The 57,671-nt window shown below is 69.0% G+C and carries 47 protein-coding genes (1 of these 47 running past the window's edge); 17 read left to right on the top strand and 30 right to left on the bottom strand.

Annotated elements, in window-relative coordinates; translation table 11 throughout:
* The 6 genes in view from ACGLYG10_RS10485 to ACGLYG10_RS10460 are tightly spaced (at most 25 nt apart) and all read right to left on the bottom strand, a layout consistent with a single transcriptional unit that may run on beyond the window.
* Positions 1–765: the 5' portion of a hypothetical protein gene (locus ACGLYG10_RS10485; protein WP_073331546.1), read on the bottom strand. 402 nt of this gene lie to the left of the window's left edge; only the first 765 of its 1,167 coding nucleotides appear in the window; its start codon is at positions 763–765; its stop codon lies beyond the left edge, outside the window.
* Between the two features lie 25 nt (positions 766–790).
* Positions 791–2,698 (bottom strand): alpha/beta hydrolase family protein, encoded by a 1,908-nt coding sequence (locus tag ACGLYG10_RS16870; protein WP_280173614.1) that lies wholly within the window; start codon positions 2,696–2,698, stop codon positions 791–793.
* Between the two features lie 14 nt (positions 2,699–2,712).
* Entirely contained in the window at positions 2,713–3,723 is a 1,011-nt protein-coding gene (gene era / locus ACGLYG10_RS10475; protein WP_083565851.1) for a GTPase Era, read from the bottom strand.
* 16 nt (positions 3,724–3,739) lie between these two features.
* Positions 3,740–5,089, bottom strand: a complete 1,350-nt coding sequence (locus tag ACGLYG10_RS10470) for a hemolysin family protein (protein ID WP_073331543.1) — start codon at positions 5,087–5,089, stop codon at positions 3,740–3,742.
* Complete coding sequence (gene ybeY / locus ACGLYG10_RS10465; RefSeq protein ID WP_073331540.1) at positions 5,086–5,544, bottom strand: rRNA maturation RNase YbeY; 459 nt, start codon at positions 5,542–5,544, stop codon at positions 5,086–5,088. The genes ACGLYG10_RS10470 and ybeY overlap by 4 nt, the downstream gene beginning before the upstream one ends.
* The gene (locus ACGLYG10_RS10460) at positions 5,541–6,698 is read right to left on the bottom strand and encodes a PhoH family protein (protein WP_073332056.1); all 1,158 of its coding nucleotides are present in this window, start codon (positions 6,696–6,698) and stop codon (positions 5,541–5,543) included. Before ACGLYG10_RS10460 ends, ybeY begins: the two co-directional genes overlap by 4 nt.
* A 262-nt stretch (positions 6,699–6,960) precedes the next feature.
* Between ACGLYG10_RS10460 and ACGLYG10_RS10455 the strand changes: the two genes are divergently transcribed.
* Positions 6,961–8,478, top strand: a complete 1,518-nt coding sequence (locus tag ACGLYG10_RS10455; RefSeq protein WP_073331537.1) for an AlbA family DNA-binding domain-containing protein — start codon at positions 6,961–6,963, stop codon at positions 8,476–8,478.
* A gap of 148 nt (positions 8,479–8,626) precedes the next feature.
* Here the strand turns inward: ACGLYG10_RS10455 and ACGLYG10_RS10450 are convergent, their stop codons facing one another.
* From ACGLYG10_RS10450 to ACGLYG10_RS10435, 4 genes are all read right to left on the bottom strand, one after another.
* The gene (locus ACGLYG10_RS10450; RefSeq protein ID WP_073331535.1) at positions 8,627–9,373 is read right to left on the bottom strand and encodes an ABC transporter permease; all 747 of its coding nucleotides are present in this window, start codon (positions 9,371–9,373) and stop codon (positions 8,627–8,629) included.
* Positions 9,373–10,164 carry an ABC transporter ATP-binding protein gene (locus tag ACGLYG10_RS10445; RefSeq protein WP_244542663.1) on the bottom strand — a complete coding sequence of 264 codons (792 nt, stop codon included), beginning with the start codon at positions 10,162–10,164 and terminating at the stop codon, positions 9,373–9,375. The genes ACGLYG10_RS10450 and ACGLYG10_RS10445 overlap by 1 nt, the downstream gene beginning before the upstream one ends.
* A gap of 45 nt (positions 10,165–10,209) precedes the next feature.
* Positions 10,210–10,869 carry a TetR/AcrR family transcriptional regulator gene (locus ACGLYG10_RS10440; RefSeq protein WP_073331532.1) on the bottom strand — a complete coding sequence of 220 codons (660 nt, stop codon included), beginning with the start codon at positions 10,867–10,869 and terminating at the stop codon, positions 10,210–10,212.
* 67 nt (positions 10,870–10,936) lie between these two features.
* Positions 10,937–12,016 (bottom strand): zinc-binding dehydrogenase, encoded by a 1,080-nt coding sequence (locus tag ACGLYG10_RS10435; protein WP_083565850.1) that lies wholly within the window; start codon positions 12,014–12,016, stop codon positions 10,937–10,939.
* A gap of 229 nt (positions 12,017–12,245) precedes the next feature.
* Here ACGLYG10_RS10435 and ACGLYG10_RS10430 point away from each other — a divergent pair, with 229 nt between their 5' ends.
* The 3 genes from ACGLYG10_RS10430 (at position 12,246) to ACGLYG10_RS10415 (ending at position 13,519) form a co-directional block, all read left to right on the top strand.
* A complete protein-coding gene (locus ACGLYG10_RS10430) occupies positions 12,246–12,431 on the top strand; it encodes a hypothetical protein (RefSeq protein WP_073331529.1) in 186 nt (61 codons plus the stop codon).
* Positions 12,428–12,805 carry a hypothetical protein gene (locus ACGLYG10_RS10425; protein ID WP_073331526.1) on the top strand — a complete coding sequence of 126 codons (378 nt, stop codon included), beginning with the start codon at positions 12,428–12,430 and terminating at the stop codon, positions 12,803–12,805. The genes ACGLYG10_RS10430 and ACGLYG10_RS10425 overlap by 4 nt, the downstream gene beginning before the upstream one ends.
* 450 nt (positions 12,806–13,255) lie before the next feature.
* Positions 13,256–13,519: a hypothetical protein gene (locus ACGLYG10_RS10415; RefSeq protein WP_073331521.1), complete on the top strand. Its 264-nt coding sequence runs from the start codon at positions 13,256–13,258 to the stop codon at positions 13,517–13,519.
* Between the two features lie 9 nt (positions 13,520–13,528).
* Here the strand turns inward: ACGLYG10_RS10415 and ACGLYG10_RS10410 are convergent, their stop codons facing one another.
* The gene (locus ACGLYG10_RS10410) at positions 13,529–14,401 is read right to left on the bottom strand and encodes a 16S rRNA (uracil(1498)-N(3))-methyltransferase (RefSeq protein WP_073331519.1); all 873 of its coding nucleotides are present in this window, start codon (positions 14,399–14,401) and stop codon (positions 13,529–13,531) included.
* 55 nt (positions 14,402–14,456) lie between these two features.
* Between ACGLYG10_RS10410 and ACGLYG10_RS10405 the strand changes: the two genes are divergently transcribed.
* Complete coding sequence (locus tag ACGLYG10_RS10405) at positions 14,457–15,287, top strand: YggS family pyridoxal phosphate-dependent enzyme (protein ID WP_083565849.1); 831 nt, start codon at positions 14,457–14,459, stop codon at positions 15,285–15,287.
* 57 nt (positions 15,288–15,344) lie between these two features.
* On the opposite strand, the gene dnaJ is transcribed toward ACGLYG10_RS10405, so the two are convergent.
* Together dnaJ and hrcA are read right to left on the bottom strand one after the other, a co-directional pair.
* Entirely contained in the window at positions 15,345–16,466 is a 1,122-nt protein-coding gene (gene dnaJ, locus ACGLYG10_RS10400; RefSeq protein WP_073331513.1) for a molecular chaperone DnaJ, read from the bottom strand.
* Between the two features lie 52 nt (positions 16,467–16,518).
* On the bottom strand, positions 16,519–17,583 hold the full coding sequence (gene hrcA, locus ACGLYG10_RS10395) for a heat-inducible transcriptional repressor HrcA (protein ID WP_073331509.1): 1,065 nt from the start codon (positions 17,581–17,583) through the stop codon (positions 16,519–16,521).
* 442 nt (positions 17,584–18,025) lie between these two features.
* Here hrcA and ACGLYG10_RS10390 point away from each other — a divergent pair, with 442 nt between their 5' ends.
* Together ACGLYG10_RS10390 and ACGLYG10_RS10385 are read left to right on the top strand one after the other, a co-directional pair.
* A complete protein-coding gene (locus tag ACGLYG10_RS10390) occupies positions 18,026–18,895 on the top strand; it encodes a DUF3097 family protein (RefSeq protein ID WP_073331506.1) in 870 nt (289 codons plus the stop codon).
* Positions 18,896–19,004: 109 nt separating this feature from the next.
* Positions 19,005–20,915 (top strand): subtype A tannase, encoded by a 1,911-nt coding sequence (locus tag ACGLYG10_RS10385; protein ID WP_073331503.1) that lies wholly within the window; start codon positions 19,005–19,007, stop codon positions 20,913–20,915.
* 173 nt (positions 20,916–21,088) lie between these two features.
* Here ACGLYG10_RS10385 and ACGLYG10_RS10380 read toward each other — a convergent pair whose 3' ends face one another.
* The 11 genes from ACGLYG10_RS10380 to glf form a co-directional block, all read right to left on the bottom strand.
* Positions 21,089–22,492: a sodium:proton antiporter gene (locus ACGLYG10_RS10380; RefSeq protein ID WP_073331500.1), complete on the bottom strand. Its 1,404-nt coding sequence runs from the start codon at positions 22,490–22,492 to the stop codon at positions 21,089–21,091.
* Positions 22,493–22,715: 223 nt separating this feature from the next.
* Positions 22,716–23,081 carry a type II toxin-antitoxin system PemK/MazF family toxin gene (locus ACGLYG10_RS10375; protein ID WP_073331497.1) on the bottom strand — a complete coding sequence of 122 codons (366 nt, stop codon included), beginning with the start codon at positions 23,079–23,081 and terminating at the stop codon, positions 22,716–22,718.
* The gene (locus ACGLYG10_RS10370) at positions 23,071–23,313 is read right to left on the bottom strand and encodes a hypothetical protein (protein ID WP_073331494.1); all 243 of its coding nucleotides are present in this window, start codon (positions 23,311–23,313) and stop codon (positions 23,071–23,073) included. Before ACGLYG10_RS10370 ends, ACGLYG10_RS10375 begins: the two co-directional genes overlap by 11 nt.
* A 65-nt stretch (positions 23,314–23,378) precedes the next feature.
* Positions 23,379–24,656 carry a radical SAM family heme chaperone HemW gene (gene hemW / locus ACGLYG10_RS10365; protein ID WP_073331491.1) on the bottom strand — a complete coding sequence of 426 codons (1,278 nt, stop codon included), beginning with the start codon at positions 24,654–24,656 and terminating at the stop codon, positions 23,379–23,381.
* A complete protein-coding gene (gene trmB, locus ACGLYG10_RS10360) occupies positions 24,653–25,561 on the bottom strand; it encodes a tRNA (guanosine(46)-N7)-methyltransferase TrmB (RefSeq protein WP_073331488.1) in 909 nt (302 codons plus the stop codon). Before trmB ends, hemW begins: the two co-directional genes overlap by 4 nt.
* A gap of 47 nt (positions 25,562–25,608) precedes the next feature.
* Positions 25,609–27,480, bottom strand: coding sequence for a translation elongation factor 4 (gene lepA, locus ACGLYG10_RS10355; protein ID WP_073331485.1), 1,872 nt, complete (start codon positions 27,478–27,480; stop codon positions 25,609–25,611).
* A gap of 127 nt (positions 27,481–27,607) precedes the next feature.
* Complete coding sequence (locus ACGLYG10_RS16695) at positions 27,608–28,159, bottom strand: hypothetical protein (RefSeq protein WP_244542662.1); 552 nt, start codon at positions 28,157–28,159, stop codon at positions 27,608–27,610.
* Positions 28,160–28,238: 79 nt separating this feature from the next.
* The gene (locus ACGLYG10_RS16690) at positions 28,239–28,787 is read right to left on the bottom strand and encodes a hypothetical protein (RefSeq protein WP_244542661.1); all 549 of its coding nucleotides are present in this window, start codon (positions 28,785–28,787) and stop codon (positions 28,239–28,241) included.
* A gap of 17 nt (positions 28,788–28,804) precedes the next feature.
* On the bottom strand, positions 28,805–30,205 hold the full coding sequence (locus ACGLYG10_RS10340; protein ID WP_244542660.1) for a hypothetical protein: 1,401 nt from the start codon (positions 30,203–30,205) through the stop codon (positions 28,805–28,807).
* 7 nt (positions 30,206–30,212) lie between these two features.
* Positions 30,213–30,566, bottom strand: coding sequence for a hypothetical protein (locus tag ACGLYG10_RS10335; RefSeq protein WP_139240956.1), 354 nt, complete (start codon positions 30,564–30,566; stop codon positions 30,213–30,215).
* A gap of 152 nt (positions 30,567–30,718) precedes the next feature.
* Positions 30,719–31,918, bottom strand: a complete 1,200-nt coding sequence (glf, locus tag ACGLYG10_RS10330; RefSeq protein WP_083565847.1) for a UDP-galactopyranose mutase — start codon at positions 31,916–31,918, stop codon at positions 30,719–30,721.
* Between the two features lie 229 nt (positions 31,919–32,147).
* Between glf and ACGLYG10_RS10325 the strand changes: the two genes are divergently transcribed.
* Both ACGLYG10_RS10325 and ACGLYG10_RS10320 read left to right on the top strand, forming a co-directional pair.
* Positions 32,148–32,888 (top strand): LytR/AlgR family response regulator transcription factor, encoded by a 741-nt coding sequence (locus tag ACGLYG10_RS10325; RefSeq protein ID WP_073331480.1) that lies wholly within the window; start codon positions 32,148–32,150, stop codon positions 32,886–32,888.
* Entirely contained in the window at positions 32,885–34,222 is a 1,338-nt protein-coding gene (locus tag ACGLYG10_RS10320; RefSeq protein WP_083565846.1) for a GHKL domain-containing protein, read from the top strand. Before ACGLYG10_RS10325 ends, ACGLYG10_RS10320 begins: the two co-directional genes overlap by 4 nt.
* A gap of 108 nt (positions 34,223–34,330) precedes the next feature.
* Here the strand turns inward: ACGLYG10_RS10320 and ACGLYG10_RS10315 are convergent, their stop codons facing one another.
* The 4 genes from ACGLYG10_RS10315 to ACGLYG10_RS10300 all read right to left on the bottom strand — a co-directional run bounded on the left by ACGLYG10_RS10315 (position 34,331) and on the right by ACGLYG10_RS10300 (position 41,720).
* Positions 34,331–35,419: a glycosyltransferase family 2 protein gene (locus ACGLYG10_RS10315; RefSeq protein WP_170866504.1), complete on the bottom strand. Its 1,089-nt coding sequence runs from the start codon at positions 35,417–35,419 to the stop codon at positions 34,331–34,333.
* A 120-nt stretch (positions 35,420–35,539) separates the two neighbouring features.
* On the bottom strand, positions 35,540–36,181 hold the full coding sequence (locus ACGLYG10_RS10310; protein ID WP_073331474.1) for a hypothetical protein: 642 nt from the start codon (positions 36,179–36,181) through the stop codon (positions 35,540–35,542).
* Positions 36,182–36,267: 86 nt separating this feature from the next.
* Entirely contained in the window at positions 36,268–38,685 is a 2,418-nt protein-coding gene (locus ACGLYG10_RS10305) for a glycoside hydrolase family 3 C-terminal domain-containing protein (RefSeq protein WP_073331471.1), read from the bottom strand.
* A gap of 122 nt (positions 38,686–38,807) precedes the next feature.
* Positions 38,808–41,720 (bottom strand): glycoside hydrolase family 3 protein, encoded by a 2,913-nt coding sequence (locus tag ACGLYG10_RS10300; RefSeq protein WP_073331469.1) that lies wholly within the window; start codon positions 41,718–41,720, stop codon positions 38,808–38,810.
* A gap of 255 nt (positions 41,721–41,975) precedes the next feature.
* Here ACGLYG10_RS10300 and ACGLYG10_RS10295 point away from each other — a divergent pair, with 255 nt between their 5' ends.
* Positions 41,976–42,761 carry a hypothetical protein gene (locus tag ACGLYG10_RS10295; protein ID WP_073331466.1) on the top strand — a complete coding sequence of 262 codons (786 nt, stop codon included), beginning with the start codon at positions 41,976–41,978 and terminating at the stop codon, positions 42,759–42,761.
* A gap of 73 nt (positions 42,762–42,834) precedes the next feature.
* Here ACGLYG10_RS10295 and ACGLYG10_RS10290 read toward each other — a convergent pair whose 3' ends face one another.
* Positions 42,835–45,240, bottom strand: a complete 2,406-nt coding sequence (locus ACGLYG10_RS10290; protein WP_073331464.1) for a glycoside hydrolase family 3 N-terminal domain-containing protein — start codon at positions 45,238–45,240, stop codon at positions 42,835–42,837.
* A gap of 369 nt (positions 45,241–45,609) precedes the next feature.
* On the opposite strand from ACGLYG10_RS10290, the gene trpB (ACGLYG10_RS10285) reads away from it, so the two are divergent.
* Entirely contained in the window at positions 45,610–46,935 is a 1,326-nt protein-coding gene (gene trpB / locus ACGLYG10_RS10285) for a tryptophan synthase subunit beta (RefSeq protein ID WP_073331462.1), read from the top strand.
* 42 nt (positions 46,936–46,977) lie between these two features.
* Here the strand turns inward: trpB (ACGLYG10_RS10285) and ACGLYG10_RS10280 are convergent, their stop codons facing one another.
* A complete protein-coding gene (locus tag ACGLYG10_RS10280; protein WP_073332034.1) occupies positions 46,978–50,019 on the bottom strand; it encodes a glycoside hydrolase family 3 C-terminal domain-containing protein in 3,042 nt (1,013 codons plus the stop codon).
* Positions 50,020–50,441: 422 nt separating this feature from the next.
* Here ACGLYG10_RS10280 and ACGLYG10_RS10275 point away from each other — a divergent pair, with 422 nt between their 5' ends.
* The 6 genes from ACGLYG10_RS10275 to ACGLYG10_RS10250 all read left to right on the top strand — a co-directional run.
* Entirely contained in the window at positions 50,442–52,097 is a 1,656-nt protein-coding gene (locus tag ACGLYG10_RS10275) for an anthranilate synthase component 1 (protein WP_073331459.1), read from the top strand.
* A gap of 1 nt (position 52,098) precedes the next feature.
* The gene (locus ACGLYG10_RS10270) at positions 52,099–52,758 is read left to right on the top strand and encodes an anthranilate synthase component II (RefSeq protein WP_073331456.1); all 660 of its coding nucleotides are present in this window, start codon (positions 52,099–52,101) and stop codon (positions 52,756–52,758) included.
* Between the two features lie 75 nt (positions 52,759–52,833).
* Complete coding sequence (gene trpD / locus ACGLYG10_RS10265; protein ID WP_083565845.1) at positions 52,834–53,916, top strand: anthranilate phosphoribosyltransferase; 1,083 nt, start codon at positions 52,834–52,836, stop codon at positions 53,914–53,916.
* Entirely contained in the window at positions 53,913–56,192 is a 2,280-nt protein-coding gene (gene trpB, locus ACGLYG10_RS10260; RefSeq protein ID WP_073331453.1) for a tryptophan synthase subunit beta, read from the top strand. The genes trpD and trpB (ACGLYG10_RS10260) overlap by 4 nt, the downstream gene beginning before the upstream one ends.
* 1 nt (position 56,193) lies before the next feature.
* Positions 56,194–57,063: a tryptophan synthase subunit alpha gene (gene trpA, locus ACGLYG10_RS10255; protein WP_073331450.1), complete on the top strand. Its 870-nt coding sequence runs from the start codon at positions 56,194–56,196 to the stop codon at positions 57,061–57,063.
* 390 nt (positions 57,064–57,453) lie between these two features.
* On the top strand, positions 57,454–57,671 hold a 218-nt coding region (locus tag ACGLYG10_RS10250; RefSeq protein WP_139240950.1), incomplete at its 3' end, for a helix-turn-helix domain-containing protein.

Raw genomic sequence — 57,671 nt, 5'->3', positions numbered from 1 at the left:
GGCGCCCGACGCATACACCCCAGCAGAAAGAGGCTGGCCCAGGCGCCCCAGCACGTACGCGATCAGCAGGCCCTCGGCGGCCGCGGCGAGCACCGGCCACCGTGAGGCGGAGCGGAGGTAGGCGAAGCCCAGTGCCGGGAGACGACGCCGCAGCCGGGCGCCCAACGGTAGACGACACCGCAGCCGAGCGCTCGGCGCCATTGGAGCGCCTCGCACCGCACTGCCACGACGCACTCCCATGTTTCCGAGGTCTGTCGTGTCGGCGCCTCGTCCTGCGCCGGCTCCCGGCACAGACCATCCCCCCACGGTATCGACGTCCCGGAACCGCTCCGCTGCCACCGTCACCGACGCCGTCGCCGCCGTCCACGCCGCCAACAGCAGCCCGAAGCGGCTCACGTCGGGCCAGCCCGGGAAGTCCAGCGCGAGCATTCCGCAGGCGGCTTCCAACGCCGTCAGCGGCAGGGACGCGACCGCATACAGCGCGAGGAAATCCGCCGGCCCGAATCCGTAGTAGCGCAGCGCCCCGCGTCGGACGGCGTCGAGATCCCGCAGCAGCGCCGAGGCGTTCGCCGCCGCGACCAGGACCCCGAGCCCCGCCACCGTCAGCGACCGGGCGAGGGAGTCGGCAACGGTTACCGCGCCCCGGGTGGCGGTCCAGACGAGCACGAACACCAGTGCGAGCGCGAACGAGCGCACCGACGGGGTCAATACCAGCCCCGGGCGGTGCAGCCGACACGCGACGGCGATCAAGTTCAGGGCTCTCACGGCCTGCCTTCACCCTCCCGATGACTCACACCAGCATGGGGAACAGGCCCCAGTAGGCGATCGCAACCAGCAACGTGGCCGCACCGATCACGACCGCCGAGAGCACCGCCGCCGCGGGGACGGTGAGCCAGCGGCCCTTCTCACCGCGATCCCGGTTGGCCGCGTGGGCGGCGGCGCGCATGAGCCGGGCGCGGTAGGTCAGTTTGACCAGGATAACCACGGCTACCACCGCAACCAGTTGGACCACCACCCAGCCGCCGTAGGAGAACAGGTAGTTGGTGTGGTAGCTGGTGGCCAGGGACGCCACGCCGAGAATGTAGACGATGTACAGCGCCCAGGCGACGCTGACACTCACGCTCAGGGACACGGCCCAACGGCCGATCGGGTCCGGCAGGTGCAGGCCGCGCCGGCCCCGCAGCCGCGGCCCCTGTCCGAGCAGCCAGCCCAGCCCCGCCGCCGCCATCAGTCCGAAGCCGATGACGAATGTGGCCAGCATGAGGTCTCCGGAGGCGTACCAGCGGGTGGAGGCGGGCCGCTGCGCCCAATAGGCCTGGGTGGGGGTGGCGCCGGCGACGTGCGGGACGGCGGCGGCCGTGTCGGGCAGGCCATTGACCCAGCGCGACAGGTCACGGGTGACCCCCGGGGCGAGAGAACCGTCGGTGGTGATGCCGAGCTTGAGACCGTGGTTGGCGCCGTCGTAGTAGCGGACGGTGAGCTGGTCGTTGTCGGCGGCCTGCAGTGCCTCCCACACGGTGCTGGGGCCCTGCACCAGGGGCATGGAGGCGTCGGCGGTGCCGTACATCATGAGGATGGGAACGGTGATGGTCTCCAGGTAGGACACGGAGTCGAAGTCGGCGTACTCGAAGCCGCCGCCGGGGATCTCCGCGCTGCCGAGCACGCGCGGAATCAGGTCGAGCATGGCCTGCGGCACGCCTACGTTGCGCATGTAGCTGTCCACGGCCAGCGCGGCCTGCTCGCGCAGCCGCACCACGGGGGCGCTGGCCAGAATGAGGAAGGCGACGCGGTCGTCCTCCGCAGTCAGCACCACCCCGGGGATGGCGCCCTCGGACTCTCCGTAGATGCCGACGTCGTCGCTGTCCACGCCGTCCAGGGCGACCAGGTAGTCGAGACTGCGCTGATAATCGGCGGCCATGGACAGGTAGTCCCGGTCGGTTGCGGAGTAGTTCTCCATGGGTTTGGAGGGCACGAGCGTGGTGACGCCGGTGGAGGTGAGGGCCTCGGCCTGTTCGGCGAAACCCCAGATGGAGTGGGTGCCCGCGCCGTGCATGAAGACGACGCCGGGCGTGTCCTCCTCAACGCCTACGGGACGGCGTAGCAGTGCGGGCACCTCCTCGCCGTCGGCCTGGGTGATGGTGATGGTGGTGGTCTCCACCTCGTAGGTGCCGACGGCGGCGGTGGCAACGGCCCCGCCGATGCTGGTGTCGGTGGTGGATGGGGCCAGCGAGTCGGTCAGCGGCTGGGGGTTCCAGCGGGGACCGGCGAAGGTGCCGATCAGGCTGAGGCCGAGGACGGCGACCACCACGCCGCCGATGGTGCGGTGGTCGGTGGAGACCGCGAGCACGAGGGCGCCCAGGCCGACGGTCAGCATGATTTCCCAGATCTCCCGGCCGCCGGTGCCGAGCCACCCGAGGAGCACCGCTACACCGACGGCGGCCGCCAGCACGATCAGAGTGCGGCGCCGCTCGGTGCGCCACAGCCGGGACAGCAGCGCCCAGGCGCGGCGGGGAAATTCACGCAGCCAGGCCCATCCGGAGCGCAGTTCGGCGGCGGTGATGCGTGCGGGCTGGGCTTTGGGCCGGGCGCGACGCGGCGAGACCGGCCGGGTGCGTCTCCGGCGCGGCGACGCGGTTTTGGGGCGCGGAGCCGCACCCCCGCCGGATCGGTCGTCGGGTGGTTGGGACAGCGGGGACATGGGCGGGTGGGCCTTCAGAATCCGAGCCTGGCGAGGGCCTTCGGATCGGACTGCCAGTCCTTGACGGTGCGCACGTGCAGGTCGAGATAGACCTTACGGCCCAGCAGCTCCTGGATGCCGCGGCGGGCCTCGGAGCCGATGGCCTTGAGGTTGGCGCCGCCCCGACCGATCACAATGGCCTTCTGGGAGTCGCGCTCCACCAGCAGACTGACGCGCACCTGCAGCCGGTTGCCGGTGCCCTTGACGCGGCCCGCGTCCTGGGTCTTGGGGTCGACGATCTCGTCGACGACGACGGCCAGGGAGTGCGGCAGCTCGTCACGCAGCCGCTCCAGGGCGGCCTCGCGAACGAGCTCGCCGACCATGACGGCCTGGGGCTCGTCGGTGACGGAGTCGGTGGGGTACAGCGGCGGGGATGCCGGCAGGTGGGAGGTGAGGACTTCCTCCAGGACGTCGACCTGGTCCCCCTTGAGTGCGGAGACGGGCACGATGTCCGCCCACTGTCCGAGCTGGTCGACGGCGAGCAGCTGCTCGGCCAGCTTGGCGCGGGAGACGGTGTCGGTTTTGGTGACGACGGCGACGACGGGCTTGCCCAGGTCGGCCAGTTCCCGGGCGATGAGCCGGTCGCCGGGGCCGATCTTGTCGCCGGCGGGTATGCAGAAGGCGATCACGTCCACGCCCGTGAGCGTGTCGCGAACGAGGTCGTTCAGGCGTTGGCCGAGCAGGGTGCGGGGGCGGTGGAAGCCGGGGGTGTCCACCAGCACCAGCTGGGAGCCGGGCCGGCTGACGACGCCGCGCACGTTGTGGCGGGTGGTTTCGGGGCGGCCTGAGGTGATGGCGATCTTTTGGCCCACCAGCGCGTTGGTCAGGGTGGACTTGCCGGTGTTGGGGCGGCCGAGCAGGCAGACGAAGCCGGCGCGGAAGTCCTCCGGGTAGTCGGGGACCGCGATGGGGGCGCGGGTGGGGTCGTCCGCGTCCGGTTCGTCGGGCAGGATGGGGAAGCCGTCGGCGTCGGTGGCACTGGTCATCGGGGGTCCTAGGTCCTCAGTCGTCGTTGGGGTTGTCGCCGTCGTCGGCGTGATCGTTGGGGGAAGCAGCGGCCGCGGGGCCGTCGGGCGGCGCGGGCGGCCCGACGGCGTCGATGCGGGAGGCTAGCAGGGTGGCGACCTGGCGGCGTCTACCGGTGGCCTCCTCGGCCACCAGGCGGATGCCCTGCACGTCGCCGCTGGCCCCGGGCAGTGGTACCCGGCCGATGGCCTTGGTGAGCAGGCCGCCGGCGGTGTCGACGTCGTCGTCCTCGATCTCCAGGTCGAAGAGCTCGCCGAGGGCGTCCAGGCCCAGGCGCACGGGCACGCGGAAGGTGCCATCGCCGAGGTCCTCGGCCACGGGCTCGGCGTGGTCGTGCTCGTCGGTGAGTTCCCCCACGACCTCCTCCAGCAGATCCTCCATGGTGACCAGGCCGGCGATGCCGCCGTACTCGTCCACCGCCAGGGCGATGTGGAAGTGACCAAGCTGCATTTCGCGCAGCAGGTCGTCGGCGAGCTTGGTCTCGGGCACGTACACGGCCTCACGCACGAAGGACACCACCGGCCGCTCCCCGTGCTCGGGGTGGTCGGACAGGCGCCGCAGCACGTCCTTGAGGTAGAGGATGCCGCGCACGTCGTCGGCGTCCTCCCCGATCACGGGCACGCGCGAGTAGCCGGAGCGGACGAACAGGCGCATGGCGGCGGAGGCGGGCTTGTCCTCGTCAATGGTGACCATGTCGGTACGGGGGACCATGACCTCGCGTACGAGCGTCTGGCCGAGCTCGACCACGCTACGCAGCATCTCGCGGTCCTCGTCCTCGATGGTCTCCGAGTCGCCGATCTCGTCGATCATCTCGCGCAGGTCCTCGGTCACCTCGGCGCGCGCCTCGGCGTCGGTGCGGGTGGAGGCGCGGCCGAAGCGGGACTGGAACCAGCGCCAGGGCGCCCCCAGAGCGTTGACCCGCTCCAGGATGCCGGCCAGTGCCAGGAGCGTGCCGGCGGGGTTGCGGCGGCCGGCCGAGCGCGGGGACACGCCCACGAGCAAACCCAGCAGCACCAGGCTGACGGCCACGGCCACGAGGAGTGCCTGCCACCACTGCTCGAAGCGCCCGGCCACGCCCAGGGTGACCAGGACCGCCACCAGCATGTCGACGCCGGCGCGCAGGACGGCGAGGGTTCCCAGCACCTGCTCGCGCTTAGCGGTCAGGGCGGTCACGCGGCCGGCCCCGCGGCGGCCGTCCTCGACCAGGTCCTCGGCGGCGGCCCGGGTCATGCGGCTCAGCGCCCCCTCCCCCGCCGAGAGCACCATTCCGAAGCCGAGCACGACCACCGCCACGAACAGCAGCGGGGCGGTGGGGGCGGCGGTCACTTGCCGCGCTCCGCCAGGAAGGTCAGCAGGAGGGTGCGCTGGAGGGCGAACATCTCCTCCTTCTCCTCCGGCTCGGCGTGGTCGTAGCCGAGTAGGTGCAAGATGCCGTGCACGGTCAGCAGCAGCATCTCCTCCACGGCGCTGTGGCCCGCCTCGAGCGCCTGCTTCGCGGCCACCTGCGGGCACAGCACCACGTCGCCCAGGGTGCCGGGCGGCGTCTCATTCTCCGCGGTGCCGGGGCGCAGCTCATCCATGGGGAAGCTCATCACATCCGTGGGGCCCTCCAGGTCGAGCCAGCGCTCGTGCAGCTCGGCCATGGGCTCGGGCTCGATGAACAGGATGTTCAGTTCGGCCATGGGGCTCACGTGCATGGCGGCCAGCACGTAGTCGGCCAGGGCGGTGAACTCGGTGGCGTCGATGGGGGTGGTGGTCTCGTTGATGACCTCGGTGGTCATGGGCGGTTCCTGTCTCGGAATTCGGAGGGGGTTCGGCGGCGGGCGCCGCCACGTTGGGGGGCCGGCTCGGCGCCGCGGCCGGGGCGACCGGCCGGTTCGGCGCGCTCGGCGTCATAGCGGGCGTAGGCGTCGACGATCTGGCCGACCAGCCGGTGCCGCACCACGTCGGCGGCGGTCAGCTCGCAGAAGCTGATGTCCTCCAGGCCGTCGAGGATGCGGCGCACCACCCGCAGCCCGGAGGGGCGCCCACCGGGCAGGTCGATCTGGGAGATGTCTCCGGTGATCACCATCTTGGAGCCGAAGCCGAGGCGGGTGAGGAACATCTTCATCTGCTCGGGGCTGGTGTTCTGGGCCTCGTCCAGGATGATGAAGGCGTCATTCAGGGTGCGCCCGCGCATGTAGGCCAGCGGGGCCACCTCGATGGTGCCGGCGGCGATCAGCTGCGGCAGGGCCTCGGCGTCGAGCATGTCATGCAGGGCGTCGTACAGGGGCCGCAGGTAGGGGTCGATCTTGTCGGTGAGGGTGCCGGGCAGGAAGCCGAGGTTCTCCCCCGCCTCCACGGCCGGGCGGGTGAGGATGATGCGGGAGACCTGCTTGCGGGCGAGGGCATCGACGGCCTTGGCCATGGCCAGGTAGGTCTTGCCGGTGCCGGCCGGGCCGATGCCGAAGGTGATGGTGGAGTTCTCGATGGCGTCGGTATAGGCCTTCTGACCAAGTGACTTGGGGCGGATGGAGCGGCCGTGGGTGGTCAGTACCTCGTCGGTGAGGACCTCGGCGGGGCGGGCGGAGGCGTCCAGCAGGCCGATGGCGCGGTCGACGGCGTCGGCGGTCAGGGGCGTGCCGGCGCGGGCGATGTCGATCAGTTCGGACAGCAGGACGATCACGACGTCGACGCGGGCGGCCGGGCCGGTGACGGTGACGGTGGTGCCGCGCGCGTACACGGACACGTCGGGGAAGCCGCGTTCGACGGCGCGCAGCACCTCGTCGCGGGCGCCGAGCAGGGCGACGGGGGCGAGGTCATCGGGCAGGGTCAGGGTGCGCGTGACGTCGGCCGGGGCGGCGCCGGCCGCATTGGCGGGTGTGCTGGTTGTACCAGCTGAGGCGGAGGTGGTCGCCGCGGTCGCGGCTACTGGTGTGATGGGCGAATTCGTCATCTTGAAGCCCATGCTACCGGCCGGACCCGGACGGTACAGGCCGCGTTCGCGCTGAACGGTGTCATCCCCACCACCGAGGTCGGTAGACGTTACGTGTCGAAGTCGGTCGATGTGGCGCACCCAACGGCTCGGCCCGGATCCGCTAGGGTTGCTCCGTCGCTCAGCGGCAGTGATGCCCACGGTCGGGAGGTGCGAAGCGAGTGGTGATTTGGTGAGTAGCGATCTCCGCGCGCACGAGTATGTGAGGGGCAGGATGTAAGCGATGACCGAACTTCTAACTCTCGGACCCGAAGGCCGAGTCGTCATTAATGAAGGAAAGACGCTTGAGCTCAAGCGCGATCTGTCTTCACCCGACGGGCCACTGCGGACGATTGTTGCCTTCGCCAACTCCGCGGGCGGGCGGCTGGTCATCGGAGTCGCGGACGATGGCACGGTGGTTGGCGTCGAGGACCCGCTCGCCGAGGAGGAGCGCATCGCCAGCCTCATTGATGACCGGATCTCACCTCAGTTGGTCCCCGCGATCGATCTGGTGACGCTGGCAGACAAGACGGTGCTCGTTGTTGACGTGCCGCTCAGTACTCGCCGACCTCACTACATCACCCACCAGGGCGCCGAGGCCGGCGTCTACGTGCGCCTCGGCTCCACCACTCGGCAGGCGGACCCGGCGCTGGTGGCCGAGCTTGAACGCAACGCCCGCGGTATCGCCTTCGAAGACCTTCCCGAACCGCGCGCCACACTGGAAGACCTGGATCTGCAGGTCCTTTCCGATCTGCGCGGACGCGACACGTCCGTCGACGACCTCCTGGCACTCGGTCTCGCTGCCAAACAGGGTGACCAGATCGTCCCCACCAATGCGGGCATCCTCGCCGCTTGCCCCGACCCTACGCGCTTCCTGCCCTCCGCCTGGGTCCAGTGCGGGCGCCTGCGCGGCCCGCACGGCACTGACATCTTCGACCAGACCGAGATCCATGGCCCCATGGCGCTGGCCGTCGACCCCGCCGTGGACTTCCTACTCAAGCACGCCTACAAGACCGCGGTCTTCGGCGAGGTCCGGCGCCGGGATGTCTACTCGATCCCCATCGAGCCGATCCGCGAAGTGATCGTCAACGCCCTCGTCCACGCCTCCTACGCAGAACGCGGAACCCCCATCCGCATCGGCTTCTACGACGACCGCATCCAGGTGGACAGCCCCGGCCTGCTGCTGCCGGGCATGACCATTGACTCTATGCGGCGTGTGTCCCGCCTGCGTAACCCCGCCCTCGCGCGTATCTTCCGCGAGGCCGGGATCATGGAACAGTGGGGTACCGGTGTCCAGCGCGTCTTCGAGCAGGTGGCCGAGGCCGGTCTGCCCGAGCCCGTTATTGAGGAAATCCAGGACCGCGTACGGGTCATCATCCAGATCCCCAGCCATGACCCGCGGCATGCGGCCGCCACACACCCCGGATCGCACGAAGCACGCAGTGCCCACGAGCCGGAGACTGAGGACCAGATCAGCCCAGAACATGCCTACACACATAGCAATGACGATAGATATGACGGTAGGTATGATGTGGCAATGATGCGCGCGGCAGCGAATGGGCCGGTTCACCGGAACACGCTCCTGGAAGCCGCTGGCCTTAGGCCCCTGTCACAGAACTACGCGCGGCACGTCGTTCCACTGCTGAATCGTGGGCTGATCGCCATGACCCTGCCGGACAAGCCCCGCAGCAAAGCGCAGAGATACGTTCTGACGGATAAGGGCCGCGCCTACCTGCGCACCCTTACGGGAGATGCCGAATGAATGCCATGTCGGCCGTCCGACGCCGACGCCGCGAGCACTTCGAGCTCGACCGGCGCCAGCAGTACTTCCGGCAGGTCAGGGAGTTCACGATCGCCTACATGCGCAAGCAATAGCCGGCCGCCCGCGCCTGCCTTGCCCCACGCCGCCCTCACCGCACCCGCCGCGGCACGGTCAGGGCGGCCACCGCGAGGATCGCCACCCCCACCCCGGCCACCAGCCCCAGGTCGGCGGCGAAGGCGGTAGTCGGCGAAGTGTTCGCGCTCAGCTCGCCGACGGCATCGACGGCCCAACTCATGGGCAGCACGTTGCTGCACAGCTCCAGCACGCGCGGCAGCTGGTCGCGGGCCGCCAGCAGCCCGCACAAGAAGATCTGCGGGCCGATGATCACGGGGAAGAACTGCACGGCCTGGAACTCGGTGCGGGCGAAGGCGGATACAAACAGCCCCAGCGCCACGCCGAGGAAGCCGTCGACCAGCGCAGTGAGGATCACCCACACCCAGGGGGCGGCGATCTGCACCCCCAGGCACCAGGCGGCCACCGCGCACAGCAGCAGCGACTGACCCACTGCCGTGGCGGTGAAGGCTGCGGCATAGCCGAGCAGCAGGTCGGCGCGGTGCAGCGGCGTGGTCCACAGCCGCTCCAGGGTGCCGGAGCCGCGCTCGCGCAGCATGGTGACGCTGGTGACCAGGAACATGACGACCAGCGGCAGGATCGCCATCATGGCCACGGCGATCCGGTTGAACAGCTGCTCGCCGTGCGGATAGTCGTAGTAGACGAAGTACAGCAGGGTCAGCAGCGCGGCGGGCACCACCATGATCAGTCCAAGGGTGCGCCGGTCGGCCGCCAGCTGCGCCAGCACCCGGCGCACGGTAGCGGCGAAGGTGCGCGCGTTCATCACTGTCCCTCCCCCTGCTCCGTTCGCCCCGCCCGCCGGACGACGTCGAGGAAGGCCGCGTCGAGCGTGTCGGCTCCCGTGCGCTCCAGCAGCTCGCTCGCAGTCGTGTAGGCAAGGAAGCGGCCGGAGCGCATGAGCAGCACGCGATCGCAGTGGAAGGCCTCATCCATGACGTGGCTGGAGATCAGCAGGGTGGCGCCCGCATCGGCCAGTTCCCGGAAGGTGGCCCACAGCCCCTCCCGGGTCAGCGGGTCCAGGCCGACCGTCGGCTCATCCAGTACCAGCAGTTCCGGGCCGGCCACCAGGGCGCAGGCGAGCGAAACCCGTCCGGTCTCACCGCCGGAGAACGTGCTCACGCGCCGGTCGGCGAGCCCGGTCAGCCCCACCGTGTCCAGCGCCTCATCGATGTCGCGGGCGCGTGCCCCGGCGAGTGCGGCGAAGTAGCGCAGGTTCTGGCGGGCGGTCAGGTCCTTGTACACGGCCGCCGCCTGGGTGACGTATCCGATCCGGCCGCGCACGGCGGGCGTGCCCGGCCGCTCCCCCAGGACCCTCACCTCGCCGTCGTAGCGCTGCACCCCGACGAGCACCCGCATCAGGGTGGTCTTACCGCAGCCGGACGGCCCCAGCAGGCCGGTGATGGAGCCGGGTCGCAGGTCCAGGTCCAGGCCGTGGAGGATCTCCGTGCCGCCGCGGCGCACCCGCAGTCCGCGCACGTGTACCGCACTGCCGACAGCCCCCGCGACGGCCGGATCGGCAGGGCCGGCGACGGCACCCAAGCCATTTTTCATCATGTGATGAATATATGGGCACGGCGACGGTTCGGCAAGGACTGCGGACTACTCCCTGGGCTCTTCCACGGTCTTGAAGGCCCCGGCCTCCTCGGCCGGGCCATCGTGCGCATCACCGAGGTCACCGGTCAGGTAGTGCTGGATCACCGGCCCCACGGCGGCCGCGAGCTCCTCCGGGCTTGCGGCGGATACGGCGTCGAGGCGGGCGATCCAGCGCGTCATGCCCAACCCGACCAGGTGTCCGGCGATCAGCTGGGACCGCAGCCGGACCCGATCGGGAGCCACACGTTCGACCAGCGGAGTCACCAGGGCGCCCACCACGAGCTCCCGTATGCGGGCGACAACGCCCTCGTGAGCCAGCGCCGCGCGCACCACCGCGGCGAAGCGGTCCGCCCCCATGCGGTCCCACTGGGTCACGAACAGGCGCACCAAGGCGGTTCCCTGCCGAGAGGCGGGCAGGCGCCGGACGTCGTCCAGAACGGCCGGATCCATGACGGGCCCGTCCGGCCCGTCATAGACGGCCTCCACGAACAGGTGCGAGCGCTCCGGGAAGTAGTGGTGCACCAGGGCGGGGTCGACGCCGGCCGCCCGGGCGATGCCTCGCAGCGAGGCGTTGTAGCCGTCGCGGGCGAAGGCGGCGCGGGCCGCCTCTAGAATCGCCTGCCGGGCGTCCGGGCTCCCGGCCCGCCTACGCCCTCGCGTGCCCATCTCGCCCCTCCTGCGCAACTATTGACGAGTCGAAGGATACGTGCGGTGTCCTCATTACCGCCGGACTTTAGGAGGCCGCCGCCACCGCCGACCCGGCCACGTCGCACACGAGCTTGCCGGCCTGGTGCCCCCGAGCCAGTTGGGCGTAGGCGGCGGGCACCGCGTCAAGCGGCACCGTCTCGGCCACGCGGGCGTCGAGCCGCCCGGCGGCGACCAGTTCCAGCATCTCGGTGAGCATGGTCGCCAGGTCCGCGCGGTCGCGGGCGGTGCCCGCGGAGTAGGCGGCGCCGAGGGAGACCTCGTGGATCGAGGGCGAGATCGTGAATCCCGGCATGGCAGACAGATCGGGGCACCCACCGATGAACGCCAGGGCGCCGTTGAAGGCGAGCGCGCCCAGATTCGCGGTGGCGGAGGCGCCGTCGAGCGTGTCGAGCACGGCGTCTACGCCACGCCCCTGCGGAGTGAGGGCGCGGGCCGCCGCGGCGACGGCGTCGGGATCGCCGGCGGCGCGGTAGTCGATGACCTCGTCGGCGCCGAGGGCGCGGACGGCCCGCACCTTATCGGTCGAGGCGGTGGCGACGACGCGGGCGCCCAGGTGGTGGGCGATCTGCACGGCGTAGCCGCCCACTCCCCCGGCCCCGGCGGTGATGAGAATGGTCTGCCCGGCGGCCAGGCGCAGGCGGCGGGTGAGGGCGTGGTAGGCGGTCATGCCGGCGCAGGGCAGGGCGGCGGCGTCGGTGGCGGAGACCGCGTCCGGCAGGTGCGCCAGTGCGAGGGCGTCGACGACGACGTACTGGGCCAGGCCGCCGGGGCGCCGCAGGTCGTGGTGCAGGGCGACCGTGTCGCCGACGGCGAGATCGGGGCGCAGCGCGGTGGCGCCGTCCTCGGCGGGAGTGGCAACGCCGGGTCCGAGGGCGTCGACGGTGCCGGCCACGTCGAGGCCGAGCACGTGGGGCCAGGTCCAGGCCGGGTTGCCGCCGCGAGCGACCTTCCAGTCCACGGGGTTCAGGGAGCAGGCCTCCACGCGCAGCCGGACCTGGCCGTGACCGGGCTCGGGGAAGGGCAGCCGCCCCAGGCGCATGGCTGCGGAGAGCTCGTCGGGCCCGGCCGGCCGGTCGAGCAGCAGGGCGGTCATGGTGTCGGGCACGGTCTCCTCCTGGACGTCCGGCGGCAAGCAAGGTCAATATGCGGGCCGCCCGGGCGCGCCCGCCCCGCCGCCTGCACGGTCCGCCGACATCGTATCGCCGCGCCTGCAGACCGCTCCCGGCAGAGGGCAGCAATGCGCCCGAATTCGTGTCGTACCCCTGGCGGACACTTGAGTCGAAAGGAACCGCCTGCAACACCTCTTGACTACTTGCCGAAAGGGGGATTGAATAATGAAGCGCAGAGATCTCATCCGGCAGTTGGAGGAGGTCGCCCGTCAGAAGGGACAGAAGCTTGTACTCACCGAGGGCGGAAAGCACACCAAGGCAACCATAGGGACGTGGAGCGAGCCCATCCCCCGCCACCGGGAGATCAACGAGATGACCGCACGGGCAATCTTACGGAGGAGCAAACGATGACCAGAATTGAAGCCATGGCACTTTACTGCGAGGGTTGGTGGGCGATCGACTTCACCCTTGAAGGCCACGAGTACTCCACCCAGGCGCGACGTCTCGATGAAGTCGTCCCGATGGTCACCGATGCCGCCGTCCTCATGACGGGGCGCCCCACAGACGACTTCGAGGTGCACTACACGGTACGCAACGCGAACTACGTAGACGCCGTAGAACAGTACAAGGCAGCAGCGCAAGCATCCACAAAAGCCAGTGCGGCCGCGGCAGCCGCCTCACGCCGCGCCGTCACCCTGTTGCGCGCCGACGGCCTACCGCTACGCGACATCGCCACCCTTATGGGAGTCACCACCCAGCGGGTCTCACAACTGGCCCGAAGCTGAAGCCACCCGCTCCCGCGAGCCCAGCGCAACTGCCATGCCGCGCGCAGATCGCTCCCGGCAGAGGCCAGCAATGCGCCCGAATTCGTGTCAGTGGGGCGTGCGATCTTGTACGCATGATGCCTCAACGAATCAGTACCGCAACGGTATGGCGGAGCGCGCCGCGTGGTGCACTCTTGACCAACCAAACTCGTCAACGTAAGGTTGACGGATGAGGGTTACTCGGTCGGCCCTCAAACACGGTGTCTCAGCCGATGACGTCGTCCACGCCTGGGAGAACGCGTTGCGATTGGTCGAGTACGAGTATGACGGGGAGGAACGATTACTCGTGATTGGTCCAGCATTGGATTCGAGTCTGCTCGAGTTGGTCGCTGTTCCCTCAGCCGCACCTGCTCGCATAATCCATGCAGACCGTCTACGGCCGAAGTTCTACGTCTTTCTGAAGTGATTCCCATGCAGCGAACAACTACGACTACGACCAGTTCTCCGGATACCGGCCTGCAGTCTCTCGACCCGGCGCGCACGCCATCACGCGACGCCACGCACTTCCGGCGCATCATCGCCGCGAAAAAACACGTGATCGATGCGGAACAAGACCTGGCTCACGCCGTCGCCGACGCTCGTGCGGCCGGTGAGTCATGGACAGTGATAGGCGCCGCCCTCGGCGTCTCGAAGCAGGCCGCGCACAAGCGCTTCGGCCACTCATCCCCCCGCTGAAGACCCGTCTCAGCCCCACAGGCCGGTGCGCTGGGCGAGGACCGCGAGCGCGACCGGTCCGGCCGATGCCGTGCGCAGCACATGCGGCCCCAGGCGCACGGCGCGTGCCCCGGCGTCCTCCAGCGCCTCCACCTCCGTGTCGCTGATGCCGCCTTCGGGCCCGACGACGACGGCCAGCACCGGCGCCTCTCCCGCACCACCGGCACCCTCCCGAGGGTCGCCTTCGGTTGTACCAGCCCCCTCCGACGCTCCCGCACCCGCCCGCGTCTCCGGCAGCGCCGCGTCGCCGATCGGCCTGGTCGCCTCCTCGTGCAGTACCAGCACCGTCCCGCCGGCCTCGCACACCTGTCGCACCCACCCGGACAGCTCGGCGGTGGTGAGCAGCTCAGCGATCTCGGGCACGCGTGCCCGCCGCGACTGCTTGGCGGCCTCGCGGGCGGCGGCCTGCCAGCGCTGGCGCCCGCGGGTCGCCTTCACGCCGCGCCACACCGCCACGCAGCGCTCGGCCCACCAGGGCACCACCAGATCCGCACCCACCTCGGTGGCGGTCTCGATCGCCTGCTCGTCGCGCCCGCCCTTGGCCAGCGCCTGCACCAGCACCAGTTTCAGCCCCGCGTCGGGCTCCTGGATCCGCTGCACGACCTGCACGCCCAGGCGCTCCCGCCGCCCACCGTCGGCGGCCGCGTCGGTCACCTCGCACACCAGGCGCAGGCCCCGTCCGTCCACCAGGTCGACCCGCTCTCCCGGATGCAGGCGCCGCACGGAGACCGCGTGATGCGCCTCCGGACCGGTCAGTGTGAGTCGGGCCCCGGGCGTGGCGGTGGTGGCCGCCCCGGTGGGTTCAAGCGTTTCGGATGTGATGAGGAAGACGGGTGCCGTCACACTTACAGGGTACGGTTCCGGACGGGTCAGTGCCGCGGTGCTAGCGTCACGGAACATGACCGATCCGTCGTCCCTCCCGTCCCCCCAACCGTCCACCGCACCGCCTGCCGCCGGCTCCGAACCCGCCGCGCAGCCGTCCAGCGCCCCCACGGCCACCACCGTGGAGGACTTCCGCCGCAACCTGGCCGCCGTGCGCGCCCGCATCGACGCCGCCGCCCGTGCCGCCGACCGGGACCCCGCCGAGATTCGGCTGCTGCCGGTGTCCAAGACGGTGCCGGAGGAGCGCCTGCGGGCCGCCTGGGCCGCCGGCATCACTCAAATGGGTGAGAACAAGGTGCAGGAGGCCAAGCGGAAGGCGGCGAACCTGGCCGACCTGGGCATCCACTGGGCGCTGATCGGCCACCTGCAGACCAACAAGGCCAAGGACGTGGCGGCCTTCGCCGACGAGTTCCAGGCCCTGGACTCCCTGCGCGTGGCCGAGGCCCTGGATCGGCGGCTGCAGGCGGCCGGGCGCGGCCTGGACGTGTACGTGCAGGTCAACTCCTCCGGAGAGGCCTCCAAGTTCGGCCTGGAGCCGGACGCCGTCGCCGACTTCCTGGCGGCCCTGCCGGCCTACTCGGCGCTGCGGGTGCGCGGCCTGATGACGCTGGCCGCCCACACCGACGACGCCGACCGCATCCGCGAGTGCTTCCGCATCATGCGCACCCTGCGCGACGCCGGGCTGCAGGCGGGCACGGTCGGCGATGGGCAACTGTCCATGGGCATGAGCGGTGACTTCGAGCTGGCCATTGCGGGCGGTTCAACGTGTGTGCGCGTGGGGCAGGCGATCTTCGGTGCGCGCCCCACCCCGGATTCGCTGTACTGGCCCGCCAACGGCGCCGAGTAGCCCGATGCGGGCGGCCCGGGAGGCGCCGCCCGCATCGCGTCCGTGTCGGCAGACCCGTCAGCGGCCGGACAGCTTCTCCTTCAGCTTGCCCATCATGGACTCGTCCTTGGGGGCGGCGTAGCCGTCCTCACCGCGCAGGGAGGCCAGCTCCGTCAGCAGCTCGCGCTGCCGGTCGTTCAGGCGGGTGGGGGTCTCCACCACGATCTGCACGCGCAGGTCGCCGCGGCCGGGGCGGCGCAGCCGCCCCACGCCGAGGCCGGACAGGACGATCTCGTCCCCGCCCTGGGTGCCGGCGCGCACGGAGACATTGCGCTCGCCGTCGAAGGTCTCCAGCGGGAAGGAGGCGCCGAGGGCGGCGGCGGTCATGGGCACGCGCAGCTCGGTGTACAGGTCGTCGCCCTCGCGGGTGAAGGCCTCGTGCTCCCTCTCGTGGATCTCCACGTACAGGTCGCCGTTGGGGCCGCCGGCCGGCCCGGCCTCGCCGCGCCCGCCCATGCGGATGCGGGTTCCGGTTGACACGCCGGCGGGAATGCTGATGTCGACCGGGGTGCGCACGTGCTTGCGGCCCTCACCGTCGCAGTCCTTGCAGGGGGAGGCGATGACGGTGCCGTACCCCTGGCAGCGCGGGCAGGGCATGGAGGTGACCACGTTGCCGAGCAGGGAGCGCTGCATGCGCTGGACCGAGCCCTGGCCGTTGCACTCGGCACAGGTGACCGGCGAGGTGCCGGGGGCGCAGCAGGACCCGTTGCACGTGTCGCACACGACGTAGGTGTCCATGGTGACTGTCTTGGTGGTGCCGAAGACGACTTCGGCCAGGTCCACGTCCACGGCCAGTAGCGAATCCTGGCCCCGGCGGGTACGGGACGCCGGGCCGCGGGAGGCTGCGCCGCCGAAGAAGGCCTGCTGGAACAAGTCGGAGAAGCTGCCGAAGTCACCGGTGAAGCCGCCGCCGAAGCCGTTGTTGCCGTGCAGGGCGTCCTCACCGCCCAGGTCGTACATCTTCCGCTTCTCGGAGTCGGACAGGACCTCGTAGGCGGCGGAGACCTTCTTGAACTCGTCCTCGTGCCCCGGGCCGGCGACGTCGGGGTGCAGCTGGCGGGCCTTCTTGCGGTAGGCCTTCTTGATCTCCTCGGCCGTGGCCTGGCGGGTGACGCCGAGGACGTCGTAGTAGTCGCTCACGCTTGCTGGTGTTCCTTCGTGGTGGGGTGGTGTCGGATTCTCGGTGGGCGGGTCAGCCCGGCGTGCTGCCCTCCGTCCCGGTCAGGAACCGGGACAAGTAGCGGGCGACCGCGCGCACGGCCGCCATGGTGGCCGGATAGTCCATGCGGGTGGGGCCGATTACGCCCAGGTGGGCGACGGCGTCCCCGGGGCCGTAGGCGGCGGAGACGACCGAGGCCTCCGCCAGGGCGTCCTCGTGGATCTCCGAGCCGATGCGCACGGTGGTTCCGGTGTCGTCGGCGTCGTCGCGGTGGGCGGCGTCCTCGGAGGTGAACAGGCGCAGCAGCACCACTTGTTCCTCAACCGCGTCCAGGAGCGTGCCGATGGCGGTGAAGTCCAGGGAGCGGGCGAGGTTGGCGGTGCCGGCGACGACGATGCGTTCCTCGGCGTCGGGCCGCAGAGCGGCGATCAGCTCGTCGGTGACGGCGGCCAGCACGGCGCGCTCGTCGGCGGGCGCCTGCTCGGCCAGGGCGGCGAGCACCGGGACCACCTCGACGGCGCGGCGGCCGACCAGGGCGGTGTTCAGCCGCAGGCGCAGCCGCTCCAGGACGGCCGGGTCCACCAGCCCGTCGGGGCCGCGCCCGGACAGGCCGACGGTGCGCTGCTCGACGCGGCCGGTGTCGGTGATGATGACCATGAGCAGGCGGGTGGGGCCGAGGGCCACGAGTTCGAGGTGACGCAGGGTGGTGCGGCGCAGACTGGGGTACTCGACGACCGCCAGCTGGCCGGTCAGTTGGGCGAGCGCGCGCACGGTGCGGGCGACCACCTGCTCCAGGTCGACGGCGCCGGACAGCAGGGCGTTGATGGCGGCCCGCTCGGGGGCGGAGAGGGGCTTGATGCGGGCCACCTCATCGACGAAGCGGCGGTAGCCCTTCTCGGTGGGGACGCGACCGGCACTGGTGTGCGGCTGGTGGATGTAGCCCTCGTCCTCCAGGGTGGCCATGTCGTTGCGGATGGTGGCCGGGGAGACGCCCAGCCGGTAGCGCTCCACCAGGGCGCGTGAGCCGACCGGCTCGCGGGTGCGCACGTAGTCGGTGACGATGGCGGACAGCACCTTCAGACGGCGATCGTCCGACATGGGGCTCTCCCTTCTCGTCTGCGATGCGCGCACGGGGCGACGCGACGCCCGGCCGCCGGTTCAGGCGTCACCGGGCCGGCCGACGCCGTTAGCACTCCCGGGACGCGAGTGCCATCCTACGCCGCGCCGCGGCCGGCAATCAGGGCCGACAGCGTGACCTTCCCCTACCGTGCCCAGAGTGAACACGCCACCCTCCCGCCGTTCCGGCTCCCAGTCCACTTCCAACGCCCGCGGCGTCGTGCCCGGGGCGACGGCGGCACGCCGTCGGGCCCTGCGGGAACAGGCCGCCCGCCAGCAGGCCGCCGCACGTCGCAGCGGCGCCCCGGAGGGTGCGGCCCGAGCGGCCGCGGCTTCCGGGCGTTCCGCGGCGGGGCGTGGGGGCCGGAAGGCCGCCACTCCCCCGCCCGCACGTCCTTCGGCCGACAACCGTTACGGCGGGGATGTGCTGGCGGTGGACCCCCACCGAGTGGGCCCGACGGCGGTGCGCCCGGAGTCGGTGCATGTGGCCCTCACGCGCGGCATGGTGCTCGAGGACCGCCAGACCGGCTTCGTGGGGGCGGCGGTGGCCGTGGAGAAGTCCGGCGGCAAGCACCTGGTGGTGCTGGAGGATCGGCGGGGCGTGCACCGCGCCTTCCCACTCGGGCCGGGCTTCTGGCTGGAGGGCCGGCCCGTGATCGTGGACCCGCCGGCCCCGCGCAGGCGTCCCCCCGCCGGTCCGGTCAGCGCCGGCGGACGCAGACTGACCGCCTCGGGCTCCTATGCCGTCGAGGGCAAGCGGGCCCGGGTGGCGCGGGCCTCACGCATCTGGGTGGAGGGCAAGCACGACGCCGAGCTGGTGGAGAAGGTGTGGGGTGATGACCTGCGCCATGAGGGCGTGGTGGTGCTCATGCTGGACGGCGTCGACAACCTCGAGGAGGTCATGGCCGCCTTCGGCCCCTCGCCTCAGCGGCGGGCGGGAGTGCTCGTGGACCACCTGGTGCCCGGCTCGAAGGAGTCGCGCATAGCCGAGCAGGTGCGGGCCATGCCCGGCGGCGAGAACGTGCTGATCCTGGGGCACCCGTATGTGGATGTGTGGCAGGCGGTGCGGCCCGCCCGCGTGGGCCTGCAGGCTTGGCCGGAGATTCCCCGCGGCACCGACATCAAGCACGGCACCCTGGAGGCGCTGGGGTGGCCGCATGCCGACCAGGCGGATATCGCCCGCGGCTGGCAGCGGATTCTGGCGACGGTGCGCTCCTACAAGGATCTGGAGCCGAGTCTGCTGGGCCGCATGGAAGAGTTGATCGACTTCGTGACCGCCCCCGGCACTCGCTAGCGGTTCACCGTTCTCACACGCGGCGCACAGCGTCGTTCCCGGCTTATGCCCAGACTGCCCGGGTTGCATGATGGGCGTATCCCTGATGCCAACGTAAAGGAATCTGCTGATGAATATCTCTCGACGTGCCGTCATGCATGCGGTGCCGGTGGCCGCACTGCTCGGGGCCGCTGGCCTGGCCGCCTGTTCCAACGACTCCGGCGGCGCGGGCGGCGCCACGGGCGAGTCGGCCTCGGCCGCCCCCACCACCAGCACCGACCTGGCGCTCAACCCGGCGGCATGGAGCTACGACGCCGACGGCGACGTGTACTACCAGCTGGGTCTGTCCTACGTCGCCGCCCCGCAGGACACCAGCTATGAGACCCTGGGCGTCTTCGTGCCCGGTGCCTACATGTCCGCCATCGACAACGGCGACGGCACCTTCACCGCCGAGGTCGCCTCCGACGGCGCGGTGGGCGACTGGACGGCCACGACGGCGCCGATCGTGCTGCCGGTCAATACCCCCGGATACGCGGCCCAGCAGCCGCCGGGCGAGTACTCCTACGACACGGTGTCGGCATACATGGCGGCTGGCTTCATCTACGTACAGGCGGGGCTGCGCGGCAAGGACTCCACCACCGACGCCGCCCCCGGCAACGCGCCCTGGGGTGTGACCGACCTGAAGGCCGCCGTCCGGTACCTGCGCTACAACGCCTCCGCCCTACCCGGCGACCCGGAGCAGATCTTCGTGTTCGGCCACTCCGGCGGCGGCGCCCAGTCCGCGGTGATGGGGGCCTCCGGCGACTCCGCGCTGTACACCCCCTACCTGGAGGCGCTCGGCGCCGCCACCACGGACGCCGACGACAAGGCACTGTCGGACGCGATCGCGGGGGCCATGTGCTGGTGCCCGATCACCAGCCTGGACGCCGCCAACGCCGCCTACGAGTGGAACATGGGCCAGTTCGCCACCACCGGCACCCGTGCGGAGGGCACCTGGACGCGGGCATACTCCCAGGATCTGGCCGCCGCCTACGCCAGCCACCTCAACGGCCTGGGGCTGGTCGACGCCGAGGGTAATGCCCTTACCCTTCAGGAGTCCGCGGACGGGCAGTACCTGGCCGGCACCTACTACAACCACATGGTCGCCGTAGTCGAGCAGTCCCTTAACGACTTCCTGGCCGCCACCGAGTTCCCCTACACGCCCAACTCCACCGAGATGGCCGGTATGGACGCCCAGGGCGGCGCCGGTGCGCCCGGCGACGGCGAGGGAGGCCCGGACGGCGCGGGTGGCGAAGCCCCTGGGCTGCCCTCCGGCGCCCCCGGCGACGCTGAGGCCCCCGACGGCGCCCCGACCGATGGCGGCAGCACAGATGGCGCGCCCGGAGGATCCTCCGAAGACTCCTCCGAGTCGGTCACCTACGAGACGGTGGACGACTACATCGCCGCCTTGAACCAGGATGTGGAGTGGGTCTCCTACGACTCCTCGAGCAATACCGCGACCATCACGGGCCTGGAGGGCTTCGTCGCCAGTCAGAAGGCGGCGACCAAGGACGTCGGCGCCCTCGACGGCGTCGACCGCGGTCAGACGGAGAACACGGTCCTCGGGGTCGGGCAGACGGCGATGCACTTCTCGGAGCTCTCCCGCGACGTGGTCGACGCCAACCAGGACGCCTACGCCTCCCTGACCGACTGGTCCGACGAGTACGGCTCGTCCGCCTACGACTCCGACTTCGCACAGGTCGATGCGCAGGGGGTGGATGTGCTCACCCGCGAGCACATGTACAACCCCATGTACTTCCTGTCCACCGCCTACGAGGGTGCCGGCACGTCGACGGTGGCGCCCTCCTGGCGCATCCGCACCGGCATCACCCAGGGCGACACGGCCAGCACGGTGGAGGTGAACCTGGCACTGGCGCTGCAAGCGGCCGGCCAGTCGGTGGACTTCGCGACCATCTGGGGCCAGGGGCACACCATGGCCGAGTTGACCGGCACCGGCGAGGAGAACTTCATCGCCTGGGTCACCGAGCGGGCCGCCTCCTGAGGAGAGCCCCCCCCGGCTGCCCGGCACAACTCGCCGAGATCGGTAGAAGTTACGTGCCGAGATCGGTAGATATGGCCGGCCCGATAGATGTGAGACGGACAAATACGAGGGGCCCGGACACCTGCGGGTGTCCGGGGCCGGCCCGCTCGTATCGGCGGCGGTGAGCGCCGTCGTCAGGCGTCCGCCAGCGCCAGGCGGCGGCTGGAGCGCAGCAGCCGGACATTGTTGGCCAGCAGCACGACTACCAGCACGACGCCAAGGAGCTTGGCCCACAGCGGGTTGGCGATGAACAGCAGGACCATGGCGGCCAGCACGGGCACCAGGTACATGAAGGAGCGGCCGATGTAGCCGCCGAAGGAGGGCATCTCGACGTCGCGCGCCTCGGCGACGGACTTGACCATGAAGTTCGGGCCGTTGCCGATGTAGGTCAGGGCGCCGCACAGGACCGCGCCAAGCGAGATGGAGCGCAGGTACAACTCGGGCACGCCGGCAACCGTGGCCCCGCCGGGGTGAGGGATCTGACCGGCCATCTCGAAGAAGGTGGCGTAGGTGGGGGCGTTGTCCAGTAGGGAGGACAGGCCGCCAGTGAACACGAAGAAGGTGATCTCGTTCAGCGGCAGGCTGCCGGCGACTTCATCCAGGTAGCGCAGGGCCGGAATCATGGTCAGGAAGATGCCGATGAACAGCGCCGCGACCTCGGCAATCGGCCCCCACTCGAACTGGTTATCCTCGAAACGGGCGCGCTTGTCGCCCAGCTTGTAGGAGGCGGCGGCCGCGGCGAGCATGATCATCTCCCGAAGCGGGATCCAGTCCATGACGGTGGCGTGCCCCGCCTCGATGGCTTCGGCGTCGATGGAGGGGGCGAAGGCGACGGCGGCGATGATGACCACGAACCAGATCAGGTTATTGGCGCCGCGCAGGCCGAGGGGCTCGATGTCCGTCTTGTCGGCCAGGATGTCGGCGGCGGGCTCCTGCGAGTAGTACCAGGAGTCCAGGGCGAAGTAGATGGACAGCAGCATGGCGTTGACGAACAGCCACTCGCCGGCGAGGTTGAACGTCCAAGTGAAGGGGACGCCCCGTAGGAAGCCCAGGAACAGCGGCGGATCGCCGAGCGGGGTCAACAGGCCGCCACAGTTGGCGACCATGAAGATGGTGAACAGGACGGTGTGGACCCGGTACTCGCGCTCGCGGTTGGTGTTCAGCAGCGGACGGATCAGCAGCATGGCGGCGCCGGTGGTGCCGACGAAGCTGGCCAGCAGCGCACCTATCGCCAGGAAGATGGTGTTGTTGCGGGGGGTCGCCTGAATGTCACCCCTGAGGAATATGCCGCCCGAGACCACGAACAGCGCCAGTAGCAGAGAGATGAACTGGATGTACTCCACCACGGAGGCGAATACGGGCTCCCAGCCAATGGCCACCAGCATCCAGACCGCGACGGGCAGTCCCAGGACGAGGGCGACCAGCAGTTGGTGGGAGTTCTTCTCCCACCAATGGGACGTTGCCGGCACGAGCGGCAGGACCGCGATCGATGCCAGCATGACAACGAAGGGCAGTATGGACCACCACTGCAACTCCACGTGCGACTCCTCAGTTCGGGGCAGGCGTGCTCGTCGCCCCATCAAAGATGCGACGACGCTAGCTTCACCCTATGACGATATCCGTCCCATATCGCGAGACATCGGTGTGTCCCGGGCACAAGGTGACCGGAAGCACGCCGAGGTTCCGGCCCGGCGAAGACCTCGAGTGCCTACCGCTCCGACTGGTGGATGACAAGGTGCTCCGGTAGCGATCAACTACCCATCAGGGCTTCGGCTCGTCGCCCATCCCCAGAAACACGGCAATCCACTCGCGGATGGCGGCTAGCACCTTGTCGTCGACGGCCCCCGCAACTGCGCTTACCCGTTCACGGGAAACCGCCCGCATCTGCTCGGTGAGCGCCCAGCTGTCGCGGCTCAGTCCCGTGGGTCCGAAGACGCGGACATGGTTCGGCCACCCCCGGTTGACCGTTGTGAGAGGGACAACGAACAGCATGGTGTCTACGAGTTCGTTGTAGTCCGCTGCTGATACGACCACCGCAGGCCGTCTGCCGTTCTGCTCCCGGCCGACGACCGGCGAGAGGTCGATCCACACAACATCGCCCTCGAGGAACGACGTGTCAGTGTCCACGCGGGGTCTCCAACGGTGCGTCAAGCCACTCGCTGGCCTCGGCGTCATATGCCTCCCACTGCTCGGCGGTCATACGGCGCCTAGCATCACGAAGCTCCTCGAGCATGCGACGACGGCGCTCACTGTTCAGCAGGCCGCGCAGAGCTGCATCCATGGTGAGCCCGCGCTGCGCGGCGTACGCCTTGAGCTCATTCCGGGTTCCCATCTCGACCTTGATCGTCGTCATCGTCATACCTTCAGTATGACGTCGTAAGGAGTTCAAATCAACGGCTCGGCACGCCCCGTCGATTCGTCCCGTCAGTCGATAAGCCCGCGGGTGACCGTGTCGGCCATGAGCCGTCCCCGCAGGGTCAGTACGGCGCGTCCGGCCATGGCCGCGGCACCCTCGAGCAGGCCCTGTGCCACGAAGCCTCCCACCACCGGCACGAGCCGCCGCGGGGTTCCCGACGCCGTCGCGGCCTCCCCCGGCCGCGTCAGACTCCGCAACTCCAGACCCTCCCGCATGCGAATGCCGAGCATTACCCGCTCCAGTTCTCGCGAGTCGGCATCGATGACCTCATGCCCCGCAACGGGCAGTCTCCCGGCCGTCACCTGTCCGGCCCAGGCCACCGGATGCTTGGCGTTCCACATGCGCACGTCCCCCAGGTGGCTGTGCGCCCCTGGGCCGGCGCCCCACCAGTCCCAGTCGCGCCAGTAGGCCTGGTTGTGCACGCACTCGTGCCCGGGCCGCGCCCAGTTGGAGATCTCGTACCACGCGTAGCCGGCACGGCCCAGCACCGCATCGGCCAACTCGTACTTGGCCGCCTCGTCGTCGTCGGTGGGCAGGGGCAATTCGCCGCGGCGCACCTGGGTCCACATGCGCGTGCCCTCCTCGATCACCAGGGCGTAGGCGCTCAAATGGTCCGGGCCGATCTCCACCGCCGCCTCAAGCGAGCGGCGCCAGTCGTCCAGGGACTCCCCCGGCGTGCCGTAGATCAGGTCCAGGCTCGTGGCCAGTCCGGCCCGCCGCGCCCATGACACCACCTGCGGCACCCGCTCGGGGGTGTGGGCCCGGTCCAGGGTGCACAGCACCTGCGGCACCGCGGACTGCATGCCGAAGGACACCCGGGTGAAGCCGGCCTGCGCCAGGGCCGCCAGGTAGCGCTCGTCCACGGTCTCCGGATTGGCCTCCGTCGTCACCTCCGCGCCGTCGGCCAGGCCCCAAGCGTCCCGCACCAAGGTCAGCATGCGGGCCAGGTCCCCGGCCGGCAGCATGGTGGGGGTACCGCCGCCGACGAACACGGTTCGTGCCGCCCGCTGCGGCAGGCCGACCCGCTCCATCGCGGTGCGGGCCAGACGCAGCTCGCCGGCGAGTGTGTCCACGTAATCCCCCGCCGAGGCCCCGCCGCCCATGGACAGGTTCGTGTAGGTGTTGAAGTCACAGTAGCCGCAGCGCACCCGGCAGTAGGGCACATGCAGGTATACCGAGAAGGGGCGTTCCCGGCCCGCCTCTTCCCCGGTGTCCGCCGCCCGGACCTGCGCCGGCAAATCGGCCGTGCCGGGCAGGGGTGCGCCGTCGGGCTGGGCAGGGCTCAAAGCGCCACCGCCTCACGCCGGAGCGGTACCCACATCTCACCGGTGCGAACCGCGGTCAGGTCACGGATGGTGCGGCCGGCACGGATGCCCTTCTCCTCAAACCGGGTCAGCACCCGGCCCGGATAGCGCGGCGACCAGCCGCCGCGCACACCGGCCGGGGAGCCGGGGTCGAAGCCATTACCCAGGCTGCCCTCCTCGGCGGTGTCGGCACCCAGGTCCGGGCGGGCCCCGGCGTCGGGGAATCGGAAGTAGGGGCCGGTGCAGTCCGCCTCCAGGCCCTCGGGCAGGGCGGAGGCGGCCTCCAGCACGTCGCGCATCTGCCAGGCGTAGTCCGCCCAGTCGGTGGCCAGCCGCCACACCCCGCCGGGTCGCAGTACCCGGGCCACGGAGTCGGCGAAGGCGGCCGTGACCAGGCGCCGCTTGCGGTGCCTGGGCTTGCGCCATGGGTCCGGGAAGAACACCCAAACCTCGCTGGCGCAGCCCACCGGCAGGGCAGTGGCCAGCAGTTGGGCCGCGTCGGCGGGCACCACCCGCAGATTGCGCAGACCGGCCTTGGCGGCACCGGCCACCAGCTTGGCGATCGCCGTCTCCCACGCCTCCACCGCCAGGTAATCCACCCCCGGATGGGCGGCGGCATGCGCGAGAATCACCTCCCCCGCCCCGGAGCCCACCTCCACGATCAGTGGACGCAGCTGGCCGACATGGCCGAAGGCGGCGGCCGGGTCCAGGCGGAAGGCCGGATCGACGGTGCGGATCGCGTCAGCGCGGGGCACGTCGATGACGTAGCGGTCCCCGTAACGCTCCAAGGCGCGAGCCTGTGAGTCGGTCAGGCGCCCCCCGGCCCGCGAGTAGGAGCGCACGCGGGCGTGGATGGCATGCGAGCGGGGTGGATGCTGCTGCGGCACGGGACCGTCTCCTTCCGCTGGTGTTCTTACTGCATTGCCGCCGACGGCTACTTGCCGGTGGGCTGATCCGCGCCCAGCACGGCGATGAAGGCCTCCTGGGGGACCTCCACGCGGCCGACGGCCTTCATGCGCTTCTTGCCCTCCTTCTGCTTCTCCAACAGCTTCCGCTTACGGGTGATGTCGCCGCCGTAGCACTTGGCGAGCATGTCCTTGCGCAGGGCGCGAATGGTCTCGCGGGCGATGATGCGACTGCCGACGGCGGCCTGCACAGGCACCTCGAACTGCTGGCGGGGAATGAGTTCCTTGAGCCTGCGGGTCATCTTCTGCCCGTAGGAGTAGGCGGAGTCCTTGTGGACGATGGCGCTGAAGGCGTCCACCCGCTCCCCGTTCAGCAGGATGTCCACCTTGGTCAGGTCGGCGCTCTGGGTGCCGTCGGGCTCGTAGTCCAGGGAAGCGTAACCGCGGGTGCGGGACTTCAGGGCGTCGAAGAAGTCGAAGACGATCTCCGCCAGCGGAAGTCGGTAGCGCATCTCCACGCGTGTCTCGGACAGGTAGTCCATGCCGAGCATGGTGCCGCGCCGGGCCTGGCACAGTTCCATGATCGGGCCGATGAACTCGCTGGGGGTCAAGATGGTGGCGCGCACCACCGGTTCTTGGACGTCGCGGACCTTGCCCTCGGGGAACTCACTCGGATTGGTGACCGTGTGCACGCTGCGGTCCTCCATGGTGACCTCGTAGACCACGGATGGGGCGGTGGAGATGATGTCCAGGTTGAACTCGCGCTCCAGGCGCTCGCGGATGATCTCCAAATGCAGCAGGCCGAGGTAGCCGCAGCGGAAGCCGAAGCCCAGCGCCACCGAGGTCTCCGGCTCGTAGGTGAGGGCGGCGTCGTTGAGCTTGAGCTTGTCCAGGGCGTCGCGCAGCGCCGGGAAGTCGGAGCCGTCCACGGGGAACAGCCCGGAGAACACCATGGGCTTGGGGTCCTGGTAGCCGGACAGCGGCTCGGTGGCCGGGGCGGCTGCGGAGGTGACGGTGTCGCCGACCTTGGACTGGCGCACGTCCTTCACGCCGGTGATCAGGTAGCCGACCTCACCGGCGCGCAGTCCCTGGGTGGGAGCCGGCTCGGGACTGATGACGCCGATCTCCAGCAGGTCGTGGACGGCGCCGGTGGACACCATCTTGATGCGCTCGCGCGACTTCAGGGCGCCGTCGACGACGCGCACGTAGGTGACCACGCCCCGGTAGACGTCGTAGACGGAGTCGAAGATCATGGCTCGGGCGGCGCCGTCGGGGTCGCCGGACGGCGGCGGGACGGCCTCGACGATCCGGTCCAGTAGCTCGGGAACGCCCGCCCCGGTCTTGCCGGATACGCGCAGTACCTCCTCGGGCTCGCAGCCGATCAGGGAGGCGATCTCCTCTGCGTGCCGTTCCGGCTCGGCCGAGGGCAGGTCGATCTTGTTCAGCACCGGGATGATGGTCAGGTCGCCCTCCATGGCCATGTACAGGTTGGCGAGGGTCTGTGCCTGGATGCCCTGGGCGGCGTCGACCAACAGCACCGCTCCTTCACAGGCGGCCAGCGACCGGTTGACCTCGTAGGAGAAGTCGACGTGCCCAGGGGTGTCGATCATGTTCAGCGCGTAGGCGCGCGTGACGCCGTCCTCCCCGGTCACCGCCCAGGGCATGCGCACGGCCTGGGACTTGATGGTGATGCCGCGTTCGCGTTCGATGTCCATGCGGTCCAGGTACTGGGCGCGCATGTCGCGCGGGGCGACGACGCCGGTGGCCTGGAGCATGCGGTCCGCCAGGGTGGACTTGCCGTGGTCGATGTGCGCGATGATCGAGAAGTTGCGGATCTGGGCCTGCTCGGTGGACGCGGGGGCGACGCTTGTGGCCTGCTCGGACGTAGGGATCGGTGACACGGAAGCCTTCCATTACGGCGCCCTCGGACCTGCGTCCCGGGGCGCGGGACAGAAACCTACGCCAAGTCTCCCACGCGGTGGGCGGGCTGCCGTGCCGGCATGGGTGTGATGCCCGACGGCAAGCCCGTCACATGCTGCCCCCGCGGATCACGAGCCACCCGCGCCCCAAAGGACGCTCGAGAAAGAGGTGTGCGTTCCCAAAACCAGCCTCCCATGGATCGGTCACCCCACTGAGATCCACGTCCTCGGCGCCGTCAGCATTAGGATCGGCCATCGGGTCGTCATCAATGTAGTCACCGTTATAACCGACACGATCCGTAATGTAGTCGCGGATGGCCTGGTCGCTGGCCGTGAACTCAATAACGTATCCCCACCCGCCCGGGATGGCATCCGCAAAATTCACCGCGGGCTCAACCGACACCACCTCAGCACCCTCCGGCAAACTATCACCCTCGATTGCCAGAATCTCATCCAGGTGCTCCACATCCGCCGGACACGGCGCCCCCACCTGCACCCCAGCAGCACTCGCCGACGCAGACGCCCTAGCTTCAGACCTCTCAACCTGCGCACTCGAAAGAAACAAATACCCCACACCGAAAAGCACCCAGAACACCCCAATACCCACCAACACGGCAACCACAACAAGCACCTGCCGACCAGTCACCTCCTCACCGGCCAAAACCGGACGCCTCACCACACATCACCCCCACTCACGACCCACTCCCATGCATAACCGACGACTCACCCGACACGCAATGTCACATGCCGCCCCCACGGATCACCAGCCACCCCCGCCCCAAAGGACGCTCAAGAATGAGATCCGTATTCCCAAAACCAGTCATCCACGGTGCGCTCACCCTACTAAGATCAACATCCTCTGCACCATCGGCACCCGCTTGAGTCGTCGGGTAGTCGTCAAGGTATTCGCCATTGTGCCCAAGACCTGTAACGTAGTCGCGGATGGCCTGGTCACTGGCCGTGAACTCAATAACGTATCCCCACCCGCCCGGGATGGCATCCGCAAAATTCACCGCGGGCTCAACCGACACCACCTCAGTACCCTCCGGCAAACTATCACCTTCGATAGCCAGAATCTCATCCAGGTGCTCCACATCCGCCGGACACGGCGCCCCCACCTGCACCCCAGCGGCACTGGCGGACGCAGACGCCCTAGCCTCCGACCTCTCAACCTGCACACTCGAAAGAAACAAATACCCTACGGTGAAAAGCACCCAGAACACCCCAATACCCACCAACACGGCAACAATGACGAGCACCTGCCGGCCGGTCACCTCCTCACCGGCCAAAACCGGACGCCTCACCCTCACGACCCACTCCCATGCATAACCGACGACTCACCCGACATGTCATACTCCTGGGCCAACCCAGCGCGGTGCAGCTCCTGGAGCTGGCTATCGCTGACATCGAAAGGACCGATCTGCGTCGACTTGTTGCCATCCCAGTTGTATCGGTCGGCCACGTGCACACGGTAGTCATAGGAGTAGGTCCATTCCGGGTTGTCTGCCGTGGGCGGGTAGACCGTGACGGTCCCATCCGTAGCGTAGTTGCAGCCGCCCGTGGCATAGAACCAGTTCTGATCCTCCTCGGCTCTGATGTAGTACCCCTCCCACTTGGTGGTGAAGGGATAGGTGACCGGCCCGGTCACGCCCGAGGCTTCAGCATCATTACGCGCTGCCTCTGCCATAGTTTTGACGGCTTCCTGCGTTTTCGTATCCAGCCCATCAACATCTTCCAGCATACGGTCGGCGTCGAGTTCCTGTGGTTCCCCGCTGTTCCCCAGGTAGTGCAACAGATTTCTTGACGCGTCCGGCCAGTCCGAGGCCTTGGCAACCGCGGCGACGGTAGCCGCCTCGTGGACAAGATAATCAAACGGATCCGCTGGCCGACTTCCGTATAGGCCGGACCCCTCATTGAACGTATCCCCCGGATAGACCCAGGGAGTCACCCCCGGCATCTCAGCATGCTCCCCGGGGACCGGGTCGCCGAGCTCCGTCTTGCCCTGCGTCTCGGGATCCTCGTTCCCACTCCTGCGGTTACTCTCTGTTTTCCTGGCGCTGTCCTCTGTGTTCCTGCGGCTGTCCTCTTTGTCCCGAGGGTCAGTCCACTTCCGTCCCGACCGGGCGTGGTCCGGGCTGTCATAGCTCGAGCCGGCCAGGATGGTGGCATAGTCCTCATCGACCTGGGTGGCCAGCGTCAAAGTGGAGGAGACCATCTCCTCCAGCTCGGCGGCGTGGGCCTGCGCCTGGGCGGCTTCCACCACGGCCCCGCCCAGCCCCACAGCGACCATCCTCACCGGGCCTGCCGTCGCTGCCACGGCGCTGCCGGTGGCCTTCCCGGCGCCGCTACTGGCCGCCTCGGCAAGGGACACCGACACCGAGCCATCAGCGCCCAGCGTCAGGTAGGGGTGCGCATCAGCGAAGTCCTGACAGGCAAGTACCCTGCGCCGCACCTGGGCCACGCCTTCGCAGGCGTCGGCGGTGGCACGCGTGAGGACTCCGATCCGCTCGGTCATCTCGCTGTGAGCGGCTGTGCACCGGCGCAGCGCGCCAAGCGCGGCCTCCACACTGGGTGCCCTAGACGCCACCCGCGAGCTCGCGGCTTGCGCGTCATCCCCCATCTCCGCCATGGAGGTGTGCAGCCTCCTCAGCCCATCCGAGGCATCGACCAGCGGCTCAGGATTCCAGGTCAGGATTTCGCTCCACATCGCCACCTCACATCGGCCCCTTAGCTCGCGCCCACTGGTTACCTGCGGCCGCTGAGACGGCGGCCCCCAGCGCTGCAGCACCCTGGGCCACGAACTCGTCATTGCTCCGGTGGGTGGACACCAGGTCCCGGACGCCCTCACCCACATCCCCGTAGCGGCCTCCCAGGGACGTCCTGCGGCTCTCCAGCCCGCTCACGGCGGTACCGGCGCTCCCTGAACTCAGTGAACCCGGCATGGCCGCGCCGATCCTCTCCAAGGGTCCGGAGACGTCCAGGGCCCCGATCCCGTCGCGAAGCTCCTCCAGGGAGGAGGCGAGCATCTCCAGATCACCGCCGACGATATGGATATCCGCATCCGCCACGAATAAACCTCCAGAGCGTCAAGGGATCAACTCGCTCACGACGACCCAGTCAGTGAACTGGACGTCACCTAACCATCGTGACCTGCTCGTGTCAAGACCGTGACTTCGGCCAGCACATCATCTAGCCAGAGCGGATCGCCGCCTGCTCCCCTTCACGCCCGGAACCACGCCCGCACCACCTGCTCGAAGCACTCCAGTGCCGCCGCGATGGTGCGGTCCATGTCCAAGTACCGATAGGAGCCCAGGCGCCCGCCGAAGACGATCCGCTGCGCCTCCAGCTCGGCCGCCAACTGCTGGTAGCGGGACAGACGTTCGCGATCTGCCGGCGTCCCCACCGGGTAGTAGGGCTCGTCGTCGGGGCCGGCCATGCGCGAGTACTCCCGCATGATTACGGTGGCGTCGTCCGGGTGGTTGCGCTCGGGGTGGTAGTGGCGGAACTCGTGAACACGTGTGTAGGGGACCTCGGCGTCGGGGTAGTTGATGACCGCGGCGCCCTGGTAATCACCCGTGTGCAGGATGCGGGTCTCGAAGTCGAGGGTGCGCCAGGTAAGGGCCCCGAGCCGGTGGCCGAAGAAGCGGTCCACGGCGCCGGTGTAGACCACCGGCACCCGCCCCGCACAGGCGTCGCGGCCGAATGGACCGTCGCCTGCCAGGAAGTCCTCCCCCAGCCGCACCGCGATGCGCGGGTGATCCAGCATCCGCTCGACCCATGCACCGTAGCCGCCCACGGGGATGCCCTCATACGGGTCGGAGAAATAGCGGTTGTTGTAGTTCATGCGCACCGGCAGGCGGGTGATGATGGCGGCGTCCAACTCGGTGGGGTCGGTCTGCCACTGCTTGGCGGTGTAGCCGCGGATGAAGGCCTCGTACAGGGGACGCCCGATCAGGCTGATGGCCTTGTCCTCCAAGTTGGCGGGCTCGCCGGTGATCTCGGCGGCGTGCCGGGCGAGCAGATCCTGGGCCTGCTCCGGTCCGAGGGCGGCGTGGAAGAACTGGTTGATGGTGCCCAGGTTGATGGGCAGCGGGTAGATCTCGCCGGCATGGTTGGCGTAGACGTGGTGTCGATAGTCGTTGAAGGCGGTGAACCGATTGGCGTAAGCCCAGACTCGCTCGTTAGAGGTGTGGAAGATGTGGGAGCCGTAGCGGTGCACCTCGATGCCAGTATCCGCATCCCGGTAGGAGTAGGCATTACCGCCTAGGTGCTCGCGGCGCTCGACCACGACCACGTGCACACCCAGCTCCTCGGCGGCACGCTGGGCGACCGTCGCACCGAAGAGCCCCGAACCGACCACTACTAGATCCGCCCGCAACGCCTGCGCCCTCCGTCGTAGCTCAACGATTGCCTCACCCATCGCCTGCCAGTAACTCCTGACACCGATACCCAACGAACATTCGGCCCGGTGGGTGTCCACAGCGATAGCGGACTCCGGTGAGACCGCGGTTCCCCGCAGCGCCGGTACACTAGCATGGTCTCAACTGTTACTTTCGGCGCTCCTTCGAACGCGCGGCCCTGACACGCCGCCTTCCGTCAAGCTCCCCTCGCTCCGGTAACAGTACCCAAGCACCACCATAAAGCCACCAATGAAAGTGAATACGAGCTCGACTCCCGTACTCCGCGTTGGCGTCGTTGAAGACGATGCCCGGCACCGCCGTGTCCTGTCCGACTACCTCGACCGCTTCGGGCGCGAGCGAGAACTGGAACTGCGAATATCCGTGTTCGACGACGGGCAGGCCCTACTGGACGGGTTCCGTCCGGTCTACGACATCCTCATGCTGGATATCCGGATGGAGGGAACCGACGGCCTGGCGCTCGCCCGCGCAGTGCGTCGTACCGACCCGGACGTCATCATCATCTTCATCACCGCCGCACAGCAGTACGCGATCAACGGCTACGAGGTCTCCGCCCTCGGCTACCTGGTTAAGCCCTTCCCCTACGCCTCCCTGGCCCGCGAGCTGAACCGCGCCCTGGCGATGCTGAGCCGGCAGGACAACGCCAGCGTCGTGCTGAAGGACGGGCAGGGACTGCGGCGCGTGCACGTGCGTGACATCGTCTATCTGGAATCCTCCGGTCACCGCCTGGACGTGCACCTGACCGACGGTGTCATCACTCTTACCGGATCACTCAAGCAAATGCAGCCGCAGCTGGCGCCCCACGGCTTCTTTCGTTCGAACTCCTGTTACATCGTCAACCTGCGCCATGTGGTAGCAGTGCGGGAGCAGGACTCCGTTATGAGCACCGGCGAGGCGCTGCGCATCTCCCGTCCCCGTAAGAAGGAGTTCATGCGCGCCTTGACCGAGCACGTATCTGGGACCCTTACGTGATTCAGGAGGCGCTACCAGACATCCCCCGACTGTGGACGGCGCTGGCCGAGTGGGGCGCATGCCTGCTGTACGTGCTGGCTACGTGGCGGCCGCAGGACTCCCGACGCCGCGGGGCCGCCGTGATGACCGCGGCGCTGCCGGCGCTGTGCGTCTACCAGGTGCTTGCCGCGCGCCTGCCGATCTCGCTGTGGCTGGCCGGCATGCTGGGGGCGGTCGCCGCCATGTGGAGCATCCTGCACCTGGCGCTGAACGGGTCGCTGCGACGCTCCACCTATCTGGTGGTGCGAGCCTTCGTCGCCGCCGAGCTGGTTGCCTCCCTCGAGTGGCAACTGGAGGTGTTCCTCCTCGACGGGCATGCCGGCACGCGGCCGGCGGCGCTCTGTGCAATCGTCGTCGACGGCGTCGTGCTCGGGGCCGTCTACCTGCTGGAGCGGCCCCGGTTCCGCAGCGAGGTCGTTCCCACCACCGCTACCGTGGCCGGGGCGGCGGCAATCGCCGCTATTACCTTCGCCATGTCCAATCTCAGTTTCCTCAGCACGGCCACCCCCTTCTCCGGGCGGCTGGGAGCCGAGGTCTTCTACATCCGCACACTCGTGGATCTGTGCGGATTCATCATCCTGTACGCCCAGCGGGAGGTGGACCTGCAAAACCGGGCTTCGTTCGAACTTGCCGGCACCGAGGCGCTGCTGCGCTCACAGTACGAGCAGTACCTGACCTCCAAGCGGGCCATCGACATCGTCAACCGCAAGTACCACGACCTGCGGCATATGATCGCTTCGGTGCGGGCAGAGCCGGACCCCACGATTCGCCTGGACCGGCTCGGCGACCTGGAGGCGTCCGTGCGCCCCTACGAGGTGTTCGTGCGTACCGGCAGCCCCGTGCTCGATGTGATTCTGACCGACCGGGAGCAGGTCTGTCTGGAGGCCGGCGTCACCATGACCACGATCGCCGATGGTGCCGCGCTCGGCTTCATGGCCGCCGCGGACCTGGCCACGCTGGTTGGCACCGCTCTGGACAACGCCCTGGACGCGGTCTCAAGCAGCGGGGACGCCGACCGGTGGATCCGTGTTGATGTGCGTACCCGCCGCGGATTCGTACTGATCGAGGTGGAGAATCCGCTGGCGCGCGGGCAGGTCATGTCCACCGACGGCGAGCCCCCACGGCGCGTCGGGGCGAGTGGCGGCGCGCACCGGTACGGCCTCGGCGCCATTCGCGCGGCCGCCGAGGCTTACGGCGGGCAGGTCACCGCGGAAGAGAGTGCACAAGGTACCTTCATGCTGCGCGTACTGCTGCCGATCCCCATCGCGCTCCCTCACCGAGACCGGCATCGGTAACACACCGAGACCTGTAGAGGCTACATACCGAGGTCGGGCGTTGTGATCCTGTGTTTGGGGTGTGGTGAAGCCCCACTCCCGGCCCCAAGGAAGGCTCCGGTCCCGTTCTCAGTTCAGGGCCAGTACTCGGCGAGCCACCTGGTAACCGGCCACCGGCACCCAGTCCCCGGGGCGCCCCGGCAGCGTCATCAGCCGTCCCATGACGGAGCGGCGCACCCGCCGGGCCACGTCGGGCCGCGTGGCATCCAGACGTTCCCAGAGCTGCTGCTTTATGGCGATATTGCGGGGCGTACCCGAGCGCAGCGCCATGGTCGTGATCACCACCGCGCTCATGGTGTAGATGTGCACCAGGTAGCGCAACAGTGCATTCGGCACGTCGCCCTCGTGGGGCATCGCCTCCAGCATGAGCGCGTTCACCCGGTCGTGCTGGTCCAGGCGTGCCACGATCACGTCGTCGGCGACCGACTGCCCGGCCCGCCCAACCGTGTAGTAGTACAGGTCCAGGTCCAGGTAGGTCAGCGTGCGCACGTGGCGTAGCGGTTCGAAGGCGAACAGGTTGTCCACGTAGAAGCAGTGCTCGGGCAGCCGCATTCCGGAGCGCTGCAGCACCTCCCGTCGGTAGGCGAGGGAGTGCATCATGAGGTACTGGTCGGGGCGGAAGCGTCCGACGTCGTCCCAGCCGCCAATGCGTCCGCTCGGGAGCAGCCCCCGGAAGCGCACGACGTGGCGGCCGGGCCTGATCCCCCGCGGGCCCCGGCGGGCGGGTCCGTGGCTGAGCCGGTACCAGGCGGGCGTGCCCTCACGGACGTACACGAAGTTGGTAACCACCAGGTCCGGCTCGTTGCCGTCCCGTTGCCACGAGCGCAGGGCCGCGAGCAGGGTGCGCAGGGCGCCGGGATCGATGGCGTCATCAGCGTCGCACACCTTCAGCCAGGTACCCCGGGACGCGGCGACCCCGGTGTTTATGGCACCGCCGTGCCCCTTGTTCTCCTGATGGATGACCTCGATGGCCGTGTGCGCCGCGGCGTAGGCGTCGGCAAGGGCGCCGGTTCCGTCCGTGGCACCGTCGTCGACGACGATGATCTCCAGGGCGCCGCTCCCATCATCTGCCGCCACGAGACTGGACAGGCAACGGCCCAGGCAGTCCTCGGCGTTATACGCGGGGACTACGACCGTGATGAGCGGGCTAGCGGTCACCGTGCGGATCTCCTTGTTAGACGGAGTCCCGGCGTACCGCGGTCATCGGGCAGTCGCCCGACCCGCGCCCGAGGCGCTCCTGGTGATTGACGTGCATGACCCTACCGGACCGTGCCCGGCTCAGTGTACCGACGGCACCCCGGCCTGGGTGTCTGCTTCCGACTGTGCGTCCGCATCCTCGGGCACGCGCTTGAAGATGACCTTGAAGATCGGGAAGAACACCCAGAAGGAGATGGCCGCGTTGATGATCATGGTGACCACGTCCGCCACGGTCTCACCGGTGGAGGCGCCGAGCGTGCCCTTGCACCAGGAGTAGATGGGCTCCTTGTACAGCACCTGGAGGGCGGCGGCCACGATGGTGATGACCACGTAGGCCAGCGCATACCAGAAGGCCGCCTTCCAGATGGAGGAGTTCGACTTGAAGGTGATGGAGCGCTGGGCGAAGAAGTTGATCACCTGGGCGATCAGCAGGGTGATCTCAACCGCCAGGAAGTAGGCAAGACCACCGCCGGAGCCGTCGGCCTGGATGGGGCCGGCCACGTAGTCGAACAGGTAGACGGGGCTGCCGCCCGAGGACCCGACCGGCAGGAACTGGAAGGTGGTGCCCTGGAGCGAGGTGAATCCGAAGATCCACCGGAACACCGGCATCAGGATCAGCTGCAGCAGGGTCACGCCGTTGGACAGGATGAAGAAGACGATGAACTGGGCGATGGTCTCGTGCCGCTCCTCGAAGCGGTGCCACCAGGCGGTGATCGATTTCATGCGTGGTCTCGGTTTCTGTTGTCTCTTTTTGCGATGGGAACTGGATGGATTAGAGGCGGGACCGGTATCCCCCGGGCCCGACGGAGTCAGCGGGGGCCATCAAGCCGTCTCTGGGTGGCCTTGTCCTGGCGCCGGTTGCGGAAGAAACCACCCACGATGGTGCGCAGGCCGTGCAGCCCACGGCCGCCCGCGAAGTCGACGATGCCGTCGACCATCTCGGCGGACACCATGCCGCCGGTCATCTTGCCCATGGCGCGCAGCGGCATGTTGAGCATGAACAGGATGTTCAGATCGGGTTTGCCGGAGGCGTCGGCCTTGGCCTTCTGGCGTTCCAGGATCTTGACGGCCAGCTTGCCGATGCGGCTGCGGCCGTGGGCGAGGTCGGAGATGGGGCTGTTGGGGCCGATGCGGCCGGATGTCTCCGGCTGCGGCACAGGTCGTCCGAGCAGCGCAGCGAACTCGGCGTCGGTGGCATCGGTGACGGTGCCGTCCAGGTAGTGGCCCAGGGCCGGGTCGGCCGGGGCGACCGGGTCGCCGTCCACCTCCCAGGGGGCCTCGAGCGGAAGGTCATCGGCGTTGCGCCCCACCCGCACGCGCCACGTTCCGGCCGGGTGCACCCAGCGCCCCTCGCGCACCGAGTAGCGGCGGAAGGTGTAGTCATCGAAGGGGATGGTCACTGTCGCCGTCTCCCCCGCCGCCACGGGGACCTTCGCGAAGCCCTTCAGCTCGCGGTCCGGCCCCCACACGCCGTCGGGGGCGGTGACGTACAGCTGGACCACCTCGGTGCCGTCGACGGCGGAGGTGTTAGTGACCGTCAGGTGCGCGCCGCCCTTGTCCAGGCTCAGCCCGGAGTACTCGAAGCTGGAGTATGACAGTCCGAAGCCGAACGGGTGGGCCACGGGCGTGCCGGTGGTGGTGTAGTAGCGGTAGCCGACGTAGGGGCCGTCCTTGTACAGGGCGAGCTCCCCCGTGGCCGGGAACCAGGCGGAGGTGGGGTTGTCCTCGTAGCGCACCGGGTAGCTCTCAGCCAGGCGGCCGGAGGGGTTGACCGCGCCGGTGAGCACCCGCAGTGCGGCGCCGGCACCGGCCTGCCCGGACAGACTGGTGTGGACCACGGCCCGGGTGTGCTCCTCCCAGTCGGTTTCCACCGCGGATCCGGCGGAGACGACGGCGACCACGTTGGGGTTGGCACGGGCGACGGCGGCAAGCAGCCGGGTCTGCGCCTGCGGCAGGCGCATGTGGGGGCGATCCAGGCCCTCGGATTCGGACAGCTCATCCAGCCCGATGTAGGCCAGTACCACCTCCGCCCGCCCGGCCAGGGCGACCGCCTCGTCGAGCAGGGCCTGGTCGGGCTTGCCCTGGCGGTCGTAGCCCTGGGCGTAGCCGACCAGCTCCAGACCGGTACCGGCAATCTCCTCCAGGGTGGTCTCCAGCCGGGTCGGGTTGATCTGCGAGGAGCCCGAGCCCTGGTAACGGGGCGTGGAGGCCATGTCACCGATGACGGCGACGCGTGTGCCCGGGGCCAGCGGCAGGATGCCGTCCTGATTGCGCAGCAGCACGATGGACTCCTCGGCCACCCGGCGGGCCAGGGCATGGTGGGCGTCGACGTCGAAGGTCGGCCGGTCCTCCGGGGCGGTCCTGGCCGAGGGCGCGGACGTGGCCATGGCAATGACCTCGGCGGCCCGCGCGTAGACGGCCTCACGGCTGATGCGCCCCTCCTCGACGGCGGCGACGACCTCCCGTGCGGAGTGCAGCCCCGGTGCGGGCATCTCCAGGGAGGAGCCGGCCGCGGCGGCCGCCGCGGCGTCATTGGAGCCGCCCCAGTCGGAGACCACCAGCCCCGTAAAGCCCCATTCCCGGCGCAGGATGTCGGTGAGCAGCTGCGGGTGCTCGTTGGCATAGGTGCCGTTGACCCGGTTGTAGGAGCTCATCAGTGCGCGCGGGTGCGCCTCGCGCACGACGACCTCGAATGCGGTCAGGTAGATCTCGCGCATGGTGGCCTCGTCGACTACGGAATCCGAGGCCATGCGGCGCAGTTCCTGACCGTTGACGGCGAAGTGCTTCGGGGTGGCGGCCACGCCCCGTGACTGGATGCCGCGGACGAGGCCGGCGGCCATGCGGCCGGCGAGGATGGGGTCCTCGGAGTAGTACTCGAAGTTGCGTCCGCATAGCGGGGAACGCTTGATGTTCATCCCCGGCCCCAGCAGTACGTCCACGCCGAGTGCGAGTGCCTCCTGTCCGAGCGCGGCGCCCATCTGCTCGGCCAGATCCGGGTCCCAGGAGTTGGCGACCGTGGCCGCCGTCGGGAAGCAGGTGGCGGGCTCGGAGGCGGCGATGCCTAGGTGGTCGCCGCTGCCGAGCTGGCGGCGCACGCCATGCGGCCCGTCGGACAGGACGAAGGAGGGGATGCCGCGCTGGGGCAGGGCGCGCGAGTCCCATTCGGAGGCGCCCGAAAGGAGGGCGGCTGCCTCTAGAAGGGTGAGGTCCGAGGCGGTGACGGTCACGGCGTATTCCTTACCTTGACGGGTGGTCTGAATGGGTTGGGTACCGAAGCGTGTGGCTCCAGTGCGGGTCGCCGACTGGGGCGGGGCGAGAAGCGGCCTCCTCGCCCCGCCCCACGCGCCGATTACTTCGTCTCGGAGCTCTCGACGGCGGCGGTGGCCTCCGCCCGGCGGTGCCGGTAGCGGCGGATGGCGAGTGCCTCGAGCGCGAGCAGGCCGATGCCGAGCACGGCCAGGACGCCCCAGGTCAGGTACTCCCAGGAGGCCCGCTGCACATCCGGCTGACCGTCCTGGTATATCCAGGAGTTGGCGACGGTGTACAGGATGTTGTGCGCGGACTCCCGCATGGCGATCACTCCGGTGGCGGAGGTGTTCTGCACGGAGTTGACCGTGATGTCCGTGGTGGCGAGCATCATGTCACCGCCGTTGCGGGTGAGCTGGTCGGCGTTCTGGTAGCCGTAGCCGGCGAAGTAGTCCGTCAGCGTCATGCCGCGGAAGCCCCACTCGTCACGCAGCACGGTCTGCTGCAGCTCGGGCAGTGCTCCGGCATAGGTGGTGCCGATGTAGTTGAAGGCGGTCATCACCGCGCCGGCGCCGCCGTCCTTGATGCCGATTTCGAAGGGCTTGAGGTAGATCTCGCGGATCGCCTGTTCGTTGGACCAGGTGGCCAGCATGTTGGTGCGGTTGGTCTCCTGGTCGTTCATGGCGAAGTGCTTGATGAAGGCGTACACGCCCAGTTCCTTGGCGCCCTGGATCTCCTGGGCGACCTGGGTGCCGGCCAGGACCGGGTCCTCGGAGAAGTACTCGAAGTTGCGGCCCGCGTAGGCGTAGCGGTGAGTGTTGGTGGCCGGCGCATACCAGCCGGACACGTCCATGTCGTGGGCCATGGTGCCGATGGCGGTGCCGAATTCGTGCGCCAGCTCCTGGTTCCAGGTGGCGGCGACGGACACCGCCGACGGCAGGCCGATGGAGCCGACGCCGGTGAAGTTGTTGTTCAGCGAGGCGGGCCCGTCCACGTCGGACACACGCACCTTGCCAACGGAGTCCACGGCCACGGAACCGTAGCCGCCGTTGGCGATCAGGCTGTTCATGTCGGCGACGGACAGCTGGTCGAGCAGCTGGTCCCACTTGGGATCGTCGTAGTCCAGGCCGTACATGTCACCCAGGACCAGGCCGTTGTCGGCGCCGGTGGTGGGCATCTGGTCGGAGTCGTCATCGAAGGCGGTGGAGTCGTAGTTGGAGTTGGCGACGAAGGCCGCCCGGTGCTCCTCCGACATCTCCAGGCTGGCCGGGGCGCCGGTGGCCTCCTCGTAGTTGGCGAAGGAGTCCGCCCGGGAGAGGTAGGTGACGTCACCGGCGGCGGCGTCGAACTGGTTGGTGGCGACGATGGCGTCACCGCTGTGCGTGTTGTCGTCGGAGTCGTAGGTGATGGTCGCATCGACCGTGAGGGTCTGCTCGTCGATCACCGTGTGGGAGTCCGAGCGCAGGGAAATGGTGTAGTCGCCGGCCTCGAGCACATAGGCGCGAGCGTTCAGGTAGTCGTAGGAGGCCATGTCGTCCTCGGCGAAGGTGACGGTGACGGTCTCGGAGGCGCCTGGCTCCAGCAGGCCGGTCTTGCCGTAGGCGGCCAGGTTCACGGCCGACTTCTCAATACCGCCATTGGTGTAGGGCGCGGTGTAGTAGACCTCCACCACGTCCTTGCCGGCCCTGTCTCCGGTGTTGGTGACGGTCACGTCGAGGCTGATCGTGCCGTCGGCGTCGCGGCTGATATCCCCCATCTCCTGGGTGAAGGTCGTGTAGGACAGGCCGTAGCCGAAGGGATAGGTGACGGCCTCGTCGTAGTCGATGACGCCCTCGACGGCCGCCGTCTCGTACCAGCGGTAGCCGACGTAGATGCCCTCCACATAGTTGACGAAGGCGGGATACGTGGTGGCGTCGGTGAAGGGCGAGGACTGGCCGTACTCCTCCATGTTGGTGTAGGTGAAATCACCGAAGTTGTTGGCGGCCGGAGAAGCCTTCAGGTCCGCGGCGAAGGTGTCGGGGGTCTTGGCGGAGGGATTCACCTCGCCGTCGAGGATGCGCCCCAGGGCGTTGAAGCCCACCTGACCGCCGGGGATCGCCCAGATGATGGCGTCAATCTCGGGGTCGGCGGCCAGATCGGACAGGTCGAAGGCGTTGGCGCCGTTGTAGACAACAACCACGGTCTCGGAGTTGTCCTTGGCGAGCTGGATGAGGTCGCGCTCCGGGGCGGTGAGTTCCAGGTAGCCCTGACCGTCCTCAAAGTCGGTCTGGGTGGTGGAGTTGTCGGTGTAGGAGAAGGCGTCGTTGGCGGCGACCTCGGCGTTGACGTCCAGTGGCAGGTCGAAGCCCTCCCCGCCGGAGCGGGCGATGGTCACCACCGAGGTGTCGGAGAAGTCCTGGATGGAGCTCACGACGGCGTCGGTGTACGCCTCGGAGGTGGGCTCCGGCAGGGTCCAGTCGGCGGCGAACATGCCGACCTCGGGGCGCTCGGCGCGGTAGTCGTTGTAGAGGTCACTCAGTTCGGTGTTGGTCTCGAATCCGGCGTTGTGCAGGCCGTCCAGCAGAGAGGTCGTGGGGTTGTCTGGCGAGAGAGAGCCGGAACCGGTGCCGCCGTAGACGGGGTTGGTGGAGGCCCAGCCGAGCACGTTGATGGCGGAGCCGTCTTCGAGCGGCAGCGCGGCATTGTCGTTCTTCAGCAGAACCATGCCCTCGTCGGAGATCGTGTTGCCGAGTTCTTCGACGGAGGCCTTGGTTTGCTCGGTCAGCGTGCCGGAGCCGGAGGAAAGGTCAAGGATGGTCTTCAGACCGCCGTACATCATGCCGGTCACGGCAACCGCGATGGCGACCACCGCCACGATCCAGGTGGTGGACCGCACGAGCTTGCGGCTCGGCTTGTTGAGACTGCGCGCGGCAATCGTGATGATGAGCGCCGCCAGCAGCGCCACGCCGATGGCGATCAGTTGCGGCCGCAGGCTCGCCACCACGTTCCAGACGTCGTTCCAGTTGATCGACAACACTGTCGGGACACCTCTCTGTGTTCCCCGCATGGGATTGCGAGGGGGATGGGGATGCTCACCGGCGGGACGGGCCTCGAACCGCCACCACTGGGCGTCCGGGACCGCGTACTACCGGCCATTGACATGCAGTCGTATTCTCGGTCGATATCAGTCCGCTACACCGTCTTGACCGCTCGATCTGTCGGTTCGTGCGCATAACCTGTCAAACGTCAGTCCAAGGCCACCTCGCGATCATCGAGCGTCCCAGGAGGATCCATGAGCACCACACGCATACTCATCATGATCGCCGTCTACGCACTCAGCATCATCATGGTGCTGCTGACATTACCCCTCCTGCGCGGTGGAGCCCGCCCGGACAAGGCACGCATCACCGAGCCCGTGCCCGGGGCGGGGACAACCACCTATGAGTACCCCGTCCAGCGCCCCGACGCGAGGGCCCAAATCGGCCTGGTCATCCTGTTCGGCTGCGGTGTGGCGCTCCTCGTCTTCGTCACATTGCCCCTGACTGATGATTTGAAGGCTGTAGCGATCATCGCCGCGCTCGCGCTGGTCTGTATCGGCTACTGCTGCTATACCCTGGCCGTCTGTCGCAATTGCAGCCTCATTGACGCTCCTACGCTGATTGCCGGTACCGACTGGCGCGGCCGTCCTCTGCAGATCCCCCATCAGGAGATCGCCTCCTTCACGACCACCGGGCAGCGCTCGTCGGTCGTCTACAACCAGCGCGGGCAGAAGCTACGGCTCAATATGAACTGGTTCTCCGCCCCCAACCTGGCTCTCTATCTGCTGCGCGCCACCGCCGAGGGCCGCTTCCCGGGCAAGCGTCCGGGTGACCCGCGGGAGCTCAACCGGGGTCTGAACCGGGTGCAGTCCGCGCTCAACTTCCAGTGCGCCAAGCCCCTGCGGGAGGTGCTGCTCCAGGGGCCGGCCGCCAATCCGGCGGCCTTCCACCGCGACCCCGCCGCACCGGAGGGCACCGGCTGGACCGGTCCGGAGTATGAGGCGTGGGCAAATATGGTGAACACCATTTTCTGGAGCTAGCCGAGCCTTCGCGCGGGCGTGGACAGAGTTGTCTGCCCACGCCCGCGCGCCCTCACCCCCTTAGGTCACTTGCTCAGTCCTCAATCACCGAGCCGTCCAGGTGCAGGCCGAAACCGTAGTCATAGGCGTTGCCCGCGGAGTCGGTGTAGGGGGTCAAGTCCTTCGGGACGTCCTCCTGGTTGGCCTCCACGGTGTCCATATCCGCGGGGAACTGGATGGGCAGGCGGCCGTTGGACTCGTGCAGGCCCAGCGCGATCCTGATCAGGGCCTCGTCGGCGACTCCGAAACCCACGACGATGGCGTCGGCGCGAGCCTCGAACTCTGCGGGAACCACCGGGTTCGTGGCCTTGAGCGCCACGACGACGGGGATGTCCCGGTCCGAGGCGTCCACCGCGTCAGCGGCCCGGTTGAAGGCGTCCAGGTCGGCGGCGTTGGAGATCGCCGAGGTGGCTCCGTAGTAGGAGCGGTCCTCCCGGCCGCCGTCGTCGAGGATGTCCCCGGAGATGGAGGTGCGTCGGACGTTTTCCCCATCGGCGGTATAGGTGCCGTACTGGAGGGAGAGCGGGTACCAGCTGTCCTCCTCCTCGTTCCAGCCGGCCTTGGAGAAGCTGGTGCCGTTGATCGGCGAGCGCATGCCCACGAGCACCAGGTCCACATCGGTCAGGTCGGGCGCCGTATAGCCGGTGACGTGTCCGTCGGCGTCGTATTCGACCTCGTCTGTGACGACCTTGCCGAAATACTGCTCGGCGACCTCCACGTCGAGGGAGGGTCCCTCGGTGTACTCGGCCTCGCTGAAGGCACTGTTGAATCCAGTGTCGTAAGTCTGCGGGATGTAGACCGTCTTGTCGGAGAAGTCCGCCTCCGGATCCAGGGTGATGGCGCCGTCGTTCTTGAGGGTCACGACGGAGTTGAGCTGAGCTTCCTGGCCGGCCGTCACCTTGTCCTGCGATCCCACCTGTGCCTGGGACGCGGCCAGATCCAGGAACGGGTCATCGAAGGCGCCGATGTTGAAGGACATGGCCAGGATGCGCGCCGCCGACTGCTGCCAGCGGGTCTGGGCGTCGATGTCCAACTCCCCGGCCTCATACGCCTCCTGCCATAGGTCGTAGGCCGCCAGTACGGGGGCCGCGTCGTTGTTGCCGCCGAACATGTCGGTACCGTTCTTGATGATCTGGAAGTGACGCTCTTCGACGCTCAGGTCCTCCGCACCCCAGCCGGTGGCGATAACCGGATCGTCGGGGTCGGTGGTGGCGCGGGTGACTCCCCAGTCGGTGACGACGACGCCCTCGTAGGCGTTGTCATCACGCAGCTCGGAGAGCTTACCGTCGTCATAGGAGGAGCCCATCCGCTGGGTGTACTCGGGCTCGCCTTCGGCGTTCAGGGTGATCGAGTAGGAAGTCATCACGGCCGAAGATTCCAGCGCCTGCTGGAACACCGACCGGTGCTCGGCGGAGTTGCCCCCAACCATGACCTCGTACTTGCCGGCATTGGTGTGGGACTCGCGCCCGCCCTCGCCGGCGCCGTCACCGGGCCAGTGCTTGATCATGGTCGCCACCGAGTCCGTGCCCCAGTCGCCCTCGCCGCCGTCCTGCGTGTACGTGCCCTGGAAGCCGGCCACGTAGTTGGCGGCCATTGCCCCGGCCATCTCGGCGTCCTCACCAAAGGTTCCGGACACGCGCAGCCACCGGGGCTCCGTGGCCAGGTCGATCTGTGGGGACAGGGCCGTACCGATACCGAGGCTCCGATACTCCTGTGAGGCCATCTGCCCGAACTGGAGCACCGTGTCGGGATCGAAGGTGGCGGCCAGCCCCAATGATCCGGGCCAGCTGGAGATCTCACCAACCCCCGTGAAGGCGCCGTCACCGGAGGCGTCCGAACGCGGATCGGAGGAGAAGTTGACCGGGATGTAGGGGGTGTCGGCGGAGGCGAGAGTCTCCACGTAGGCCTGCATCTGGTTGACCCACTGCACGTTGGCGGTCACGTCCGAACCGCCCGCGTTCAGCACTGCCCGCAGGTAGGACTCGGACAGGTACTGCTGTTGTTCGGCGGTCAACCCGTCCTCGGGCGCGCGTTCATGAGCGGAGAAGAGCATCAGCCCGGCCATCTGCTCCTTGGACAGGCCGGTGGCGTAGTCGGCGGCCCGCTCGCTCCCCGTCCGCCGCCAATCCTCGGCGGGGTCGAGCTCGCCGTTGCCGTTGAAGTCCTTGAAGGCATAGGTGTACTCGCCCTCAACCTGCTCAATGATGGTCATGCCGCCGTCGGCCGAGTAGCTCAGTACCTGGCCCCCGTTGGGGTTGACGACTCTGGTGAACCTGGTTTGACCATCGTCCAGTTCCTGAGTGATGTAGGTGTTGCCGTTGTTCTCCAGGTTCGAGGATGCGGTCGCGTCGGCGGTGGAACCGCCGGAGGTGCATCCTGTCAATGCCAGAGCCGCAGCCACGGCAACGGCGGCTAGGCTCCTTCCACATGTGATCCTCATTGATCTCTCCTTGCAGGGTACTTCAGGGCTCAGCGGCCCGCCCCGGTGGGAGGTGGGGCCGCGCGTTCGGGCGAGTCTGCCGGAGACGTACCGACGACGAACTCCTCACCGCGGTTGTGAAGTCTCGGGACGCAGCGGCACCGTCGCCGGGGATGCCCGAACTCCCTCATCGTATGAGTCACAGCCCATTCCTGCGGCGGACTACAGCAGGAACTGTCGGTCGCGGCGCATAAACTGCATCCAATCCACCACCCGGGCCGTTGTCCCGTCATGTGAGACGCCCGGGATTCCTTTTGCCCACCGCCCGCGGCGCCCTTACCCTCACGCACGCGACCGCCGTCGAGCGCTGGAGACAGCAAGGAGGCACCCATGCGCACCCCCGCAGACCAAGAAACCGCCCTTCCCGGGGCGGCCCCCACCGCCAACCGTGTGCCGACCGGGCCGCTCGGACCCGACGCGCCCGGCTACACTCCGCCCGCACCCGGCACCGACACTCCGCGCCACACGCTTCTACCCGCCTACTTCGGTCGCTTCGGCGGCCAGGAGGTCCCCGCCGAACTGCTGCCCGCGCTCGACGAACTCGAGGCCGCCTACACCGAGGCCGTCGCGGACCCAGCCTTCGAGGCCGAGCTTGCGGACCTGCGGGCAACCTACCTGGGGCGCGAGACACCCGTCTTCGAGTGCCGTCACCTGCCGCTGACCGGCGGCGCCCGCATCCTACTGAAGCGGGAGGACCTGGCTCACGGCGGGGCCCACAAGGGCAACAACGCGCTCGGTCAGGCGCTGCTGGCCAGGCGCATGGGCAAGCGACGGCTGATCGCGGAGACCGGCGCCGGTCAGCACGGCACCGCCACCGCCATGGTGGCCGCGCTGATGGGCATGGAATGCACCATCTACATGGGTGCGCACGACGTGGAGCGGCAGCGCCCCAACGTGGAGCGCATGGAGCTGATGGGGGCCACCGTGGTGCCGGTGACCGCCGGACAAGCGGGCCTGAAGGATGCGATCGACGCCGCCCTCGCCGAATGGTGCACCCGCTTGGAGGACACCTTCTACCTGATGGGCTCGGCCACCGGGCCGCACCCCTTCCCCACGATCGTGCGGCATTTCCAAGAGGTCATCTCCGCCGAGTCCCGCCGCCAGGTGCTGGAACGCTACGGCGCCCTGCCCGACGCCGTCATTGCCGCCGTGGGCGGCGGCTCCAACGCGATCGGCGCCTTCGCCGCCTACCTGGATGACCCATCGGTGCGGCTGATCGGCGTGGAGCCGGCCGGACGGGGACTGGACAGCGGCGAACACGGCGCCCCCATCAACGCCGGCCGCACCGGGGTGCTGCACGGCATGCGCTCCTTCGTCATGCTCGACGACGACGGCAGCGTCCTGCCCTCACACTCGGTCTCCGCCGGACTCGACTACCCCTCGGTGGGGCCGGAGCACGCCTACCTGGCCGACACCGGGCGGGCCGAGTACGTGGCCGTCACCGACGCCGAGGCACTGGAGGCCTTCCGTCTGCTGAGCCGCCACGAGGGCATCATCCCGGCCATGGAGTCGGCACACGCCGTCGCCCAGGCACTCAAACTGGCCCGCGAATACGCCGAGACCGACCACCCCGACGCCACCGAACCGCTCCTGCTGGTGAACCTGTCCGGCCGCGGCGACAAGGACATGGACGAGGTGCGCGAGCACCTGTCCTGACGGACGAGGTACCCGCGCACCTGCCTGATCGGCGCCGTATTCTCAGTCGGCGCTCGCCCGGGCCTTGGCCCGCTTGGAACGCCACCGCAACACGACGGCGGTCATCGCGCCCACGCACAGCAGACCGGTCACCGCATCGATGATGATCGCCATGGTGGTGAGCCGGTCCAGGCCGCTGTCGTCGGGTTCCACGGTGTAGTTGCCGGAGTTGGCCACCGTGTACAGCACGTTCTTCGAGGCCTGCCGCAGCGCTGTCACCATGGTCGGCGAGTCCGGGTTCTCAATCTCGGAGCGGGCCTGGGAACCCATGCCCAGCATGATGTCGTTGCCGTTGAGCACCGAGTCCATGGTGATCTGGTAGCCGTAGGAGCCGTACCAGTCGGTCAGCACCATGCCTTCGAAGCCCCACTCGTCCCGCAGGACGCCGTTGAGCAGGTCCGCGTTGGCGCCGGCGTACCGGTTGCCGATGAAGTTGAAGGAGGACATCACCGCGTACGGCCCCTCCGCCCGGTTCTTCACCACGATCTCGAAGGGCTTCATGTAGATCTCCCGCATGGTCTGCTCGGTGGCGTAGGTCTGCAGCAGCGTGCAGCGGTTGATCTCCTGGTCGTTCATCACGAAGTGCTTGATGTAGCCGTACACGCCCTTGGCCGCCGCCGCGTTGGTGGTTGCCGAGGCGATCCTGCCGGCGAGCACGCCGTCCTCCGAGTAGTACTCGAAGTTGCGCCCGCCGAAGGCGGTGCGGTGGGTGTTCATGGCGGGGCCGTACCAGCCGTAGATGTGGGCGTCGGCGTACTCCTGGGCGATGCCTCCGCCGACTTCACCTGCCAGTTCGGTGTTCCAGGTCTGGGCGATGAGCACCTCGGCCGGGTAGGGGGTGCCCATCACGCCGATGACCCAGTCGTTCAGGCCGGCGGGCCCGTCGGAGTCGAGCGTGGCCCGCTTGTCGATGGAGCCAATGCCAACGGTCTGGAAGCCGCCGACGGCGACCAGCTCGGACATCTCCTCGACGGTGAGCTGGTCCAGCAGTTGTTCCCACTGCTCATCGTCGTAGGCCAAGCCGGTCATATCTCGCAGGCTCAGGTCGCCGTCCGCACCGGTCGTGGGCATGACCGCATCGGGATCCTCATGATCGGCCGGGTTGTAGTTGGCCACCGAGTAGGAGTCGATGAAGGCCTTCTCCTCCTCGGTCATGGTCAGGTCCTCGGCACTCGGCGCGGCGGTGGCCTCGTCATAGTTGGCGAATCCGCCGGCGCGGGAGAGATAGGTGACGCCGCCCGCCGAGTAGTCCTCGAAGCGGTTTGTGGCGACCTCGAAGTCGGAGGCGCGTCCCTCGGCGGAGTAGTCCACGTCGGCGTCCACCGTGAAGGTCTCGGAGTCCAACACGGTGTGGGAGTCGGAGCGCGCGGAGATGGTGTACTCGCCGGCCTCCAGCACGTAGCCGCCGTCGGCCGTCTTCAGGGCGGAGGAGTCGTAGGATGCGAGCTCCTCCTTGGGAATCACGAAGTCGATCGCCTGGGTGGCACCGGGATCGAGCAGCTCCGTCTTGGCGAAGTCGACCAGGTTCACGGAGGCCTTCTCGATGCCACCATCGGTGTACGGCGGCGTGGAGTACAGCTCGACCACGTCCTTGCCGGCCACGTCGCCGGTGTTCGTGACGGTCACCGTCACCTGCACGTCGTCCCCGTCAGCATTGAAGGCGGTGATCTCGTGGGTGAAGTCGGTGTAGGACAGCCCGTAGCCGAAGGGGTAGCGCACGGCGGCGTCGTAGTCGAAGCCCTCCACGGCATCGTCGTGGGCGGTCTCGTAGTAGCGGTAGCCGACGTAGATGCCCTCGTTGTAGCTCACGCGGCCGAGTACACCTTGGAATCCGGGATCGGCGGCCGTGTACTGCTCCACCAGGTCATCCACATTCGTGTAGGTGAAGTTGCCATAGTTGTTGTAGGCGGGCGTGGCGGTCAGGTCGTTGACGAACATGTCCACGGTGTGCCCGGAGGGATTGACCTCGCCGGACAGGATGCGCCCCAGCGCCCCCATGGCGTTCTGGCCGGTTCCGGGGGCGAGCAGCACGGACTTGATGGAGGGGTAGTCGTCCAGCCAGTCCAGCTCCATCGTGTTGTTGGAGTTGATCAGCACGATCACCTGGGAGAAGTTGTCGTTGACGATCTGCAGCATGTCCTTCTCGGTGCGTGACAGCTGCAGGTAGTGCTCGCCCGCCTCGAAGTCGTCGTAGTCGCCGTTGTTGGTGTACTCGGCGTTGAAGTAGGAGTAGCGCTCGTTGCCGCCGGCCACCGTCTCGGCCATCTTGGCGTAGTCGCCGTCGATCACGGCCTTCATGTCGGTGGGCAGGTCCTGTCCCTCACCGCCGGAGCGGGACAGGACCACCACGGCGGTGTCGGAGAAGCTCTTGGCCTCGTCCAGCACCTCGTCGGTGTAGGCGTCGGCGGTCGGCTCCGGCAGGGTCCAGTCGGTGAAACCGATCGTGCCGGTCTCCTGGACCTCACGGCTGTCCCGGTAGCTGGTGTACAGCGAGGTCAGCGTGTCGTTGGTTGTGTAGCCGGCGTCGTGCAGGGAGTCCAGGACGCCGGTCGCGTTGGACATGTCGGCGGCGCCGGAGCCGGTGCCGCCGTAGATCGGGACGGTGGAGGCCCACCCGAAGACGTTGAGGCTGGTGGTCTCGGCGGGCAGTGGCAGCAGGTCGTCGTCGTTCTCGGCCAGGACGAAGCCCTCGTCGCCGACGCGGCCGATGATCTCCTCCGACGCGGCGCGCGAGGCGTCGGACACCGATCCGCGCGCGTTGACGAGGATGGAAACGGTCGAGTACAGGGGACCGAAGACCACCAGATTGCCGATCACGACGACGGCCACGACGGCGGTCAGGCCGGCGCCCCAGCGCCACAGGTGCCGGTCCCCCTTCTTGGCCAGCCAGTGGGCGCCGATCGCCACCGCGATCGCAACCAGGATGATGGCGAGGAGCGCGTAGATGTAGCCGGCGCAGTTGTGCACATACGTTTCGACGTCGGCCGATGAGACTCCCATGCCGCCGAGGATCGGCGTCAGGATGTTGATGATGAGCTGGAGCACAATGGTCTCCTTGGACAGGTTGGGTTCGGGTCGTTCGGGTCGTGCCCAGAGGGGCTTGCGGCTCGGCGGGAGCGCGTCGGTCGTCGGCGCGGCGGCGAGCGGGCCATCGTTGGCACCCAAGACTTTATGGCTCCGATCACATGCCCGGGCCCGATGCCGCACAATTTGTCGGCCCGAGCGCATGTTCTGCCTGTTCTCCGTCCGCCCGGCCCGTCTCACCACGTGTCACCGATTTGGCCCGTCCCGCACGCCGGTCTAACCTGCCGCCATGACCGCGTTCCGCACCAGCCAGTGGTGGTGGCTCCCCAATGGGCGAGCCACTCACGCCGCATAGCCGGCGCCGGATCACAAGAGCTCGTCACCTGGCGGGCTCTTCGCATACGGGGCGAATCCCACCGGTGGCACGAACAGGAAGGCAACCGATGACGCTTCCCCCACCCTCCGTATTGACGCGGTCGGTGCGCTACCAGCACGACGGCGGCACCCTGCTGGAGCACCTGGCCCGCACCGGCCTGATCGCCACCACGGCGGACACCGGCGAGCCGCGGCCGCTGGACACCGTCCTGCTGGAGTCGGTGGACATCGCCACCAAGGCCTCCCGCACGACGATCGCCGTCCTGGAGTCCTCGACCCGCCTGACCTGCCACGGCAACGCCGTCGTCGCCGAGGTCCTCCCCCAGGCGCCCGCCGACGGCGCCGCCGCCCTGGACCGGCTGCGCACCGCCCTGGCCGCCCACGTCACCGACGACGCCGCGGACAGCCTCACCCTCACCTTCCCGCCCGTCGCGAACGATTTGGAGGAGCGCGAGCGCCTCAAGGCGACCTCCACCATCGAGCCGTTGCGCGCGCTGGCTGCGGCCGACGTGGATCACCCGCACCTGCCGCTGGAGGCGGGAGTCTTCGCCTTCGACTACCTGGCGACCTTCGAGACGCTGCCCGAGGTCGCCATGGGCGCCAACACCTGCCCCGACTACCTGTTCTACGACGCCCGCATCATCCTGGTGATCGACCACCCCACCCGTGTGGCGACCCTGGTGGGTGCCTCGGTGGATGCCGCGAGTCTCGCCGCACGCCTGGACGCACTGGCCGCCGCCGCGGACGCCTTCGCCGCCGGGGACACGGCCACGCCACCCCCCGCCCCGCAGGACGCCGCTGAGGAGGCCGCCCACCCGGTCCTGCATGCCGCCCCCACCCAGTCCGACGCCGACTACGCCGCCGTGGTGGAGTCCATGAAGGAGTCGATCGTCGCCGGGGACGTGTACCAGGTGGTGCCCGCCCGCGGCTTCACCCTGCCCTGCCCGGACGCGCTGGCCGCCTACCATGCGCTGCGCGAGTCCAACCCGAGCCCGTACATGTTCTACGTGGGCGCTCCCGACTTCGAGCTGCTCGGCGCCTCCCCCGAGTCCGCCCTACTGCATTCGGCCAAGACCGGACAGGTCGCCATTCGCCCGATCGCCGGCACCCGCCCGCGCGGACTGGTCCCGGGCGGGGGGATCAGCCACGAGCTGGACACGCGCCTGGAACTTGAGCTGCGTACCGACGCCAAGGAGGTCGCCGAGCACGTGATGCTCGTGGACCTGGCCCGCAACGACGTCGCCCGGGTGTCCGTGCCCGGAACGCGCCGGGTCGGGGACCTGATGCGTGTGGACCGCTACAGCCGGGTCATGCACCTGGTCTCGGAGGTATCCGGGCAGCTGGCCCCGGACCTGGATGCGCTGGACGCCTTCCGCGCCTCCATGACCATGGGCACCCTTACCGGCGCCCCCAAGCTGCGGGCGGCCGAGCTGATCCGCGACGCCGAGGGGGTGCGGCGCGGCAGTTACGGCGGCTCGGTCGGCTACTTCCGGGGCGACGGCGAACTGGATACCTGCATCGTCATCCGTTCCGCCTTCGTGCGCGGGGGCACGGCGCTGGTGCAGGCCGGGGCCGGCGTGGTCGCCGACTCGGTGCCGGCCGCCGAGGCCGCCGAGACCGTCCACAAGGCCAGCGCGGTGCTGGCGGCCGTCGCCGCCGCCCAGGGAGCCCAGCTCGTCATCGACTCCGGCAATGGTGCCGCCCTGCCGGAAGGGATGCGCTGAAATGCGCGTAGTCCTGCTCGACAACCGCGACTCCTTCGTCTACAACCTGGTGGACCAGTTCGCCTCCCTGGGAGCGGATATCGCCGTCTACCGCAACACGGCCCCCGCCGCAACGGTGTTGAACGCGCTTGAACCCGCCGTCGGTGGCGACGCACACGCCGAAACGGCCCGCAGCGAGCGCCCGGTGTTGTGCCTGTCCCCCGGCCCCGGTCACCCGCGCGCCTCCGGCAACCTGATGGAACTGATCGACGCCGCCCTGGACCGCGGCATCCCCACGCTCGGCATCTGCCTGGGCTTCCAGGCGATCGTCGAGTCCTGCGGCGGCTCCATCGACCGGGTCGGGCCCGTGCACGGCCGCAGCGTGCGCGTGGAGCTGACCGAGGCCGGGCGCGCCGACCCGGCCTTCCGCACCCTCCCCGACGGCCGCCTGGACGTGGCCCGCTACCACTCCCTGGGCACGCGCGCCCTGCCCGCGGCGCTCACGCCACTGGCGGTGACCGGGGCGGAGGATCCCGCCGGCCCCGGCATTGTGATGGCGGCCCGCCACCGCTCCCGCCCCGTCGTCGGGCTGCAGTTCCACCCCGAGTCCGTGCTGACCCCACAGGGCCCCACCATCCTGCACGCGCTTACCGCCGGCCTGGCCGCCGCCGCGATCACCTGACCGGCGCCGCCCCCACCCCCACGCAATTCCTCAAAACCGAATCATCAACCCCATTGTTTGTTTTAGGAGCACACCATGACCCCCGCACCCGCTGAGAACAACGCCATGCATACCCCCGCGGTGGCCGACGCCGAGGACGCGCACCGCCTGCTGCGCGGCGTCATCCAGGGCCGGCGCCTGACCCAGGATGAGACCGGCATCGTCTTCGCCGCGCTCGGCGCCGGAGACCTGTCCGAGGCCGAGACCGCCGCCCTACTGGCCGCCCTGCACGCCCGCGGCGAAACCGCCGATGAGGTGGCCGGCGCCGCGAGCGCCTTCCGCGACGCCGCCCGTCCCTTCCCCGAGGTCACCTTCCCGCTGGTGGACGTCGTCGGCACCGGCGGCGACGGCGTGGGCACCATCAACATCTCCACCGGCGCGGGCATCGTGGCCGCCTCCATGGGCGTATCCGTCGCCAAGCACGGCAACCGGGCCGTGTCCTCCAAGACCGGCGCCGCCGATGTCGTCGCCGCCCTGGGCCTGCCCCTGGACGTGGCTCCGGAGCGTGCCGTGGAGATCCTGGCCCGTGACCACTTCACCTTCCTGTTCGCCCAGGCATACCACCCGGCCATGCGGCACGTGGCCCCGATCCGCAAGGCCCTGGCGACCCCGACGATCTTCAACGTGCTAGGCCCCCTGCTCAACCCCGCCCACCTGACCTACCAGCTGATGGGGGTGGCCGACCCGGACATCCTGGATATGATCGCCGAGACCATGGTCAAGCTGGGCCGCAAGCGCGCCCTGATCGTGCACGGCGCGGGCACCGATGAGATCGCCGTGCACGGCACCACCCAGGTGCGGGAGGCCACCCCGCGCGGGGTCAAGGCCTACGAGGTCACCCCCGAGGAGCTGGGGGTGTCCACCTACGATCTTGCCGACGTGCTGGGCGGCGAGCCGGAGGAGAACGCCGCCCTGCTGCGGGAGGTCTTCGCCGGTCGGGGCGAACCCGCCCACCGCGACGCGATCGCCGTCAACGCCGGCGCCCTGCTGTACCTGGCCGGTCCGGCAGACAACCTGGCCGACGGCACCCGCATGGCCCTGGACCAGCTGGCCAGCGGCCGGGTCGCCGAGCACCTTGAGTCCATGACCAAGGCCGCCGCGGAGGGTGAGGCCCGATGAGCGGCGCCCCCAACGCCGGCGGTGCCCGGCCTCAGCGCCGTCCGGTGGACGAGCGGCTGATCGCCACCGGCACCGTCCTGGATGCGATCGTGGCCGCACGGCGCGAGCGCCTGCCCGAACTGCGCGCCCGCTTCGGGCACCTGCGCGCCGAGCAGCTGGAGCCCTCCCGGCGCTCCTTCGCCGACGCCCTGCGCACCCGCAGCGGCGATCACGCGAGCCCGCGGCCCGCCCTGATCATGGAGTGCAAGTCCGCCTCCCCCTCACGCGGCACGATCCGCTCCAGCTACGACCCGGCCGCGCTGGCGCGCGCCTACGCGCCGTGGGCGGCGGCGGTGTCCGTGCTGACCGAGCCGGACCGCTTCAACGGCTCCTTCGAGGACCTGGCCGCCGTGCGCGGCGCGGTGGACGTGCCGGTGCTGTGCAAGGACTTCATCGTGGACCCCGTGCAGGTGCTGGCCGCCCGCAGCCTGGGGGCGGACGCGATCCTGCTGATGCTCTCGGTGGTGCCGGACGACGTCTACGCCGAGCTGGCGGAGCTGGCGCACTCGCTGGGCATGGAGGTGCTCACGGAGGTGTCCACGCCTGCGGAGATGCACCGGGCCGCCGCCCTGGGGGCGCAGGTGATCGGCATCAACAACCGCGACCTGCGCACCCTGGCCACCGACATCTCCCGCACGGAGCAGATGGCACCGCTGGCGCCGTCCGGCGTGGTGCTGGTGGGCGAGTCCGGGGTGGAGACGGCCGACGACGTGCGGCGCCTGGCCGGGCAGGTGGATGCCCTGCTGATCGGCTCGGCCCTGTCGGCGGCGCCCGACCCGGGCGTGGTGGCCGAGGTGCTGGCCACCGCCGTGCCGGTGCCCGAACGCTTTCAGGCACGCGACGCCGCCCAAGCCGCTGAACGGGTGGCCGGGGCGGACGCCGCCCGGGCGCAGCGGGAGCACGCCGACCACACGCACCCGCGTTTGTGCGCCTACTTCGGCCCCTACGGCGGCCAGTACGTGCCGGAGCTGCTGATCCCCGCCCTGGACCAGTTGGAGGATGCCTACATCGATGCCCAGGCGGACCCGTCCTTCGCCGCCGAGCTGGACGAGCTCATGCGCCGCTACCTGGGGCGCCCGACCCCGGTGACGGAGCTGCACAACCTGCCCCGCGAGGGCAACGCCCGCATCTTCCTCAAGCGGGAGGACCTGGTGCACGGCGGCGCCCACAAGGGCAACCAGGTGCTGGGGCAGGCACTGCTGGCCAGGCGCATGGGCAAGACCCGCATCATCGCCGAGACGGGCGCCGGCCAGCACGGCACCGCCACCGCGATGGTGTGCGCGCTGCTGGGCCTGGACTGCACCATCTACATGGGCGCCACCGATGTGGTGCGGCAGGCCGCCAATGTGGAGCGCATGGAGCTGATGGGGGCGCGGGTGGTGCCCGTGGCCAGCGGCGCCGGCACCCTGAAGGACGCCGTCAACGAGGCCCTGCGCGACTGGACCGCCTCCTTCGCCACCACCCACTACCTGCTGGGCACGGCCGCAGGCGCGCACCCCTTCCCCACGATCGTGCACGAGTACCACCGCTGCATCTCCCTTGAGGCGCGTGCCCAGATCCTGGCCCTGACCGGGCGCCTGCCCGATCAGGTGATCGCCTGCGTGGGCGGCGGCTCGAACGCGATCGGCATGTTCTCCGAGTTCATCGACGACGTCGGCGTCGGCCTGATCGGCGTGGAGCCGGCCGGCGAGGGGCTGGACACGCCCCGCAACGGTGCCCCCATCAACAACGGCACCACCGGCATCCTGCACGGGGCACGCAGCTATCTGATGCGCACCCCGGAGGGGCAGGTGGAGGAGTCCTTCTCCGTGTCGGCGGGGCTGGACTACCCCGGCGTCGGGCCCGAGCACGCCTGGCTGGCCGATTCCGGGCGGGCCCGGTACGTTGCGATCACCGACGACGAGGCGGTGGAGGCCTTCCGGCTGCTGAGCCGCTGGGAGGGCATCATCCCGGCCCTGGAATCCGCCCACGCACTCGCCCAGGCCCTCAAGATCGCCCGCGAGACGCCGCCCGACGCCTCCACACCGCACCTGCTGGTGTGCCTGTCCGGGCGCGGGGACAAGGACCTGGAGCAGGTGCGCATGCGCCTGGGCGGCAGCTTCTCCGCGGACTCCGCCGTCGCCCGGGCCGCCGCCATGGTGGAGCAGATGGGCAAGCGCACCGAGTACCTGTCGCTGGCACGTGCCGGGGCGAACGCAGAGTCGGCAGCGCCGACTCACCAGCCTGAGGAGGCCTGAGATGAGCCGTTATCCCGCCATGTTCTCCCGCCTGGCCGACGCCGGTGAGGGCGCCTTCGTGCCCTTCGTCATGGTCGGCGACCCCACTCCCGCAGCCTCGGAGGCGATTATCGAGGCGCTGATCGACGGCGGTGCTGATGCCCTGGAGCTGGGCACGCCCTTCTCCGACCCGGTGGCCGACGGGCCGACGATCCAGCGAGCACACCTGCGCGCGCTGAACGCCGGGGTGAGCTTCACCGACTGTCTGGAGGTGGTGGCGCGCGTGCGTGCACGCCACCCTCAGCTGCCCATCGGCATGCTCATCTACGGCAATGTGCCCTTCGCGATCGGCCTGGAGGAGTTCTACGCCCGCTGCGCCGCTGCCGGCATCGACTCGGTGCTGCTGCCTGACGTGCCGGTGCGCGAGTCGGCGGAGTTCTCCGCCGCCGCCGAGGCCGCCGGGATTGACGCCGTGTACATCGCCCCGCCGTCGGCGACCGCCCAGACCCTCGACGCGGTGGCCAAGGCCTCCCGCGGCTACGTGTACGCGGTCTCCCGGGCCGGGGTGACCGGGACCGAGCGTGCCTCCTCCACCGTGGGCCTGGCGCAGTCGGTGGCGCGGCTGCGGCAGGATGCGGCCGCACCGGTGATGCTGGGCTTCGGCATCTCCGGCCCCGAGCAGGTGGCCGAGGCGATTGCCGCGGGCGCCGACGGGGCCATCTCCGGATCGGCGACCGTGAAGATCATCGAGTCCCACGTGCCGACGCTGGCCCGCCTGGCGCAGGAGTCCGGCGAGGACTCCCCCGAGTACGCCGCTGCCCTGGAATCGCTCCAGGGCGAGCTGCGCGACTTCGTCGCCACCATGAAGGCCGCCACCCGCCGAGATCGGTAGATGTTACGTGCCGAGGTCGGTCGAAGTTACGTGGCTCTTCGCGCTTGTGGGTGTGGTGGGCTGATGGGTGTTGGTTCACCGGGTGTGGTTGGCGCGCGCGTGCCGGTTGCGCGGCGCGTGGCGCGATTGGTGGGGGTGCGCGTTGGAGCACGGTGGGCCAGGCACGACGGCTCGTGCGTTCGGGTCAACGTTCACGCCTTCGCCTGACGGTTCGTGCGTTCCATTGACAGTTCGTACGTTGCGGTCGACGGTTCGGCACATCCGGCGACGGTTCGTACGGTAGGGGTACTGTGTTGTCTCATGACTTCTGGGACTGTTGGATCTCATGACATCTGGGAGTGTCAGAAGTAGTGAGATTCTGGGGCGGTGTGGGTGGGGTTGGGTTGGGGGATGGGTTATGCAGTTTCGCCGTTCAAGCGTCAGCGCATCATTGAGTTCGACTCGCGGGTTGCGGGTGTGAGCGTGGAGGAGTTCTGCCGGCAGGTGGGGGTTTCGAAGTCCTCGTTCTACCGGATCCGTAAGCGGGCCGAGCAGGAGGGACCGGGGGCGGCGCTAGTCGCCCATTCCAGGGCGCCGCTGCACCCGGCGCGCCGTTGGGATGAGCAGGT

Source organism: Actinomyces glycerinitolerans (assembly GCF_900098745.1).
Taxonomy (GTDB): Bacteria; Actinomycetota; Actinomycetes; order Actinomycetales; family Actinomycetaceae; genus Actinomyces; species Actinomyces glycerinitolerans.
The sequence above is the reverse complement of the archived record's forward strand: the minus strand, read 5'-3'. Positions and strand labels throughout refer to the sequence as shown.

Excerpts from the sequence above, each read along its gene's own strand:
- ACGLYG10_RS16870 (WP_280173614.1), bottom strand. The coding sequence starts at position 2,698 with ATGTCCCCGCTGTCCCAACCACCCGACGACCGATCCGGCGGGGGTGCG.
- era (WP_083565851.1), bottom strand. The coding sequence starts at position 3,723 with ATGACCAGTGCCACCGACGCCGACGGCTTCCCCATCCTGCCCGACGAA.
- ybeY (WP_073331540.1), bottom strand. The coding sequence starts at position 5,544 with ATGACCACCGAGGTCATCAACGAGACCACCACCCCCATCGACGCCACC.
- ACGLYG10_RS10460 (WP_073332056.1), bottom strand. The coding sequence starts at position 6,698 with ATGACGAATTCGCCCATCACACCAGTAGCCGCGACCGCGGCGACCACC.
- ACGLYG10_RS10455 (WP_073331537.1), top strand. The coding sequence starts at position 6,961 with ATGACCGAACTTCTAACTCTCGGACCCGAAGGCCGAGTCGTCATTAAT.
- ACGLYG10_RS10450 (WP_073331535.1), bottom strand. The coding sequence starts at position 9,373 with ATGAACGCGCGCACCTTCGCCGCTACCGTGCGCCGGGTGCTGGCGCAG.
- ACGLYG10_RS10445 (WP_244542663.1), bottom strand. The coding sequence starts at position 10,164 with ATGATGAAAAATGGCTTGGGTGCCGTCGCCGGCCCTGCCGATCCGGCC.
- ACGLYG10_RS10440 (WP_073331532.1), bottom strand. The coding sequence starts at position 10,869 with ATGGGCACGCGAGGGCGTAGGCGGGCCGGGAGCCCGGACGCCCGGCAG.
- ACGLYG10_RS10430 (WP_073331529.1), top strand. The coding sequence starts at position 12,246 with ATGAAGCGCAGAGATCTCATCCGGCAGTTGGAGGAGGTCGCCCGTCAG.
- ACGLYG10_RS10425 (WP_073331526.1), top strand. The coding sequence starts at position 12,428 with ATGACCAGAATTGAAGCCATGGCACTTTACTGCGAGGGTTGGTGGGCG.
- ACGLYG10_RS10415 (WP_073331521.1), top strand. The coding sequence starts at position 13,256 with ATGCAGCGAACAACTACGACTACGACCAGTTCTCCGGATACCGGCCTG.
- ACGLYG10_RS10405 (WP_083565849.1), top strand. The coding sequence starts at position 14,457 with ATGACCGATCCGTCGTCCCTCCCGTCCCCCCAACCGTCCACCGCACCG.
- hrcA (WP_073331509.1), bottom strand. The coding sequence starts at position 17,583 with ATGTCGGACGATCGCCGTCTGAAGGTGCTGTCCGCCATCGTCACCGAC.
- ACGLYG10_RS10385 (WP_073331503.1), top strand. The coding sequence starts at position 19,005 with ATGAATATCTCTCGACGTGCCGTCATGCATGCGGTGCCGGTGGCCGCA.
- ACGLYG10_RS10370 (WP_073331494.1), bottom strand. The coding sequence starts at position 23,313 with ATGACGATGACGACGATCAAGGTCGAGATGGGAACCCGGAATGAGCTC.
- ACGLYG10_RS10340 (WP_244542660.1), bottom strand. The coding sequence starts at position 30,205 with ATGTGGAGCGAAATCCTGACCTGGAATCCTGAGCCGCTGGTCGATGCC.
- glf (WP_083565847.1), bottom strand. The coding sequence starts at position 31,918 with ATGGGTGAGGCAATCGTTGAGCTACGACGGAGGGCGCAGGCGTTGCGG.
- ACGLYG10_RS10325 (WP_073331480.1), top strand. The coding sequence starts at position 32,148 with ATGAAAGTGAATACGAGCTCGACTCCCGTACTCCGCGTTGGCGTCGTT.
- ACGLYG10_RS10310 (WP_073331474.1), bottom strand. The coding sequence starts at position 36,181 with ATGAAATCGATCACCGCCTGGTGGCACCGCTTCGAGGAGCGGCACGAG.
- ACGLYG10_RS10295 (WP_073331466.1), top strand. The coding sequence starts at position 41,976 with ATGAGCACCACACGCATACTCATCATGATCGCCGTCTACGCACTCAGC.
- ACGLYG10_RS10290 (WP_073331464.1), bottom strand. The coding sequence starts at position 45,240 with ATGAGGATCACATGTGGAAGGAGCCTAGCCGCCGTTGCCGTGGCTGCG.
- trpB (WP_073331462.1), top strand. The coding sequence starts at position 45,610 with ATGCGCACCCCCGCAGACCAAGAAACCGCCCTTCCCGGGGCGGCCCCC.
- ACGLYG10_RS10275 (WP_073331459.1), top strand. The coding sequence starts at position 50,442 with ATGACGCTTCCCCCACCCTCCGTATTGACGCGGTCGGTGCGCTACCAG.
- ACGLYG10_RS10270 (WP_073331456.1), top strand. The coding sequence starts at position 52,099 with ATGCGCGTAGTCCTGCTCGACAACCGCGACTCCTTCGTCTACAACCTG.
- trpD (WP_083565845.1), top strand. The coding sequence starts at position 52,834 with ATGACCCCCGCACCCGCTGAGAACAACGCCATGCATACCCCCGCGGTG.
- trpB (WP_073331453.1), top strand. The coding sequence starts at position 53,913 with ATGAGCGGCGCCCCCAACGCCGGCGGTGCCCGGCCTCAGCGCCGTCCG.
- trpA (WP_073331450.1), top strand. The coding sequence starts at position 56,194 with ATGAGCCGTTATCCCGCCATGTTCTCCCGCCTGGCCGACGCCGGTGAG.